Below are 57,671 nucleotides of genomic sequence, written 5' to 3'. Positions count from 1 at the left end.
TCCATGAATCAAAAATTCCACTATAGCCGAATATTTTTCCAGGGAGAAGGAAAAAATCTGACAAGGGAGAAGGGGGATTGGTTGGGCTCATGATGGGAAATTCAGGTCAGCGAGATCGATTGGTTGACTTTTTTCGCTTATCGAGTCGTCAAGTCAACCGGATGTCGTTGGGGTGACGATGGGAGGTTCTCGTGTTCCGGAGTGACCATTCAGGCCCCCTGCAACGTGTATGACGGGGGGAGAACCGTTGCACCCCGTACCATGGGATCTCCCTTCGGGCGTTCCACGGTACCTTGCATGATTGGGCCTGGATGGTTGCGTTCCGGAAGCGTTCGGATCGTCCCGCAAAAACCAAGACGCCCCCGGATCTCCGGAGGCGTCTTGGTGTGCAGTGCGCAGACTGTCGAGAACAATCAATCCATCTGCCGGCGCAGGAAGGTGGGGATGTCCAGGGCATCCTCGTTGTTGGTCTGCTCCAGGCTGTTGAAATCATCCAGGGTGCGCATCGGACGACGCAGGGCGCGGACGTTGCTCTTCTTGGGGTCCACACCCTCCAGGGCGGCGATCTCCTTGGCCGTCACCGGGGTCCGGCTGGAGGTCGCGCCACGCAGCGCGGCGGGTTGCTTGGCGGTGGGCTGGGTCTTGTTGGTGATGCTCTCCTTGCTCGGGAAGGCCACCTGCTCGGCCTCGCCGATGCCGGTCGCGACAACCGTGACGCGCACCGAATCCTCCATCGACTCGTCGAGCACCGCGCCCACCACGATGATGGCGTCGTCATGCACCATGTCCTTGACCACCGTGACCGCCTCATCCACCTCTTGCAGGGCCAGGTTGTAGCCGCCGGTGATGTTGATGAGCACGCCACGCGCGCCGTGGATGGAAATTTCGTCGAGGAGCGGGCTGGAGATGGCCTGGGTGGCCGCGTCGAGCGCGCGGGTGTCGCCGGTGGCCTCGCCCGCGCCCATCATGGCATGCCCCATTTCGTCCATCACGGTGCGCACGTCGGCGAAGTCCACGTTGACCAGACCGGTGATGGTGATCAGATCGGTGATGCCGCGCACCGCCTGCAACAGCACGTCGTCGGCCTTGCGGAACGCCTCGAGGATGGTGGTGTTCTTGCCGACGATGGAAAGCAGTTTCTGGTTGGGGATGGTGATCACCGTGTCAACGTGATCGCGCAGCTCCTTCAACCCCTCCTCGGCATATTGCAGACGCCGGCGCCCCTCGAATCCGAACGGCTTGGTGACCACGGCGACCGTCAGGATACCCAATTCCTTGGCGATCTGGGCGATCACCGGCGCGGCACCGGTTCCCGTGCCACCACCCATGCCGGCGGTGATGAACACCATGTCCGCGCCATGCATCGCCTCCTTGATGCTTTCACGGCTCTCTTCGGCGGAACGCATCCCCACCTCGGGTTTGGCCCCCGCACCCAGCCCTCGGGTGATGTTGGTGCCGATCTGGAGGCGGGTCGGGGCCAGATTGCGGGCCAGGGCCTGGGCATCGGTGTTGGCCACGATGAATTCCACCCCTTCGAGCTGGGCCTGGATCATGTTGTTGATGGCATTGCCACCACCACCGCCCACGCCGATGACCTTGATGCGCTGCAACGGCTCTGAAGACGTCTCGAATTCGATGGCCATGAATGAAGATCCTCTTTGCAAAAAAGAAACGCCCTGATAAACCCGCATGTTTCGGGGAGATCACGCTCTCCCGCCCGGGGACGCCCCGATGGGCGCTCCCCAAATTTCATGGGGGATGGGGAAGGGTCCCTCACCCCGACCATGGACCTCCCTGACGGGAGTTCCATGGGGACAACTCAAAACAGACCGCCGAACCAATCCTTCATGCGCTGGAACACGTTCTTGATGGGCAGTCCACCCGGCTCGGGTTGCATGCGCCGCCCCATCTCCCGTTCGTTGCGGCTGGCGAACTGCACCAGTCCCACCGCCGTGGCGTAGACCGGGGAGGATACCACGTCGGTCAGGCCACCCACCCCCTGCGGCATGCCGCGTCGCACCGGCTTGTTGAACACCTCCTCGGCCAGGTCCACCATGCCTTCGGTGATCGACGAGCCCCCGGTGAGCACCACGCCGGCGGCGATGTGCTCTTCGTAGCCGGAGCGGGCGATCTCGCGGTTGACCAGGGTGAACAGCTCCTCGACGCGCGGTTCGATGATCTCGGCCAGGATGTGGCGGGTGAGGGAACGGGCCTTGCGGTCGCCGATGCTCGGGACTTCGATGGTTTCGTCCGGAGAGACCAGGGAGGCCAGGGCGCAGCCGTACTTGCGCTTGAGCTGCTCGGCCTCGCGGGTCGGGGTGCGCAGTCCCACGGCGATGTCGTTGGTCAGATGGTCGCCGCCGATGGCCAGAACCGCGGTGTGCTTGATGTGTCCCTCGCAGAAGATGGCGATGTCCGTGGTGCCGCCGCCGATGTCCAGCAGACAGACCCCCAGCTCCTTTTCGTCCGCGGTGAGCACCGCTTCGGAGGAGGCGAGTTGCTCGAGGATGATGTCGCCCACGTCCAGGCCGCAGCGGTTGACGCACTTGACGATGTTTTGCGCCGAGGCCACCGCGCCGGTGACGATGTGGACCCGCGCCTCGAGGCGCACCCCGTGCATGCCGAGGGGTTCCTTGATGCCGTCCTGTCCGTCGAGAATGTACTCCTGGGGAATGACATGCAGAATCTCGCGATCCATGGGGATGCTCTGGGCGCGGGCCGCGTCGAGAACGCGCACGATGTCGCTCTGGGTGACCTCCCCCTCGCGGGTGGCTACCACCCCGTTCGAGTTGCCGCTCTTGATGTGTCCACCCGCGATGCCGGCGAAGACCATGTTGATCTCCACCCCGGCCATCATTTCCGCCTCCTCGATGGCCATGCGGATGCTTTCCACCGTGGAGTCGATGTCGATGACCACGCCCTTGCGCAGACCGCGTGACGGATGGGTGCCGATGCCGATGATATCCAGACGTCCGTCGGGTTGTACGTCGGCGACCACGCAGCAGATTTTGGTGGTCCCGATGTCCAGGCCGACGATCAGGTTTTGGTCCTGTTTGGGCATGCTCAACCCGAAATCTTGTGTTGATCCGTGCCCCGGAGGGCGCCTGACGCGCTGAGCGCAGTGTTTGTGGCCACGATACGAGCGATTACCTCGCGTCTTTTGCCGGGCGGTCGCTCGAACCGTTCGGATGATCAGGTGGTCGGAGCGCGTTTGAGATCGCTTTTATCGGGACGTGGTGGTTCCGGGACCGGTTCTGGCCGGATGGCGACCCGATTGGCGATGCGCAGCTCAACTTGGCGTATACGCAGATCCAATATCTTGTAACGTTTCTGTAACCTATGCAAGAGGCTAAGTTCCTGTTCCGCACGATTCGATAATAATAGCTTGACCCCCTTGCGCGTGTACAGGGTCCATCCGTCACCCGGAGTGCCGACCGCTTCGGAGATCTGGTCTTTGATCCATGCCTGCTTATCAAGCAGATTCAACAGTTTTACCGTTTGTTCCGCCTGGTGCGAGCCGGGCAGGGGGGTGATCACCGGCAGCAACAGGGGATCCCCTTTCTCAAACGTTTTGATCGGCATCCCGTACTCGTCGAGCACCATCAGCCGTTCCCCCTGGCGACTCAAGCCAACCGCGCTCTTTTCGGAGAGGGTGACCGTCAGGGTGGACGGAAAGATCCGTTTCACCCGCACCGAGTGGATCCATGGCAACATCTGCAAGCGGGTGCGGATCGTCTCCGGATCGATGGCGAGCAGGTTGGTGCCCTTGGGGGTTTCCATGGCCCCGATCGCCACCTGATTCGGAATGTTCACCAATCCACGGATGTGGATCGTCTCGAGCGGGAACCAGTTCGAGCGCTTGAGCAGCTCCCAACTCTGTCGTCCCGCGAAGATCACCAGGATCAGGAGCAGGAGGCTCAGGAAGAAGCGCGGCATCGTTCCAATCCGGCGCCCGCCAGAATCCGTTCCGCCAGTTCCTCGAAGGAGATGCCGATCGCCGCCGCCGCCTTGGGGGCCAGACTGGTGGCGGTCATCCCTGGCAGGGTGTTGATCTCCAGCACCCAGGGGGTGCCATCGCCATCCACCATCAGGTCCACCCGGTAGAGTCCGCGACAACCCGCCACCCGACCCGCCTCCAGACCGATGCGCGTGGCGCGCTCCAGGGTCGCCGGATCCACGCTCTCCGGTGGGATCAGATAGCGGGTCTCCCCCGAGGCGTACTTGGCGTTGTAGTCGAAGAATCCCGCCGCCGGACGGATTTCGATCAGAGGCAGGGGACGGTCGTCGAGAACCGCCAGGGTCAACTCGGGTCCGATGATCTCCTCTTCCACCAGGATGCGGGTTTTGCCGCTCCCGGAGGCCCGCACCGCGATCCGCAGCGCCTCCTTCAAACCCTCCCGATCGTCCACGCGGCTGATGCCGACGCTCGAGCCGGTGGCCATGGGTTTGACGAAGCAGGGCGGATTGAGGGCCAGATCCGGCAAGGAGGCCAGACTCTCCTCGCCATCGACCACCACCTCTTCCCAGGCCGGGGTGGGCAGACCCGCATCCCGGAACAGCCGTTTGCTGGCGATTTTGTTCATGCACAGGGCCGAGGGACCCACGAACGAGCCGGTATAGGGGATGCCGAGGGTTTCGAGCAGCCCCTGGATCGCGCCATCCTCGCCCCCTTCGCCATGCAGGGCCAGCACCGCCGCGGCGACGCGGTTCTTCAACAGCGCTTCGGGCAGTTCCCGACCGTTGGCCGGGTCGATGGAGATGGGATTCCAGCCGCGTTTCTCCAGGGCGCCCATCAGGGCCGCGCCGCTGCGCAGGCTCACCGCCCGCTCCGGGGAGGCGCCTCCCATCAACACCGCGATCCGTTGTCCCTCGGTCAGGGCGCGCTTGAGTTGCTCCAGCATGGCGTCACGCTCACTCCCATCCGACGAATTGGACTTCCGGCTCCAACAGGATGCCGGCGTGTTCGGCCACGCGCTCCCGTGCCCGATCGATCAGTTCGCGCATCTGTTTGGCTGTGGCCTGGCCCAGATTGATGAAAAAATTGCAATGCTTTTCCGACACCTGCGCATCTCCGACGCGCAGGCCGCGCAGGCCGGCCCGGTCCAGAAGTTCCCAGGCCTTGGGGCCGGCGGGCGGATTCTTGAACACGCTCCCCGCGCTTGGCCAGGCCAGAGGTTGAGATCGTCTCCGGTGCGCATTGAACGCGCGCATCCGCTCCCGCACCCGTGCCGGATCGTCGGGCCGGAAACGAAACCGGGCCCCGGTGAAGATCCACGCCGCGTCGATGCCGCAGTGCCGATATCCCATTCCCAACGCCGATTCGGGCAGAATATGGAGCCGGCCCGCGGGATCGACCAGATCGGCCTCCACGAGCAGATCCCGGATCTCCCCGCCGTGGGCCCCGGCGTTCATGCGCAACGCACCCCCCACGCTGCCCGGTATGCCGGCCAGAAACTCCGCGCCCGTCAACCCCCGTCGCCTGGCGAAGTGGGCCAACGCCTGGGTGGTGGCTCCGGCATCGGCATGCACCAGGGTTTCCGAATCGGCGTTCAAGGATTCGGTAATAGTATAAATCCGATTCATGGCCTGGGTCAAATCCATAACTGCACCTGGGACACCTTTATCGGAAATTAACAGATTGCTCCCCCCGCCCAGGATCACCCGCGGCAGATGGTCCGGCCAGTTGGCGAGCAGTCCGGCGATCTCCACGGCATCAACCGGGGTGATCAGCCAGCGGGCCGGGCCGCCGATCCGCCAGGTGGTGCGCGGCCCGAGGGGCACGTCGCGGCGCACCGGGAGGGTGAGCGCGCAGGGGGCGAACGGGTCCATGCCCATGCCGTCGGTCACGAGGCCGCGAAATCGCGTGCCCGGTGGGAGATGCTGCCCGCGCCCAGAAACAGGGTGACATCACCGGGTTTGAGCAGGGATTCGAGCGCCTCGCGCCAGTTCTCGCCGCCCGGCAGGGGTTGGGCCTCCACGCTGCACTTGTCGCGGATGCCGCGCACCAGCGGGGTCTGTCCTCCCTTGTCCAGGGGACCGGGGATCGGAGCCTCCCCCGCCGGGTAGATGCGATCCACCAGCACCAGGTCGGCATCCTCGAAACAGGTGAGGAACTCCGGGAACAGATCCTGCACCCGGCTGTAGCGGTGCGGCTGGAAGATGGCCACGATACGGCGCGTGCCGTAGGCTTCGCGGGCCGCGGCCAGGGTGGCGCGGATCTCCGAGGGGTGGTGGGCGTAGTCGTCGATGATCACCCGGTCCGGGCTCTCCTTGAGGATGTCGAAGCGGCGCCGCACCCCCTTGTAGCGATCCAGTCCGCGGACGATCGCCTCCCAGGGGATCTCCAGTTCCAGGGCCACGGCCACGGCGGCCAGGGCGTTTTGCACATTGTGATGACCCGGCACCGGCAGGGCCAGTTCGCCCAGGGAGCGGGATGCCCCCTCGCCGTCCGGATCCTTCAGCAGCACCTCGAAGCGGGTGCGTCCCCCCTCGCGACGGAGGTTGACCGCGCGCAGATCCGCGCCGTCGGTCAGGCCGTAGGTGATCAGACGCTTCTCCTCCAGCCGTCCCGCCAGCGCCGCCACCTGGGGATGGTCGAAACAGAGCACGCCAAGACCGTAAAAGGGGATTTTTTCGACAAAATTGAAATAAGCCTGCCGAACCGCGTCGAAGCTCTTGTAGAACTCCATGTGCTCCGGGTCCATGTTGGTGACCACCGCGATGGTGGGAAAGAGCTTCAGGAAGGTGCCATCGCTCTCGTCGGCCTCGGTGACCAGAAACTCGCCGGTGCCCAGACGGGCATTGCTGCCGAACGCCTTCACCACCCCGCCGTTGACCACCGTGGGATCCATCCCGGCCTCGCCGAGCAGGGTCGCGGTCATCGAGGTGGTGGTGGTTTTGCCGTGGGTGCCGGCTATGGCGATGCCGTATTTCATGCGCATCAGTTCGGCGAGGATCTCGGCGCGCCGAGCCACGGGAATGCGCAGCCGTTTGGCCTCGAGGATCTCCGGATTTTCGGTGGTGATCGCCGAGGAGCGTACCACCACGTCCGCCGAGCGGACCTGTTCGGCGGTGTGTCCCACGCGGATGTCGGCGCCCAGATTCTTCAGGCGCAGCACCGAGGCGTTTTCGGCCATGTCCGAGCCCGACACCTGATAGCCCAGATTGAGCAGCACCTCGGCGATACCGCTCATGCCGATGCCGCCGATACCCACGAAATGGAGTTTGCGGATTTTGTCGTACATCGATCAACCGTTTCCCTGGCGCGCCAGAAGTTGGAGAATTTCGTCCATCATGTCCGCTGCGGCCCGTGGACGGGCCAGCGTGCGCGCCCGTCTCCCGGCCCGTTCCAGCGCAGCCGGATCGCCCAGCTTGTCGGCCAGAAACGCGGTCAGCCAGGATACGTTAAAGTCTTTTTGGCTCTGGGTCCAGGCTCCGCCGGCATCGGTGAGCGGTTTGGCGTTGGCGGTCTGGTGGTCGTCGGCGGCAAAGGGGTAGGGGACCAGCAGCGACGGTCGTCCGGTGGCGGCCAGCTCCGCCACCGACGAGGCGCCGGCGCGGCTGATCACCAGATGGGCCTGGCGATAGGCGCTGGTCATCTCCGTGAAGAAGGGGGCGACCTCCGCTTCGATGCCGGCGGTTCGGTAGGCGGCGCGCACCTCCTCCAGATCCTCGGGTCGCGCCTGCTGGCGCACCTGAAGGGAAAATCCCTGCCGGTGGAGCCGGTTCAACGCCTCGGGCACGACTTCGGTGAAGATCCGCGCCCCCTGACTGCCGCCAAAAATCAGGATTCGCCAGGGTTCGCCCGGTGCCGGCGGGGTCAGGGGCGGCACGTCGCGAACCAGGCTTTCGCGCACCGGATTGCCGGTCTCCACCGCCTGTCCGGCGGGGAAATATCCGGTGGCCTGGGCAAAGCCGGTCAGGATCCGGTCCGCGAACCGGCCCAGACGGCGGTTGGTGAGGCCGGGGATGGCGTTCTGGTCGTGGAGCAGGGTGGGGATGCCGGCCAGTCGGGCGGCGATCACCGCCGGGGCCGAGGCGTAGCCCCCCATGCCGAGCACGGCGTGGGGCTGGAACTCCCGCAGCACCCGCCGCGCGGACAGGATCGCGCCGGGGATGCCCAGCAGGGTGCGTGCCCGAGCCAGAGGGCCGCGCCCCTTGAGTTTGCCAACCCGCAAGGTGACCAGTTTTTTGCCGTGCCGGGGAATCAGGCCGCACTCCATCCCCCCCTCGGCGCCGACGAACAGGGTCTCGCCACCGCCGGCCTCCCAGAGATCGGCGACCGCCAGGGCGGGAAAGAGGTGTCCGCCGGTGCCGCCTCCGGCCAGGAGCAGTTTTTTATCCATTGCGTTGCTCACGACGTTCGATCCTCATTCCCGGACCGGTCACCCCGAAGGTCCATCCCGGCTGGTGGCGCCACCCCGGCTCTGGGCCGGAAGCGTGCGCGAAAAGGCCAGCAACAGCCCGATGCTCGACAGGGTGATCACCATCGACGAGCCGCCGTAACTCACCAGAGGCAGGGTCAACCCCTTGGGCGGCAGCAACCCCATCACCACCGCCATGTTGGCGATCGCCTGGGAGGCGATCAGGGTGGTCAGACCCGCGCTGCTCAGACGCACGAAGAGGTCATCGCTCATCCGGGCGATCAACATGGCGCGCCACACCAGCAGGGCGAACAGCGCGATGATGGCCAGAATCCAGATCAGCCCCAGCTCCTCGCCGATCACCGCGAAGATGAAATCGGTGTGGGCCTCGGGCAGGTAGAACTGTTTCTGTTGTCCCTCGCCCAGTCCCGCGCCCATCACCCCGCCGCTCCCGAAGGAGATCAGGGATTGCGCCAGTTGGAAATCGCTGTTCAAGGGGTCGTCCCAGGGATCGAGGAACGAGGTGACGCGCCGGAACCGGTAGGGTGCCATGATCACCCCGGCGGCGGCCAGGGGAATGGCGGCTCCGGCCACGGCGGTGATCCAGGAGAGGGGCATGCCGGCGATGAAGATCACGGTCATGACCACCATGCCGCAGATCAGGGTGGCTCCGAAGTCGGGTTCGGCCATCAGCAGCACCGCGCCCAGGCCGAAGAGTCCCAGCAGAGGCAGAAGCCCCTCCTTGAAATAGCGCACCCGTTGCGGCTCCAGGGCCAGCAGGTGGGAGACGTAGAGGATCAGCGCCACCTTGAACGGTTCCGAGGGTTGCAGGGTGAAGAGGCGCAGATTGATCCAGCGTCGTGCCCCGCCCCCCTCCATGCCGATGCCGGGCACGAAGACCAGCACCAGCAGGAAGATCAGCACCCAGAAGGCGGTGCGACTCAGGGCGCGGATGGTGGCGATCGGCAGACGGCTCAACCAGGCCATGGCGGCCAGTCCGGCCAGGGCGAACACCGCGTTGCGCAGCGCGTAGTGGGTGGAGTCGTCGTATTTTTTCAGGGCGATGGGGGTCGAGGCGGAATAGACCATCACCAGACCCACCAGCAGCAGCACGAAGGCGGTTCCGGCCAGCCACAGGTCGATGTGGCCGAGTCCCTTGTTCTCTTCGGCGTATTTTTCGCGCCACGGGGTGGAGGGTTTAGACGAGCTCATGGACAGCCTCGCGGAATTGATCGCCGCGATCCTCGAAGTTCTTGAACATGTCGAAGGAGGCGCAGGCCGGGGAGAGCAGCACCGCCTGGCCGGAACGGGCCAGTTTTCTGGCAAGGCGCACCGCGTCGGTCATGCTGGCGGCGCGGTGCGGGGTGGGACCATCGGCGAGGGCGCGGGCCAGGTCGTTGGCCGCCTCGCCGATCAGGATCGCCTCCGCGACCACCCGCCGGGCCACCGGCGCCAGGGCGGCGAAGTCTCCCTTCTTGTCGCGACCGCCGGCGATCAGGACCACCCCGCCGCCCGCCGCCACGGAAGGGAACGATTGCAGGGACATCAGGGTGGCCCCGACGTTGGTCCCCTTGGAGTCGTTGTAGTAGTCCACCCCGTCGAGGGTGCGCACCAGCTCCATGCGGTGGGTGAGTCCGGGAAAGCTCTTCAAGACCGCGACGATCGCCTCGGGCGCGACTCCGAGCGCCAGGGCGGCGGCGGTGGCGGCGGCGGCATTGGCCTGGTTGTGGACCCCCCGGATGCGGATCGCCGCAAGCTCCACGAGGGGGACGGGCGCGGTCCCGCGTCCGTCGATCAGCCACCCCTCGGAGGCGCACACCCCGCCGGGAACCAGCCGCTCCACGGAAAAGGGGATGACTGCAAGCCCCATGGCGCGGGCGCGAGCCAGATCCGCGCCCAGATTCGGATCGTCGGCGTTGATCACCAGCCGGTCGCCGGGCCTGCCGTTGGCGAAGATGCGGCTTTTGGCCGCGCCGTAGGCGGCCAGATCCGGATAGCGATCCAGATGGTCCGGGGTGAGATTGAGATGGACCGCCACCTCGGCGTGGAAGGCAGCGATGCTTTCGAGCTGGAACGAGGAGAGTTCCAGCACGTAGGCATCCATGGAGTCCTCCCAGAGGGAGAGGGCCGGCATGCCGAGGTTGCCGCCCACGGCGGTGGCGATCCCCTGCTGTTGCAGCATCAGGCCGATCAGGGTGGTGACGGTGGATTTGCCGTTGGAGCCGGTGATGGCCAGGAAACGGGCCTGTGGGCGTTGGGCGCGGACGTGGGCGTGGAGCCACTCCACGTCGTTGATGACCGGGATTCCGGCGGCGATCAGGGTTTGCATCTCCGGCAGCGCGCGGGGCACGCCGGGGGAGAGGAGCAGGGTGGTGCAGGTCGAGAGGCTCTCCACCGGGGGCGTGGCCCCGCTCAGGGGGGTGACGCCGGGCAGATCGGCGAGTGGGGCGAGGGTGGCCGGATTGACATCCCAGGCGACCACCGGCGTGCCGCGGGCGGCCAGAAACCGGACCGCCGCGATTCCGGAGCGGCCCAGGCCGATGACGCCGACGGGTGGGGTGGGGTGGTTCATCAGCGGATCTTCAAGGTGGAGAGGCCGATCAGGGCCAGGATGATGGAGACGATCCAGAAACGCACGATGATCTTGGGTTCCGCCCACCCCTTGAGTTCGAAGTGGTGATGGATCGGAGCCATGCGAAACACCCGTTTGCCCACCAGCTTGAAGGAGAGGACCTGGATGATCACCGAGAAGGTTTCGAGCACGAAGATTCCGCCGATCACCGCCAGGACGATCTCGTGACGGGTGGCCATGGCGATGGTGCCCAGGGCGGCCCCCAGGGAGAGGGAGCCCACATCGCCCATGAACACCTGGGCCGGATAGGTGTTGAACCACAAGAAGCCCAGGGCCGCGCCCACCAGCGCGCCGCAGAAAATGGTCAGTTCGCCGGCTCCGGGAATGTAGGAGATGCCGAGATAATTGGCGAATTTGGCGTGTCCGGTCAGATAGGTGATGAACATGAAGCTGGCGGCGGTGAGAATGGTCGGTCCGATGGCCAGGCCGTCGAGGCCGTCGGTGAGGTTGACGGCGTTGCTCGAGCCGACGATCACCAGGATGGCGAAGGGAAGGAAGAACCAGGCCAGATCGAGGTTCAGCTCCTTGAAGAACGGAACCGACAGGGCGCCGAAGACGCCTGGCGAAGAGAGCTTGAGATAGAGCGCCACGCCGATGGCGAGCATGGATTGCAACAGAAATCGCACCGAGGCCGGTGCCCCCTTGGTGTTGCGTTTGGTCACCTTGTTGTAGTCGTCCCAGAAGCCGATGGCCCCGAAGCCGAGGGTGGTCAGCAGCACCATGTGGATGAACGGGTTGGCCAGATTGGCCCACAACAGGGTGGAGACCGTGATGGCCAACAGCATCAGCGCGCCGCCCATGGTGGGGGTGCCGCCCTTTTCCAACAGATGGCGTTGGGGACCGTCGGTGCGGATCGGTTGTCCGTTGGTTTGCAGCCGGCCCAGGGCCCGGATCATCCAGGGACCGACGATGAAGGAGAGGATCAGGGCGGTCAAGATCGCGCCGATGGTCCGGAAGGTGATGTATTTGAAGAGGTTGAGGACCGTCCAATGGCCGCTCAACGGGTAGAGCAGGTTATACAGCATGGTTCATCAGATCCTTGACAAGTCGCTCCATGCGCATCCCCCGCGATCCCTTGACCAGGATCACGTCGTCACGCCGGAGCTGTGTAGAGAGGTTTTCCAACCAGTTGGACGGATCGTCCCGGTGCCGGGCATCGATTCCCGGCAGATCGCGTTGCAGCGTTTCGTGCAGCGCACGCATCTGGGGTCCGGCGGTCAGAACCAGATCGATGCGATTTCTGGCGATGTCGCGGGCCAGGGCGGCGTGCAGCGACGGACTCTCCGCGCCCAACTCCAGCATGTCGCCGAGGATGGCCACCCGGCGCCGGGCCGGATGGCTGCCCAGGGAGGCGATGGCTGCCGCCATGGAGCCGGGATTGGCGTTGTAGGTGTCGTCGAGGATGGTCCGTCCTTCGGGTCCGGCGAGAACCGCCCCGCGTCCGGGCAGGGGTTGGAACGCCGTGAGCGCCGCGCCGATCGCCTCGGGGGAGGCGCCGGCCAGCCGGGCGACGCCGGCGGCGGCCAGGGTGTTGACCACCCGGTGCGGGGCGCACACTCCCAGATCCACCGTCGCGCGGGTTCCATCCGGCCAGAGGATCGTGCCGCGTCGCGCGTCGTCGCCCGGGGTCCGGGTCGGATCATCTTCCCAGCGGATGTCGGCGTCGGGTGTGGGTCCGAAGCTGATCCGCCGACAGCGGGTCGCGGCCTGCTCCAATACCGGGCGTCGCGGCTCCAAGGCCGGGATCAAACCCCAGCCGTCGGCGGGCAGGGCGGCCAGAAGCTCGCCCTTGGCGGCGGCCACCGCCCCCAAATCCGAGAACGACGCCAGGTGTGCGGGCTGGACATTCGTGACGACACCGATGGAGGGGCGGGCCAGACCCGCGAGAAAGGCGATTTCCCCTGCCGCGCTCATTCCCATTTCGACCACCGCCACCCGGCAGTCGGCGGGCATGGCCAGCAGGGTCAACGGCACGCCGATGTGGTTGTTGAGGTTGCCGGTCGTGGCGTGGACCGGCGCGCACCCGGCGCGCAGGCAGGCGGCGATCATCTCCTTGACCGTGGTCTTGCCCGAGGAGCCGGTGACCCCGATCACCAATGGCGCGACCTGGCGGCGCCAGGCGGTTCCGGCTTGACCCAGGGCGGTCAGGACATCGGGAACCCGCAGTACCGGGACCGAGGGGGGCGACGCCGGCAGGCGACTGACCAGCAGCGCGGCACAACCCCGGTGGATGGCCGCATCGATGAAGTCGTGGCCGTCGAAGTTCGGTCCGGCCAACGCGGCGAACAGCTCTCCCGGACCCACCTTGCGGCTGTCGGTGGTCACCCCGGTCAGTTCCGGATCCTCGGACGGCGCGCCAAAACCCCATTCGGCGGCGCAGGCGGCATGGATGAAGGAGAGTTTCATGGGTTGGAGCGTCCTTGAAAACCGATCTCCGCCAGATAGGCACGGGCCACCTGGGCATCGTCGAACGGGATCGGGCCATCGGCCAGGATCTGTTGGGTTTCGTGCCCCTTGCCGGCGATCAGCACCACATCTCCGGCGCGTGCCATTCCGATGGCCTGGCCGATCGCCTCGGTCCGTCCCGGAATCTCGAGGAGGCGCTCTTCCGCCCCGATCATGCCGGCGCGGATCGCGGCGCGGATCGCGGACGGATCCTCGGAGCGTGGATTGTCGTCGGTGAGGATCGTGAAGTTCGCCAGGCGTGCGGCGATCGCACCCATGAGCGGACGCTTGCCCGCGTCGCGCTCTCCGCCGCATCCGAAGAGCAGGATGCGCCGCGCCCGCGGAGAGATTTCGATCACCGTGGACAACAGCCGCTCCAGGGCATCGGGAGTATGGGCGAAGTCCACGAGAATGGTAAAGGGTTGACCGTGGCGGATCGTCTCCATGCGCCCCTTGACCGGCTGGAACCGGGCCAGTCCGTCGGCGATGGTGGTCATGTCGATGCCGATGCGGCGGCAGAGGGCGGCGGCGGTCAGGGCGTTGGCGACGTGGAATCTTCCGGCGGTCTTGAGGGTGATGGCGTGGCTCTGGTTCGGGGTGAACAACGCGAAGCGGGTGGTTTGCCAGTCGAGGCCGATCCCCTCGGCGCGGATTTCCGCCTCCGGGTGGCCCTCGAGGGTGAATCCGCTCACCGAAATCCCCATCGCCAGGCAGTCGGCGGCCAGTTCCGGCCCTTTCGGGTCGTCCAGGTTGACGACGGCGGCATCCGGATGCGGCTGGTCCAGGAACAGCCGGCGCTTGGCCTGCCAGTAGGTCTCCATGTCGCCGTGATAGTCCAGATGGTCGCGGCTCAGGTTGGTGAAGGCCGCGGCCTGCCAGGGGATGCCGGCGCAACGCGCCTGATCCAGGGCATGGGAGGAGACCTCGGCCACCACCGCCTGGCAGCCGGCCTGATGCATCGCGGCCAGGGTCGCCTGCAACGTGACCGGATCCGGGGTGGTCAGCGTCGGGGCCAGCGCGCCGCCCGGATGGCGGATGCCGGTGGTGCCGATCACTCCGATGGGAGTTTCGGCGGCATGCAGGATCGACTCGACCATCCCGGCCACGCTGGTTTTGCCGTTCGAGCCGGTCACGGCCAGCATGGTCAGCCGATCCGCCGGATGGTCGTGAAAGGCCGCCGCCAGATGGGCCAGGGCCACGCGGGGTTCGGGATGGATCAGGCTCGGAATCGGCAGCGCCCGGCTCCCGTCGTGCAGGATCGCCACCGCGCCGGCGGCGATGGCCGCGTCGATGAAGCGCCCTCCATCCGCCCGCGTGCCGGGCAGGGCGGCAAACAGCGCGCCAGGGGTCACCGCCCGTGAATCCGCGCACAACCCGGTGATCTCGACATCCGCGCCGGTCTGTCGCAAGCCTGGGCCACGGTTGGCACGGAGCAGTTCGGAGAGCCTCATTCGAGCACCAGGCGCAGTTCGCCCTCCTCTCCGACGATCTCCTGGACCACGCGACCCGATCCGGAGATTTTGGGCACGATCCCTTGGGCCTGGGCCTTTTCCAGGGCGTTGGCCAGGGAGAGCCCCTTGTAGCCCTTCTTCTCCGCAGTCTCCTCTTCCGTTGGCGGGGGAGGCGCCGGTCTGGCGCCGGGCGGGTCGGGCAGGGGCATGGGCTTGGCCTCGTCTCGTGGTGGCGGGAGCTTGAGATCCGCCGGTGTGGTGGGGAGCACCGCGAGCAGGGGCAGGATCTCTTCGGCGATCTCCCGGAAGACCGGCGCCGCAGCCAGACCCCCGTAATAGAGCTTGGTGTCCGGTTCGTCGATGCCGACAAAGATCACGATCCTGGGATCTTCCGCTGGAATCATGCCCACGAACGAGGCGAAATAACTCCCGCCCATGTACCCCTGGCGTCCCGAGGCCTTGCGGGCCGTGCCGGTCTTGCCGCCCACCGTGTAGCCGGCCACTTTGGCCTGGGCGGCGGTCCCTTCGGTGGTGACCACGGTGGTGAGAATGCGTCGCAGGGTGGCGGAGGTCTGCTCGGAGATCACCCGCCTGGGCTCCGGACGCTGGATCGAGGTTTGTTTGTGGTCGATGATCCGACCGGCCACCAGATGCGGGGGGCGCAACAGACCCCCGTTCACCGCCGCCGAGGCGGCACTGGTGATCTGGAGCGGGGTGGCCAGCACGCCGTAACCATAGGAGCGGTTGGCCTGTCCCACGAAACGGTAGTGGGTGATGTCGGCCATGGAGCCGGGCGCTTCGTTGGTCTGCTCGATGCCGGTGGGGCGCGAGAAGCCGAAGTTGAGGATGTATTGTTCGAGCACGTCGTGTTTCATCATCAGGCCGATCTTGGCCGCGCCGACGTTGGAGCTTTTCTGGATGATCTGACTGACGGTCAGGCTCTGGGGGCCGACGTGGAAGTCCCGAATGGTGCGATCGCCGATGGTGAAGCGGCCACCCTCGATGTTGATGACCGTGTTCTCCTTGATCAGGCCCAGATCCAGGGCCGCGCCGATGGTGAAGATCTTGAAGGTCGAGCCGGGTTCGTAGGCATCCAGGATGGCCCGGTTGCGACGGGTGTCCGAATGGCTCTCCAACAGATTGTTCGGGTTGAAGGCCGGTTGATTCACCATGGCCAGGATGTCGCCATTCTTGGGATCCAGGATCACCACCGATCCCGCCTTGGCCTTGCTGCGGGTCACCCCGCGCAGCAGGGCGCGGTAGGCGATGTACTGCACCGTGGAGTCGATGGTCAGCACGATGTCGTGACCGGGTTTGGCGTCGGTGATGTTCTTGACCGTCGGCATCACCCGACCCATGCGGTCCTGGGTGATGATGCGGGTGCCGGCCTGCCCCTCGAGATCCTTCTGGAACACCTTTTCCAGCCCTTCCGCCCCCTTGCCGTCGAAACCGACGAAGCCGAGAATGTGACCGGTGATCTCGCCCAGGGTGTAGTAGCGCTGCATGTTCGGGATGAAGAACAGCGCCGGATTGTTCAGATGCTGGATCTTCTGGATGATGGTGGGGGGCAGCTTGCGGGCGATGATCGGATAGGTGCCGACCTTGGCCCGTTTGAGCTTGGAACGCAGGTAGTAGCGTTCCACCCCGAGAATCGGCGCGAGTTGATCGGCCAGTTGCTGGCGATCGTGGACCTGATCGATGTCCACCGAGAGGGAGCGCACCGGCAGGCTGATGGCGAGCGTATGGCCGCGCCGGTCGAGAAACTGGCCGCGATGGCCCTGGGCGGTGATTTTCTTTTGGTACTGGCGCAGGGCGCGGCGATGCAGATCATCCCCCTGCACCACGGTCAGATCCACGGCGCGGGCGGCCAGGATCGTGAAGGCGAGCATGAAGAATCCGAGCAGGAACTTCAGGCGCATGCCGATGTTCACGGTTTCCGGCGGGCGGACGCCGGGACGGGGCTTCAGCCGCTCCGGGGTGAGGGCCGGGGAGGGCAGGGGCGCCGAGGCGGACGGGGATGACTGGCCGGCGCGGGAACGCCGGCGCATCCGGGGCAGGAGTCCGCTCAGAGTGCGCAAGCCGGCGAGCAGGCCCGCCAGACGATTGACCTTCCTGCCGGTGCTCACTCGGGTGCCTCGCGCCACTGATCGGGACGCATCGGGCGCATGCCCAGATCCTTTTTGGCCCGACGTTCGATGGTGTTCAGATCGGTGCGCGCCACCCATTCGACGCGCAGCGCCTGCTCTTGATCCAGCAGGTGCACCCGTTTTTTAAGATGACTCTCCAGGTCGCGATGGGCCTCCTGCATCCACATGCGCGAGGCGATGGTGATGGCGGCGGTGATCACCAGCAGAATCGCCAGCAGGGTATGCAGCATCCAGGGGGATTTCATTTGTTCCGCTCCCGGCGCCCGAGGGGCTCCCCGACACGCTCGATCACCCGCAGTCTGGCGCTGCGCGCACGGGGATTGGTGGCGATTTCCGTTTCGCTCGGGACGATGGAGCGGGTGTGGGGCAGACGGAAACCGGGTTCGAAGGGCGCCGGTCGGAGGGGCAACAGCGCCGCCGGTCCGCTCGGTGGCGGCGGGGGCAGGGTCAAGGCGCGAAAACGCTGTTTGACGATGCGATCTTCCAGGGAGTGAAAGCTGATCACCGCCACCCGACCTCCCGGAGCCACGGCCCGCAACGCGGCGTCCAGTCCGCTTTCCAGCTCTTCCAGCTCCCGATTCACCGCGATGCGCAACGCCTGGAAAATGCGCGTGGCCGGATGGATTCGTCCGGCATGGGGGAGGGTTTGTTCCAGCAGGGTGGCCAACTGCGTGGTGGTGGCGAACGGTTCGCGCTCGCGCCGCGCCACGATGGCGCGCACCGCTCGACGGGCATGCCGCTCCTCGCCGAGATCCCAGAACATCCGGGTCAGCGTTTCCGGGCTTTGCCGGTTGATGAGGTCCGCCGCCGTGGGGCCGTCGCTCGAAGGGTCCATGCGCATATCCAGAGGTCCGTCCAGTCGAAAGGAGAAGCCTCGTTGGCCGACATCCAGTTGCCGCGAGGAGACCCCGACATCAAAGAGAACACCATCGATCTTGCCCATCAATCCGCGACTGGCCAGGTGTGTTTCCAACCCGCCAAACGGCGCGTGGATCATTTCCAGCCGGCCCGCGAGGGTGGCGGCCAGGGCCAGACCCCGTTCGACGGCTTCCGGATCCCGATCCAGGGCGATCACCCGACCATCCGGCGCCGAGGCGGCGAGCAGCAGGCGGGCATGGCCACCCGAACCGAAGGTGGCATCGACCAGACAACCACCCGGTCGTGGGGCGAGCGCCGCCACGGTTTCCTCCGGCATCACGGCGCGGTGGCCCCCGGAGTCGTCCTGGGCCGCATGGTTGGTGGCCTCGAGCAAGCCGGCCCATCCTTTCCTTGGTGTGTTGCCTGGTGATGACGGCGCACGAGAGCGGCGCACGCGCCAGAGGGGCGCCCGGATCTTGGGATGCGCCTCCATGGGCCCAGGAGTGATTAACGCATCCGAGATTATAGATTCCGATCCGATAACCGGTCAAGACAGGCAATCGCCTGGATGGAAAATCGCGTCAAAAGCGTGAAAAAAAGGGGGTATCCCTGCCTGGGAACGGGATGGACACGGCGGATTCCCGATGCGCGCCGGGAGGCGGCGCATCCGACAGGATCAGACGCCCCTCGGCATCGGATTCCCGATGCGCGCCGGGAGGCGGGTGGAGAGGTCGAGAAAAAAGGACCGGAGTGGGCCTGTAAGCCGGGTTTTGTCCCCCGCCGCCTTGTCCCGTGGGGTGGCGGGGGGACGGTCATTCCTCTGCGATGGCCGTTGCCGGACATCTGTAGCGACCTACCCGGGGGCTGGACGGGCCGTCTTCAAACGCCCCCCTATGTGGTCTTGCTCCGGACGGGGCTTGCCGTGCCGCTCCCGTTACCGGGACGCGCGGTGCGCTCTTACCGCACCCTTTCACCCTTGCCCTCGGTTGTCGGCCCCGTGCGCGAGCACGAAGCGATCCGACAAGCGTGGCGGTTTGCTTTCTGTGGCGCTTTCCCTGGGGTTACCCCCGCCGGGGATTACCCGGCGTCCTGCCCTGTGGAGCCCGGACTTTCCTCCCACCGTTTTTCAACGGTCGGCGACCATCCGTCCCACTCCGATTGTGACTCGCGTCGCGCGTCACCTTGCCCGCATCGGGCCGGGAAGTCAAGGAGCCACGCCAACCAGCGTGACGAGCGTTGCCCCCGGATCCAACCCGCGCTGGCATCGTGTCGGCAAAAAAAGAGGCGCGTCCAAACGGATGCGCCTCTTTTTTCAAGGAACTCGATGGATCCCGACAGCGATCCTACGAGATCTGCACCACGATGTCGTGCAACACGTCGGCGGCCTCGGCCATGCGATCCGCGGTATTGGAAAGATGGCGATACAGCTCGCGACGCTTGAAGATCTCGATCACGTGGGTCAGGGCCGCCGAATGGGCGCGGGACTCGTTGTTGTCCAGGGCGCGCAGATGGGCATCGACCTGGAACAGATCGGCGATGGCGCGACGATAGGCCTTCTCGGTGTTGCGCTCGGCCTTGCGGACCGCTTCGGCATCCTGATCGGCCAGGGCCGGGGTGACACCCAGCTTCTGGAAGCCGCGCTTGAGGGCATCGACACCCTCACGCATCATCTGCACCATCTCGCGGGTGTGTTCGTCGGGCTTGAGGCCCAGACCTTCCATCTCGCGGATCGTGGTCTTGGCGTAGTTGATGATCATGTCGATGGAGGTGACGGCGCGGTAGATGTCCTCGCGGTCCATCGGGGTGGCGAAGGCCTGGTTGAGGACCGTCATGTTGCGCTCTTTGATCTCGTCGCCGCGCTTCTCGAGTTCGCGGACCTGCAGGGCCTTCTCCTCGGTGCCGGTTTCCATGAACTCGGCCAGGGCGTCCATGGTCTGGGCGCAGACATCGCACTGGTCGTTGATCATGCCGTAGAAGTCCGGCACGCGCGGGAAGACGTTGGCCAGGATTTTGGAAGCCAGGGAATTGGAGCTGCCACTCATGTTCGTTTCTCCTTGCTAAGCATGCGGGCCCGTTTTTAGGCCCGGGAATTGTTGTTTATCGAAAATCTTGACGGTTCTGTATCACAAACGAGCCTTAGATCGCACCGCCCGAGAAGACCTTGACGAGGTAGTAGGTGATGGCACCCACCGCGCCGGAGCAGGGGATGGTGATCACCCAGGTGCTGACGATCTCCTTGGCCTTGGCCCAGCGCACCGCCTTGGGACGCTCGGAGGCGCCGATACCCATGATGGCGGAGCTGACGACGTGGGTGGTGGAGACCGGGGCGCCCATCACCGCGGCGGAGAGGATCAGGGTGGCGGAGGTGAGCTGGGTGCTCATGGCATGCAGCGGGCGCACCTTGTAGATGCCGAAGCCCACCGTGCGCACGATACGCCATCCACCCGACAGGATGCCCAGGGTGATGACGATGGCGCAGGAGTAGATGACCCAGGTCGGCACCACGAACTTCTCGATGAAACCACCCAGCACCAGGATCATGGTGATGATGCCCATGCTCTTTTGCGCGTCGTTGGAGCCGTGGGAGAAGGCCAGACCGGCGGCGGTGAGGAACTGGGCCTGACGCAAGGGTTTGTTGACCGCGGGGGTGGCCTTGATCAGCAGACCGCGGATGAAGCGGGCGATGGCAAAGCCTACCCAGAATCCGAGGATCGGCGATAGGATCAATGAGGCCAGGATCTTCATGAAGCCGTTGAGTTTGCCGCTCATGAGATCGGCGACGCCCCAGATCACGTGATCCCCGCCGACGGCGGCGACAACGGCGCCGATCAGGCCGCCCACCAGGGCGTGGGAGGAGGAGGAGGGGAGACCGAACCACCAGGTCAGAAGGTTCCAGAAGATGGCGCCGAAGATGCCGCACAGGATGACCCCGATCGCGATGGCCTTGGGTACATCCCCGATGGTGATGAATTTGCCGAGGGTGTTGGCCACGGCGGTACCGCCCAGGACCGGCCCGAGCAGTTCGAAGGTGGCCACGATGATCACCGATTGAATCGGGGTCATGGCGCGCGAGGCGATGATGGTGCCGATGATGTTGGAGGCGTCGTGGAAGCCGTTGGTGTAGTCGAAGATCAAGACGATGACTACCGCCACCACGGTCAATGTATACAGGGTATCCATGAGTTCCTTTCCCTTGCGATGCATTCAAGAAGTGCGATAGCAGAGCAGGCCGATTTGTGAGCAGATGTTGTTGAAATGGTTTGGAAAACGGGCGTAAGAACGACCATCCGGTCCTTGTTTGGCTGTAGTCTTGGAATCTCGGATTGACGATTCAGCAAGCCTGTTGCCGGGATCGGTTTGGTCCTGCTCGTCGATGAAGAGTCGCGATGGAGGCATGGCGACCGCTTCCCCATGTTTCTTGAGCGGGAATGATCCGTCAAGACCGTGGAGTTGGTCTTCTGTCTCTTCTTGGATTCTTCACGTCGGGATTTGTTGCTCTCCGCGCCAAGTAAAGAACGACTCGATGGTTAGCGCGCGTCACGAATCGATCTTTGCATGGATCGGAAGGCGGAAGCCTAATTTCCCGTTGTGCCAAGTTTTCCGGGTCTCTCAACGTACCCAGCAACCGCATCATAGCCTGACGTGCGCGGGGGGGGGAAGGGTTTTCGTGGGGTGGTGCAAAATTTTTTTCTATGGAAATGACGTATTGGCTGCAGCTGTCTATTAAGTTGTTGTTTTTATTTTATATTCATTTTTATTTAACCAAACCTTCATGCAAAAAAATCGGCACCCAAAGCCGGTTTTGAGGGAAAAAGGGATCGGTTCGACGTAAAACGACGCCAACCCGTCGCCATGGGGACCGGTTCCCCCACGTGTCTTGATGAGGATTGGACCGCCCGGATCCGGGAAAGTTCCTGTGGATCGAGGAGCGATCAACCGCCCGCGTCGCCCTTGGCCGGGAACATCTCCTCCTTGCGGACCGCGGTGTAATCGAGCACCCGACCGCCGAATCCGGCGGTAAAGGCTTCGGCCTTGGCCTTGTCGCCGAACGGGACCACCTCGGAGCCGCCCATGCCCCCTTCCCGGCGCGAGCCAAGCACGAAATAGGCCTGGGTGGCATCGATCCAGGTGCCGGCCTGGGGGGTGTTCCAATCCGCGCGTCCCATGTCGTGGACATGGAAGGCGCGCACGCGGCGCGTGGCTCCTTCCAGTTGCAGATAGGCCAGGGCATCGCGGATCGACGAGAACCACAACGGCCCCGCTTCGCCGGCCACGTGGATCTGCCCCTTGGGGCCGGGATGTTCGGCCAGGCTCATGCCGCAGTAGAACCCCTTGGTGGAACTGGTGGGCTCGATGGGGGCTGGGGGCTTTTCTTCCGGGCCGTTGCCGCAGGCGGTCAACATCAGGGTGAGAAACAGAATCGCGATTCGGGTCACGCCGGGGTTCCTGTGCATCGTTCTGATCGCGCCTGGTTTTTGAGTGAGGGTTGGGGTTTGTGTCGGGCGTATGTGGTGATTCACGGATCAAGCGGGCCAATCCAAGGAGAACTATAATTCCCGGCGTCGGAAGATGGCGATTGCCGCCGCGAGGGGAACGATGGTCCAGGCGAGGAGTGCGCCGAGCAGCATGCCGGGGGAGAAATCCATTTGTCCAGAGAGTCCCGCCAGTCCGGAGAAGGTACGGGTGTTTTCGAAGGCGGTCAGATTGTACAGGCGAAAGATATCGGTCGGGTTTCCCATCAGCAGCCAGGGAAACACCGTTTCATGGATCTGTCCCTTGGTGGCGACCAGCACGCCGAGCAGTCCCATGTCGTAGAGCACGACGAACAGCAGCCACAGTCCGATCGCCACTCCGGCGGCCCCGCCCCGTTCGCGCGCGATGGCGCTGACCAGGTGGGCCAGGGCGATGAAGATCGCCCCGAGCAGCACCGAGCTGCCCACCAGGGCGGCGAAGGCGCGCCAGCTTTCCGGATCCGCCCCTTCGGTCTGGAGTCCCACCGCGACTCCGGCGGCGCCATATCCGACGATGGTGGCCACGGCCAGGACGCTGGTTTGGCCGAGGAACTTGCCGAGCACCACCTGGGCCCGGGTGACCGGGTGGGCGAGCAGCAGCAGCAGGGTGCCGCGTTCCATTTCGCCGACCAGGGCGTCGTGGGAGAGCATCAGGGCGATGAGCGGCACCAGGAAGATGGTGAGGCTGGAGAGGCTGACCACGGTCACCGCGAGGGGTTTGGCGCCGATTTGGCCGGTGGGTGCGCTGCCGAGAAAGGTGAGGGAGAAGGCCAGGCCGGCCATGAGGAGTGTGGCGCTGATCACCCAGCGGTTGCGCAGGGCGTCGCGGGTCTCCTTGTCGGCGATCACCAAGAGTGGGCTCATGGGGGGGCTCGTGAAAAAAGGGTTGTCGGGCCAGGCATGACTGGCGGGATCCAAGGGCCACGCCCTTTAGGTTTGTTTTTTATCGTTGTTTTTGGTTTTTCGCGTGCTTTACGCGATAAGCCTGTTTTCGGGCGCTGCCTCCGAACCTCCGTCGGGGACCTTCGGCCCCCGTCCCCCGCAACGGTTAACCGTCCATCCCTATCCCTCATCCTCGTCCTTATCTTTTTCACGCCCGAAATGGGCATACACATCATCCAACGTCGGCAACTGAATCTCCAGATCCTCGATCTCAACCCCACAGGCCATCAACCGCCGCAACACCGCCATCTTGTCCCGCACCGGCACCGAAAGCTCCAACTCGCTCTCCGACACCAACCGATGCATGACATCTCCCACCGACTCGGCCACAATACACGCGCGCGCGCACCTGATTCTGAAAAGAGCCGGCAGATCCGCCTGACTCCGCAAGGCATCCAACGTTCCGAACGCCTTGACCGATCCATGCTCCATGATCATCGCCAGATCGGTGCGTGCCTCAAGCTCCGTCAAGACATGCGAGGAGAGCATCACCGTCACACCCTCGGCACGCAACTCCTGAATCACCCGATAGAACTCCTGCCGCAACATCGGATCCAACCCCGTGGTCGGCTCGTCGAGCAACAACAACCGGGGACGCCCAAGCAACGCCTGCGCCAAACCCAATCGTTGACGCATTCCCTTGGAATACCCCTTCACACGCCGGTCCGCGGCATGGGAAAGTCCGACACGCTCCAACAACGCCACCTGACGACGCGGATCCTCCCCCTTCAATCGGGCGTAGTGACGCAAGGTCTCCACTCCGGTCAACTCGTCGTGAAAGGTGACATGCTCGGGCAAAAAACCGATCTGACGCCGGAAGGCAAGAGGCGCACGCAAGGGATCCTCACCCAACACCTCGACCCGACCCGCCGTCGGACGGGTCAAACCGAGCAGAAGCTTCATCAACGTGGTCTTGCCCGCGCCGTTGTGACCCAACAACGCCAGACAAACACCCGGCGGAATGGAAAAACTCACCCCGTTCAAGGCGCGATGACGCGGATACTCCTTCACCAACGCTTCCGCCAACAAGGCAGACCCACTCATGAGCGACTTCCGATGTAAAAGGAGGCTTCTGCGGGAACCGGCACCGGATCGCCGGGAGGGGCGATCAAAGGCCAACTGTCCACCACGCCGCCAGGAGAGAGCGAGGGAAAGCGTCCCTGGGCCACCCGCAGGGTTTCCATGATCGGGCTTGCCAGCAGCAGTTTCGCCAGGGGATAGTTCCACACCACCCGATCCATCAGGGTGTTGGGTCGATAGGCGACATCGGCGATGCCGTCCCCATCCAGATCAAAGGCCGGATTGTCGCTCCAGTAGTTGCCACGCCGCTCCTTCGACCACTCGTAATGGACCATGCCGGAGTATTTCACCTGGGTGTGGTTGTTGATGAAGGCGTTTTCGTGAATGGCATTTTTCTCCGACCCGCCGGTGAAGTGAATGCCGATCTCGCACCCCTCGAAACGGTTGTGGTGAATGATATTCTTGGATGAGGTGTAGATAAAGGTGCATTTTTCCCGCGTGCCGCGCACCAGGTTGTGGTCCAGGGTCGAGTGGTGCGACGAGTGGAACATCAGACCGTGATCGCGGTCGTTCAAGGAGATGTTGCGCTGGATTTTCAAGTGCTCGGAGTACATCAGGGCATAACCGACGGTGTTCTCCACCGAGATGTTGTCGGTCACGTCATTCTTGTTGGCATACATGTAGTGGACCGCGAAGCGCAACCGGGTGAAACGGTTGGCGTGGATCACATTGCCGTGGGCGGTGTGGATGTAAAGACCGTCACGACCGCCGTCGATGCGGTTGTGCTCGAAGCGGGAGCCGGTGGAGTTCCAGACGTTGATGCCGTTGCCGCGATCGTTTTCCCAAAGATCGTTGCGGTTGGCGATGTCGTTGTCGCGGATCAGGGCTCGTTGGGCACCCTGCACCGAAATGCCATACAGATTGCTGATCACATGGGTCTTCTCGACCCGCGCGTCGTCCCCGCCCTTCATCAACAGAATGCCGCTGTCCAGATCCGGCTCCACGATGCCCGAACCGGTCAGGGTCATGCCGCGAATCACGACATCGGGAGCCTGGATCACCAGGGCACTCCCCTTGCCAGCCGCGTCGATGATGGCATCCGCCGGACCTTCGAGGGTCAAGGGACGATCCACCACCGCCGCGCCATGCCAACCCGATTCCAGACGCAAGGTGTCCCCAGGCCGGGCAGCGGCGATCGCCTGGCGCAAGGACGCCTCACCGGGAGGGACCGAACGGGTCTCCGCGCCGAGCACGCCTGGGGAGAACGCAACAACAGCCAGGAGAGCGGCGACCACTGGATGACGAATGCCCCAAATCAGGCCAGGCATGACCTCTCCATCCCCACAAAGAAATCCGGCGGCCAGAATCAACCTGACCGCCGGAACCACCACTCCAGGTTGTGGGGGGAGCCCCCTCACACCCCCCATCCATGGAACGCCTCCATGCGCTCCACGGCGAGATGCCCGCCGTGCGGCGAGACACGCTCTGTTATTCAGGAAGCGTCACGCCTCCACGAACATGCGGCCCTGCATCTCCATGTGGAGCGCATGGCAGAACCATTGGCAATAATAATAGGAGACGCCCGGACGATCCGCGCGGAAGGTGGCCGAGGCCGAAGCCTGGGGTCCCACCTCGAAGCAGACGTTGTGATTGACCATCGTGAAGCCGTGGGTCAGATCCACCACTTCGTCCACGTTGGTGACGATCACGGTGACCTCATCGCCGAGCTTGACGGTGAAATCGGTCAGGCTGAAGGTCGGGGCATGGCTCAACATGTAGACGCGCACCTTCTTGCCGTCGCGCACCACCTTGCTGTCCTTGCCGAGCACCAGGCCATCGGCCTTGGCTTGGGCATGCAGACCGGCGAAGATCGGGTCGTTGATGTTGTAGACTTCGACCGGCTTCACCTTGGACTTGTGGACGATGATGGCATCGTGGGGTTCCGCGAAGGTCGGGCCGTCGTGGATCAGTTTCATCTCGTCGCCGGAGATGTCGATCAACTGGTCGTTTTCGGGCTTCAAGGGGCCGACATTCAGGAAACGGTCCTTGGAGAACTTGCACAGGGCCACGAGCCATTTGCCGTCGGCATCCTTGGACTCGGCATTCGAGGCGTTGGTGTGTCCGACCTGGTAGTGGACATCCAGCTTCTGGCGGATGGGATTGACCTTCTCGCCCTTGTATTGCTTGATGGCGTCTTCGATGTTCCACTTGACGATCTGGCTGTCCAGGAAGACCGAGGTGTAGCCATTGCCACGGCCATCGAAGGTGGTGTGGAGCGGACCCAGGCCGATCTCCGGATTGGCGACGACGCAATCCTTTTCGGTGATCTTGCCGGCGAACAGGTCGTCGAGCTTGGCCCATTCGATCACGGTGACGGTCGGGGAGAGCTTGCCGTTGAGCACCACATACTTGCCATCCGGGGTGGCGTTGCAGCCGTGGGGGCTGTTGGCGACCGGGATGTAGCGGGTGAACGGGGACTTGGCATCCTTGCGACCATCGACCACCGGCACGCCGTTGATCATCTTGGCCTTGCCATCCTTGACCGCGGCCTCGATGGCGGCGATGTTGAAGAAGACGGCGTGATCGGTCGGGGAGGCGGTCATCTCGGCGGTGGTGAAGCCCTCTTCCGAGTTGTAGCAGCTCGAGGCCACATATTTGCCCTGATAGTCGGCATCGTTGTTGTCCAGGTTGCCGCTCACCAGCACCTGCCAGGCCACCTTCATGGTTTCGGCATCGACCGCGGAGAAGAGTCCGGAATACTTTTTCGGATCCTTCATGGTCTCCGGGGTGTTGGGCATGGGCAGACGCATTTCGCTGTTGCAGAAGACATAGCCGGTCTTCGGATGGCGTTGCAGACGCAGACCGTGGATGGCATGGGCGTTGGGGATCTCCAGCACCTTGTCGGTCTTCATGATGTCCAGACGGATACGGGCGATACGGGTGTTGGCCTTGTCGTTGATGAACAGATAGCGTCCGTCGTAGCTGCCGGCGGTGTAGGACATGCGCGGATGGTGGGTGTCACCATGATCATAGGTGACCTTGCCCTGCTTCTTGAGATACTCCTTGGTCTCCGGGGTCAACCCCTCGGAGAGGATTTTCTGGCTTTCGTTGGTCAGCCCCCAACCCGTGGCGCTCTCGCGGTTGAAGACCGGGATGCGCATCAGTTCGCGCATCGACGGCAGACCCAGAACCCGGACCTCGCCGGAATGACCGCCGCTCCAGAAGCCGTAGTACTCATCCAGCTGACCGGGGGGAACGTCGGCCTTGCCAGCAGCCGAGGCGGTCGCGGGCAGGGTGGCCGCGGCGGCGGCCAGGGCGCCACCACCCACCACGCCGGCACGACAGGCCATGCCGGTCAGACCACCCACCGTGGCCACCTTGATGCCGGTTTCCAACAGATCACGCCGCGTTACGCCCTGCTTTTCGTTCTCCGCCATGGTTCTCTCCCCTTGGGTCTTGAAAAAGTGTGTTTCGATCGTGGATTTCGCGACCGTGATCGCCTGGTCGCCCGCTGTGTGTTTTCACACAGCGTATAACACACCCGAAAAATCGAAACAGCAAAATATCCACCTGAAATTGATGCAGATCAATTCCAGGTGGAACATTTTTCTCAAGATGCCGAATCTTCGTTCTGGCTGGCGGCGGTGCGGCGTTCCCGGCGGTTTTTGCGCATGATCAGGGTCGGGCAGACGTTCTCGTTGACGTAATTCAGTTGGCAGTGCAGGCAGTAGAAGCACTCGTTGGGATGGATTTCGCCGTTGGGCAGGATCGCCTGGACGAAGCACTCGGTTCCGCAGTTGGAGCAGAGATCGCCGCACTGACGTCGCCGTTTGAGCCAGGCGAAGATGCGCATGCGTCCCGGAATGGCGATGGCGGCTCCCAGGGGGCAGAGGTAGCGACAGAAGAACCGTTCGACGAACAGGCCGAGGCCGATCAGGATCAGGGCGTAGAGGACGAAGGGCCATTCGCGATCGAAGCGCAGCAGGACCACGGTCTTGAACGGTTCGATTTCGGCCAGTCTTTCGGCCATGGCCATGGAGGAGAGGGAGACGGCCAGAAGCCCCAGGAAAAGAACGTATTTCAGGGCCCAGAGCCGTTCATGCCAGGCGAAGGGGATGCGGAACTGGGGTACGCCGAGGGAGCGGGCCACCCAGTTGAGCAGTTCGGTGAGGGCGCCGAAGGGGCAGAGCCAGCCGCAGAAGGCGCCGCGTCCCCAGAAAAGCAGGGAGAGGGCGGTGGCGGACCAGAGGATGAAGATCAGGGGGTCGATGAGGAAGAACTCCCAGCGGAATCCGCCCATGAACGCGTGCAGGAAGGTGAAGACGTTCACCACCGAGAGTTGCGCCTGGGCGTAGCCGCCGATGAAGACCACCGAGAAGAGCAGGAATCCGCGCCGCAGCCAGGCCACCAGGCGCGGATGGGTGACGAGAAGTTCCTGGAAAAAGAAGATCATCGTCAGGAAAATGAGCGAAACGGCCAGTACGATCACGTCCGAGGTCCGATCCTTCCAGATCCGTTGCCAGAGTGGCGGGGTTCCGTCATCGGGGGTCGCCGTGGCCTGTTCGACGGCTGTCGAGGCCGGGGCGATGGCCTGACGCTGGATGAATCGCTCCGGCAGGTTGTAGGAGACGAGAAAGCTGGTGAAGATCTTTTCGATCGGCCCGGTCGGGCGTTGGGCGAGCAGTTCCAGCGCCCAGGGACGGGTGGGATCGAAGTTTTCCGGCATCTTGAACAGTCCGATCTCCTCGAAGCTCGGCATGTCGGGTCCGAGATCGCGCAGCCGGCGGTACTGGTAGTCGTGCAGGAGAATGCTGCTGCCGTCCTGGTTGATCTTGAAGCGGTCGAAGATGCCGCCACGCACGAAACCCGAGCCGCGGAACGAGTAGGAACCGTTGGCCACGATCAGCAGGGCCTGCTGTCCGGGGGCGAGCCATTCGCGCATGTTGGCGTATTCGGCCTCGCCCAGAAGGTTCCTGCCGATCGCCTCCGGGGTGACCAGGGCGATGTGCAGATCGATGAACAAGGTCTCGGGCGGCATCACCTTGACGTAGGGTTCGCCGGAGGGGGCGCCGAGTTTCGCGAAGGCCGAATCCACGTCCCCATGGTTGAGGGTCATGCGGCGCACCGAGCCGTCGCCGAGCAGGCCGTTCCAGTCCGCGGCCTTGAAGGGGGGCTCGATCAGGGTGGTTTTGACGGTCTGGGTTTCGGCCTGTCCGCCACGGGCGATCTTGCGCGCCGAGCGCAGAATGCCGTCGTTGATGACGATGGCGGTGACCGTGGCTCCGCTGATGGCATCGATGGCCTGCTTGCCGGCGGCCTCGGCCTCCTTGATCGGATCGCGTCCCACGTAGCGGGAGACGAAATCGAACAGCTTCTGCTCCGGAATCCCGATCAACAGGATCGGTTCGGCGTGTTTGACCACCTTGGCGCCGGTGATGATCCCCTCCTTGCTGACGCCGGCCAGGATTTCGATCGGTTTTCCGGAGTAGCCGATGTCGCTGGTCTGGAACACATGTCCCACCGGTTTGTCGTTCTTGTAGGCGACCGCGCTTTTCGGCGTGCCGCCCAAAGGATCGAAGCGGTCGGCGTTTGGAAAGACCTCGGCGGGTTGAACCTGAACGTCGTAGTCGCCGAACTCCCGTGCCTGGATCGCTCCAGGGGCGAGCAGCACCATCGTCCACAGCAGCGCGATCGTCCATGCGCGTCTTGCCGTGGAACGCCCATGGAGAGGTCCATGGACGGCGGGTGAGGGGAGGCGTCCCCCGTCGTGCGGGTTTTGGCGCTCCGAGACGGGGAGCCGGGTTGGAAACATCCTGGGCATGCTTGGGAAACTCCGGGTCAGAAGGTCATGATATTTACAAATATAACTTATACACCTGCAACTTCTTTGATATTCTCAAAACGATCCGAGTTCCCGCGTCAAGGGGTGTTGAATTTGAAATTTTTTTAATTTACTTGCCAAATCGGATCGGGTTAAAGTGTCCATACTGCGGGAAAGTTATGAGTCGTCATGGGGAGAGTGACCGATGCCCGCGGGTGGATTCTCGGTACGTTCTTAACGAACATCTCGGAAGTTTTAACCATGAGGAGGAATTTGCAATGAAAAAAGGTTTGCGCATGATGGCCCTGGCGACGCTGCTGGGGGGTGCGGCCATGCTGACCGCGGGCGATGCATCGGCCTGGTGGGGCGGTCCCGGTTGGGGCAATGGTCCCGGTTGGGGTAACAACTACAACAATTGGAACGACAACTGGAATAACAACTGGGGTAACAACTGGGCCAACAATGGCAGTGGTCGTGGCTCGGGCAATTTCGGTTTCAACATGGGCGGCGATGTCGCCGGTTCCGGTAACAACAACTGGAACAACGACTGGAACAACGGCTGGAACAACGGCTGGAACAACGGCTGGAACAACGGCTGGAACAACGGCTGGTATCCTGGTTACGGCTATGGTCCGGGCTGGGGTGGTCCGGGTTGGGGCTATGGTCCGGGCTGGGGCGCTCCGGCTTGGGGTGTCGCGCCTGTCGCGCCCGCCGCGCCTGCCGCCAAGGAAGAGAAGAAGTAAGTTCGCCTGGAAACCGGGGAGGGGTTCGCCCCTCCCTTGTTTTGTGACCCCCTTGCGCGCACGCTTTAGGAGTGTCGGCAGGAACGGGGGTTCGCCCCTCCCTTGTTGCGTCATCCCCGCCTTCACGCTGGACAATCAACCCCCTGTTCGTTGGTTCTGGAGCGGGTGTTTTCATGTTGGCGCTTTGCCCAGAATGGCCTGTTTGTTCTGTGTTCTCTCTGAAATCATTTGGTGTATTCCTTGCATGATCTTTCCATCGCCACATCGTGAGTGGTTCTCATTTTGACGCTCAAGTTGGCTGGCAAAGCGACCGATATAAGACGAGACGTGACGGAAAAGCCTGTCAAGAGTGCTTTTCGTTTGCTTTGCAACGGGTATTCGTGTATACTTTTTAACGGTTTTTTTGTGTTTAAACGACCGTTCATGCCGCCCTCCGTCGGTTCCGGTCACCCAAAGCCGCACCAATCCTTAAATTTAAAGCTTCGCCCATCATACAAAAAAGATCCTTCGAACCCCCCGTCAAGACGGTGCCCCGTCGCGTGGCTGGTTCGGGAAAAACATCCTGTCTGGAGGCACGAGATGCATACCGCGCAAACGAGAACCGTGAAAGTCCCATCCTCGAAGCAGTTGGTTCGCGAAAAACGGACGGGACAGCGCGTGCTCTCCCTGGCGGCGATGATGGCCGTGTATGGATCGGTCGCTCCGGGCTGGGCGGGAACGCCGGGCACGGCGGGGAGTTGGGTGAACAACGGGGTGATCGACGCCAACAACACGGGCCTGCCGAAAGCCGCGGACATCAAGAACATCCAGACCAACGACCTGTCATCCGTCACCTACCGCAATGTGGATGGCAGCACCAACTCTCTGAATCTGGGCGCCAACAGCAAGGCGATCATCAACTGGGATCACAGCGGTGCCACCACCGGGTTCAATATCGACTCCGGCAAGGTGTTGAGCATCACCGCCAACAGCCCCTCCTTCACCCTGTTGAACGTGGTCGAGGGGGGCAGCGGCACCACCATCGCCGGCACCCTCTCCTCGCCGGGTCTCTCCTCGGTGGTGATCGTCGATCCGAACGGACTGAGCATCGCCAACACGGCCACGATCGCCACCGGCAACCTGGGTCTGTACACCCAACTGCCGAACAACATCACCAACACCGGCACCACCGAATGGAACTCCTTGAGTACATCGTCGAGTGGCAACTTCGGATTGACTTTCACGGCCCTCCCGAGCAGCTCGAGTCACAATGTCACCATCAACAAGAACTTCGCCCTCTCCAACAACACCGATCTGGTGATTCGTGCCGATGGTGCGGTCACCATCAACGACACCGGCAGCTCGGGCACCACCTCGGCCCAGAACATCACCATCACCGGCAGCACCTCCTCGGGCAACGCCGTCTCCATTGGCGCCAACAGCCAGCTCTCCCTCGGTTCGGGTGGCGAGCTGACGGTCACCGCGAATGGGGGCAACATCGATCTGCGCACCACCGGTTCGGTCAAACTGGGTGACATCGACGCCGGCACCGGCACCGTGAGCATCGCCGCCGGGGGTGTGTTGACCCAGGGGGTCACCAAGAAGGTCACCGCCGCCAGCACCGCCATCCAGACCACCTCCGCCGTCGGTACCTCCGAGACCACGGGCTTGAACATCGGGGCCAAGTCCCCTTCCACCACCCCGTCGATCAAGGTGGACAGCAACGGCAGCGGTGGTTCGACCACCAAGGATGTCTACATCAACGCCGTGGACGGCATGACGGTCAAGCTCGACCAGGTGGTCGCGGATCGGGTCATCCTGGGCAATCCGAATGGCAGCACCTCCGGAACCGGCGCCTTCCAGGGGTTGCAGACCCTGGCGGCCAACATCGACATCACGGCCAACACGCTGGTGATCAGCAACAGCAACGGTACCGCCATTTCCAGCACCAAGACCAAAGTCACGAACCTGCTCCTCGAAGATGCGGGCAACACCACGATCACCAACACCGGCGCCTTGAATCTCAGCACCGGTTCCACCACCAAAACCGGTGGCGCCACCATCCAGATCACCAACGATGCGCAGATCACCGTGGATGGCACCTTTGACGGCACGGCATCCAAGGGTTCGACCCTGACCTTGTTGAACGCGGCGAATCAGGCGGTCAACTTTGCCACCAGCGCAGCCAGCAGCATCAAGTTGGCCAATCTGAACATCGTCTCCGATACGGTCACCTTCGCCAATCCGACCGCCAACCAGATCGTCATCGATGCCGGTGGCAAGGCGGCCATCAGCGCCAAGACCTCGACCCGGGCCATCAACCTCGGCACCCGGCCCGGTACCGGCCTGGATCTGACGGCGGATGACCTGCTCGCCTTTGGCGCGGGCGGGGCGGGCAGCAAACTGGAGATCGGTGGCACGGTGGGCGGCAATGCCACCACCAGCACCGGCGCCATCACCATCACCGCCAACATCGTCTCCAAGAACGACCTGACGCTGTACGGCGGTTCGCTGGCCGTCACCGGTGGTACGATCACGGTCAACGACGGTAGTGCCAATCGTGATTTCACGGCCACGGTGACCGGCGCGGTCACGGCTGCGGCGGATACGAATTTCACCTCGTCCGCCGGTGCGGGCAACACCACCGCCGACATTACCGCCAAGGCCATCACCATTGACGCCAAGGGGAGCGTCGGTGCCGCCCCGACCCTCAACGGCACGTCGGTGGGTTCGGCGGATCTCGACATCACGGCCACGGGCACCGTCAGCATCGCGGCGGGCGACAGTAACGTCGCCACCAACGACTCCATCAACATCCGCTCCATCGGCGATCTCTCTTTGGGGTCGATCCAGGTCCGCGATTCGAACGCTGCCCTGGATACGAACGACACCATCAACCTGATCGTGAGCGGCGATCTGCTGCACGCCTCGGGTTCGACCACCAACCTGACCGCCCAGAAGATCAACCTCTACGGAGAGACGAGCAACAACGGCGCAGCGAACGCGACTTCGGGCATCGGTATCTCCACCGCCGCGATTCAGATGTCCAAGGTGGCGACGACCGGTCTGGTGATGCAGCATTACAACAACACCACCGGCGCGGTCTCCAACTCTTCGGGCACCCAGACCTTCGACGGGGTGCATATCGTCGCGGATCAGAGCCTGACCCTGAGCAATCCCATCTACACCACCAGTGATGCGACCGGTGGCGGCATCAGCATCTCCCTCTCCGGGACCACGGCGACCTTCGACAACGCGGGTTTGGCGATTCAGTCCGGAAAGGGCAACCTGACCCTCTCCGCGCCCGAGGTCAATCTCTCCGGCACCAACGTGGTCACCGCCGCGGCGGCGGACACGTTGCAGATCACCGACACCAGCGGCAACCTGACCCTGGGTGGTACGGGTGGAACGGCCAATGCCCTGGAAGACTCCGAAATCACCGCCATTGCCGCGACGCCGAACGTCACCTTCACCGCCTCCAATGGCAACATCGTTCTGGGCAACGCCCTGGCGAAATGGGCGGCCAAGAACGTCACCCTTTCCGCTTCGGGCGACATCACCGGCACCGGCAATGTCGTCAGCGGCGATACCCTCACCCTGTCCGGCGTCAACATCGGTTCCAATGGCAATGCCATCGGCGTGGTCGCGACCACGGCCCTGGTGATCACCGGTCCCACCGCGAACGCGGGTTATCCGGGTAACGTGGCCGCCACCAGCGCCTATGTGACTTCGGCAAGCAACCTTCATTTGGGCAATGTGGGCGTTACGGGCGCTCTCAGCGTCACGACGACCGGCGCGGCCACCCTGGACAATATCGCCAATGCCACGATCCTGGTGGGTGGTCTGGCGACGGTCAATACCGCCGGGCAGATCTCCATCGGTTCCGCGGCGGGTGATTCGGTCAAGTTGGGCTCCGTGAATCTGACCTCCGGCGGCGGTTCCGCGATCTCCCTCACCGAAGACGATGCCATGCTGATCGCTGGTGTCAATACCACCGGCGCGGGTACCGCCACGCTAACCGCCAACGGTTCGATCACCAATGATACGGGCGTGGTGAGCATCTCCGTCGGCGGCTTGGCCACCCTCACCAGCACCAATGCGGCGATCACGCTGGGCACGAACGGTGCAAACGATACGGTCAACTTCGGTTCCGTGAGTTTGAGTTCCGGCAGTGGCGCGATCACCATCAACGAAGACAGCAACATGGTGATCGCGGGACTCTCCACCTCGACCACCGCCAGCATGACCTCGACCGGCACGATCACCAACGCGGCTGCGGCCGCGATCAGCGTGACGGATATGGCAACCTTTTCGGCCACGGATGTCACCCTGGGTGATCAGGCCGGTGACACGGTGAATTTCGGCAAGTTGAACGTAACCGCCACGACCGGCAACATCGATGTGCGCGAGGATAGCGCCACGGTTCTGAAGGGTGTGTCGGCGGCGGCGGGTACCGCCTCGATCAGTTCGACCAGCACGATCACCAACGAGGCGTCCGCGACGATCAACATCTCCGGCCTGGCAACGTTCAGTGGTACGTCGGTCACCTTGGGCGATCAGACCAGCGACGCGGTGAACTTCGGTTCCTTGAACGTGACCGCCACCACCGGCAACATCGATGTGCGCGAGGATAGCGCCATGGTTCTGGCCGGCGTGACCGCGACCACCGGGGGTGCCACGGCCAATCTGGCCTCGACCGGCTCCATCACCAACGGCAACGCCGCAGCGATCAACGTGAACGAACTGGCGACCCTCACGGGTACGTCGATCACCCTCGGCAATCAGGCGGGTGACACGGTGAATTTCGGTTCTCTCAGCGTGAGCGCCGCGGGGGGCGCGGTCGATGTGCGCGAGGACTCCTCCATGGTCATCGCCGCCTTGACGGCAGCCTCGGCCAGCTTGCAGGCGGTGGCCAATGCCGGTGACACGGTGACGAATACCACGGGTGCGATCAATGTCACCGGCAATCTCAAGGTGACCACCAACGCCGGCAACATCACCCTGGACGACACCGGCGGCGCGACGACCACTTTTGGTTCGTTGACCTTGACCTCCGGTGTCGGCAATGCCGGCAACTTCACCATCAAGCAAACTTCGGGCGACATGACCATCGCCGGAAACGGTAACACCGAGGGTATCAACACCACCGGCACGGTGAGCCTGACCACCACGGCTTCGGCGGCTGGTACTGGCGTGATCACCCAGGGCGGGACCGCCGCCGACGAGATCGTCGCCGGCGCGGTGACCATGAACACCTCCGGGGCCAATACCAAGACCGTCACGTTGACCAACGCCGACAACGCGGTGACAAGCTGGAACGTCACCACCGGTGGTGGCGCGGTCTCCCTGACCGAGGCCGGGGCCATGAACCTCGACAAGGTGAGCACCTCGGGTGGCGCGTTGACCCTGGTCGCCACGGGGGCCATCACCCAGAACGCCGGCGCGGCCAACGCGATCACGGCGGGTGCCACGCAGATCACCGCCACCGGTCAGAATGTCACCCTGACCAACACCGCCAACGACGTGTCGAGCTGGAGTGTCAATGCCGGAGCCGCCGGTGGCGCGGTGCAGTTGACCGAGATCAACGGCATGAGTATCGCCGGGTTGACCGGTGGCGCTGTCACCCTGACCGTGCGGACCGCGGGCAATCTCACGCAGACCGGCGCGATCAACGCCACCAGCGTGACCATGGATACCTCCAATCATGGCGGCAACATCGACCTGCAACAGGCGAATGTCCTGACCGGCAACTGGGTTGTCAATGGAACCGGCGCCGGCACGGTGACGATCCACGAAACCGATGCGGCAGGCATGTCCCTGGGCGCCATCACCACCACGGGTGGGACGGTGACCGTGCAGAACACCACGGGAGCCGTGACGACCACGGGGGCCATCGCCACGTCCGGCGGTTCGGTGGGTATCACGGCTACGTCGGGTGCCATCACCCAGGGCGGTACCATCAATGTTTCCGGTGGTGGCGGCACGGCTGGCGTGACCATGACCTCGACGGGCGTCGGCAATGGCATCACCTCCAACGCCACGATCACCACCGGCAGTGGTGGCGCGACCTTGACCGCGGCGGGCGCGGCGGCGACCACGGCGGCGATCACCACCGCGAATGGTGCGGTGAGCATCAGCGGAACCTCGGTGAACGATAGCGGAGGCATCACCTCGGCGGGTGGCGCCGTGACGCTGACCTCGAGTGCCGGAGCCATCACCTCGGGCGCGGCGATCAGCACGGTTGCCGCCACGACGGGGGGCAACGTAAGCATGACCGCGACCGGTGGCGCGGTGAACGCCAACGCGAACATCTCGACTGGCGCCACGACTCCGGGGACGAGTGGCACGGTGTCGCTGGTCTCCAACAGCGGGGATGTGACGCAGGCCGCCGGCGCGGCGATCACCACCAAGGGTGCCGCGGTGACCATGACGGCGGGTGGCGCGGCGGGTAATGTGGTGCTTGGTTCGATCGATACCACCGGAGGGGCCTTGAGCGCCAAGGGTGCGTTGAATGCCACGGCTGCTGGCACCGGCACCATCACCGATGCGGTGGGCGCCACCATCGCGGTGGGCGCGGCGACGCTGAACACCACCAATGCGGCCATAACCCTGGATGGCACCACCAATTTTGCATCCTTGAACCTCTCTTCGGGTTCGGGGGCCATCGCCGTGACGCAGACGACCGGCGGCATGGTGATCGCCGGGGTGAACACCACCGGCGCCCTGACTTTGGTCAACTCCGATGCCTCGGCGGCCAACTCGATTACCCAGACCGGTGCCATCGTGGCCGGCGTCACCTCCATCACCTCGACGGCGGGCAACGGCGCGATCACCTTGACCACTGCTGGCAACATGGTCAGTGACTGGACCCTGGCCTCCGGCTCCGGCATCATTCAGATCACCGAGGCGGATGCCATGGTGATCGCCGGCGTCAACTCCAACGGCACGCTGAGCCTGACGACGAGCAGCACCACGCCTGCCAACGCTTCGATCGGCCAATCCGGGGCGATCGTGGCCGGTGCCACCACCTTGAACAGCTCGGCGGGCAACGGCGCGATCACCTTGACCACGGGTGGCAACCAGGTGACGAGCTGGAATGTCTCCTCGGGCTCTGGCGTCATTCAGATCTCCGAAGCGGACGCCATGACCATCGCCGGCGTCAACACCACCGGCACCCTGACGCTTGCGACCACGAGCGGCGGCGCGGCCACCTCGGCGATCACCCAGAGTGGGTCGATCGTGGCGGGTGACACCACCGTGACCACCTCCTCGAACGGTTTGGTCAATCTCAACCACGCCAACAACGCGGTGATGAGCTGGAACGTGACCGCCGGCACCGGCGCCGTGACGATCGTCGAAACCGATGCCACCACCCTCACCGTGGTGAGCAGCGGCGGTCTGACCGCCACCTCGGGCGGGGCCATGACCCTCACGGCGGCCTCCACCGGCGCGGTGTCGGCCACTGCCGCCGGCACCCTGAGCGTGGGCACCACCTCGGGTACCACCGTGTCGTTGACCACCACCGGCGCGGGCGGCAACATCACCGATTCCGGCGTGATCACCGCCTCCACCTCGCTGGCGTTCGCCAGCAGCGGCTCCGTGACCCTGGATGCCGGCATCGTCACGCCGACGATCGCCGACTCCTATGCGACCGGCAATGTCACCCTTGTCACGTCTGGTGGTTCGGCCCTCACGGTCGGGAATATCTTTGTCGTCGATTCCACAGGCAGCCAGTATTCGGTCTCGATCTCCAATCCTACCAAGGATATCACCCTGGATGGTCTCATCGCCGCGACCAATACGAGCTCGGCCATTCTCAATGACACGGCTACCGTTGGCTCTGGACTGGCGTATAACAGCACCGCTCCAGACTTTACATCAGCCTATTTTGGTAGTGCCAATCTCAAATATCTCAAGGATATTACGCTTACCACGGGAACCACCTCGGGGCGCATTCTCTCCACCAACAGCGCGAATTCCGGTTTCCTGAAGGCGGAAGCGTTCAATCTGACCGCACAGGGTGTGGTGGGTGACGGGGCCACCACCCAGGCCATCAAGGTTGACTGGGATGCTACCCGGACCACCACCGCGGATCGTCTGAATATCAACCTGGGCGATCTCACGACCAGCGCGGCATCGGCTTCGCATGCGGCCACTCCCCTGCTTTATGTGGAACAGGCCAAAAACAGCAGTAACACCGGATTGGGTGGTGGATTGGCCTACACCGATTATACCGGCAAGTTCCTCAATGTTTCGATCACCGGCTATGACGCTCTTGCGGCCTCGGCCACGGGGGCTGGTTATGTGACGCCGGTCAATGACGGGGTGACCGGATCCTTCTCGGGTGGCAATCTGAACGCTTCGGGCGGCGATGTGGCGGACTTCTTTGTCAGCCTCTCCTCGAGGGTCACCACGCTGGAGAACCTGTTGGGCCTGGATTACTTCTCCTCGACCAACACGGTGGCCAAGTACATCTCCTTCATCATCAACGGCGCGGCGTCGGGCGTGGCCAACAACGGCGTCACCTTCGACATGGCTGGAACCATGTCGGCGAGCACCACGGTTTGGACCCCGACCGAGTTCTTCGCCGGTCAGAAGGCGGACGGCACCACGACTTTCACCGGCTCGTTGAATTCCTACAACTCTTCGCTGAGCGACGCCAGCATCATCGCCACCGAGGCGTTCAACCGCGTGAACGTGCTGGCGGAATTCGGGGTGACGGATACGGGTAGTGCGCATGTCGTGGATGGCAAGGCCGCCACGACCACCGCCGCGGTGCTCGCCAACACCATGGAGCGTGTGAATACCGCCACGGACAAGGCCAGCAAGGTGACGGTCGCGACGACCACCGCCGGCGACACCACGACCATCACCGGCGGCGCGATTGCTGGAGCGAGCCTGACGGCGACCGGTGCGGTGCAGGGCGCGACGGTGAAGGGGACGACGAGCGTGTCGGATAACGTCGCGACGCTCTCCGGCGGCAACCTGACCAACGTTGGCAGCATCACGGCGAGCGGCACGGTGGCGACGACCGGGAACATGACGGCGGCCAACATGACGGCGACCGGTGCGGTGCAGGGCGCGACGGTGAAGGGGACGACGAGCGTGTCGGATAACGTCGCGACGCTCTCCGGCGGCAACCTGACCAACGTTGGCAGCATCACGGCGAGCGGCACGGTGGCGACGACCGGGAACATGACGGCGGCCAACATGACGGCGACCAACGCGGTGCAGGGCGCGACGGTGAAGGGGACGACGAGCGTGTCGGATAACGTTGCGACGCTCTCCGGCGGCAACCTGACGGGTGCCGGCAACATCACGGCGAGCGGCACGGTGTCGGCGGCCAACGTTACGGCGTCGAACGCGGTGAATGCGGCCACGATGACGGCGACGGGCGCAGTGAACGCGGCCTCGGTGACGGCTTCTGGCGCGGTGCAGGGCGCGACGGTGAAGGGGACGACGAGCGTGTCGGATAACGTCGCGACGCTCTCCGGCGGCAACCTGACGGGTGCCGGCAACATCACGGCGAGTGGCACGGTGTCGGCGGCCAACGTCACGGCGTCGAACGCGGTGAACGCGGCCACGATGACGGCGACGGGCGCGGTGAACGCCGGTTCGGTGACCTCGACGGGTGCGGTGACGGCAGGTTCGGTTTCCACCTCCGGCAACGTGACCGCCACCGGCACGGTTCAAGGCGGCACGGTGACCGACGGCACCAACACCCTCTCCACCACCACGGATACCGCCAAGCGGGCCGAGAAGAAGGCCGACACCGTAGCCACCTACACCACTTCGGGTGGTGCGGCGGCCTCGACCACCGGCACCGGCTCGGATATCGCCAGTGCGGCCTTGAAGGCAGTGGATGCCGCCAACGCCAAGGCCACCCAGACCACCACGGTGGGTACCCTGGGCACGGAGCGCGATACCGGCAACGTCTTCCTCGACTTCTTCAAGAAGCTGTTCGGCACCCCGTAACCAAGATCGCGGGGGATGGCCTATCACCTGTCATCCGAGGACTCCCTGTCATGGGGGAGGCTCGGATGGCATGGGTGAAAACCCGACACAGGCGCGTTTGCCCATTGCGGCTGGCGCGCCTTTCTTTTATTATGGTAAATCACAATGGCTTTTTCACCCGTGCCGGGATCGGATGATTCAGATCGCAGGAATCGGCCATCCCGAACGCGCGTAATCGTGCAACGTCCGATGGAGTCACGCATGAAGAAAATCGCGAATCTCTCTGTTGCCACCCGGTCCGGATGGGGCGAGCCATTGCGGGGTATCTCGACCCTGCTGATGTTCGCGGCCATCGGGCTGACTTTTCCTGGCTGCGGTGGGGGCGGCGGCGGAGGCTCCAGTGGCCCCTCGGGCACCACCGTGGTGGTCCAGGACGGCAACATCGTCGGCCTCACCCTGACCGATTCGAAGAGCGCCGTCGCCGTGGATCAGGGCAAGGGAACCTACTACTTCGCCAACGTCGCCACCCCGCCGATCACCGCGACCAGCCGGAACGAAATCGATCCGGTCACCGGTCTGGTGAAGATTTTCGATGCACAAGGAAACTTGCTCATCAAGACCTTCCAGGATCTGGACGGTGATGGCATTTTCACCTACAACACCGATATTCCCTATGGCGCCTCCATCACCGTGGCCTACAGCCCCAATCCTTCGGTGATCCGGATGAATCCGATATCCGCGTTGATTCCGGCAAACTGGAATGGCACGACCCCGGTTGCCGGTTTGTCGGCTGACACGGTCAAGAGTGCGGCCACCACCGGCATTCCTGCCTCGACCGATACCTCGGCCACCGCCAACACGCTCCGATCGGTTGCCGCGAATCTGACCACGGTGCAGGAAAATCTGGTCCAGATGGGTGTCAGCGCCGCGAACTCCGGCGTCATTCTTCAAGGTCTGCGCGATGCGGCAGCCGCCAATGGCGCGCTCTCCGTGACCAAGCCCGAAGATATCGGCACCGCCCTGGCCTCCGTGGTCACGCCCCAGAATGTGGCCACGCTGTTCGGTGCGGGGGTCACCGAGACCGTGGCCGAAACTGCGGTCAAAACCGTCACCGACACGCTCAAGAATACCGTCGATGCGCTGGCTACCGGCCAGTATGCGATGAAGAACTCCGAATCGGTGGTCGCGGCAACGACCAACTGGGTGAAAAGCCTGGTATCCACCACGACGCCGGCGCAAGCCGTTACCCTGATCAGCACGACGGCGGCGGTCAATCTGAGTGATCCGGTCAAAACCCAGGACTCTGCCATCGAGGCCGGCAAGGTGTTGACGACATCGCCCCTGGCGAACCTGTTCGCATCGCTGTTCATCATGCCGACCTATAACCTCGCGACCACGGCCAATACCGGGGTCACGCCCCTGGATGTCACGCTGAGTGGATTGACCGGCTTTGGTTTGACCTACTCGTCCTCGGGAGTGACCGTGGCCGGTAGCGGTGGCATGGCCTTCCTGAATCAAACGTTGTCCTACGACTCGGCCAAGAGTCAGTATGGTTGGGCCGAGAGCGGAAAAGTCAATGCCGCCGCGATCAATCTCAACTACGCTGGATTCCGGCTGTTCAGCTACACCACCGACAGCGCCGCCAGCTACCACCTGTTCGCCCTGGCCACGAAAGAGCAGATTTGCACGTTTCGCTTCAACGACGGCAAGAGCCTGAGTCAGAAAACCGGTACCGGCACGAAAACGCTGTTTGAAGAGATTCAGGGCATGAACCTCAATGGTGCCACCCGATTGACCTGCCCGGCCACGTGATGGGACTTTGCGCGCCATGACCGCCCACGGACGAATTCGTTGGCTGGCCAGCCTGGCGCTGGCTGGCTTGGCAGTGTTGTTCCAGAATCACGGCTGGGCCGCCGGTCTGCCGACCGACATCGCCCCCTCGCCACAGAGTCTGCGTGAACTCGAAGAGCGCGCGGCTCCCAATCAACCGGTGACCGAGAACGAGCGCAAGGGTCAGCCCGGCGTGGTCAGGGACATCGAGGTCGATCCCGGCGCGCAGCCGAAACCGGAGAGTCAGATCGACAAGGCCGTGACCTTCTTTTTGAAGGGCGTGAAGGTGATCGGCAACCAGACGTTGCCGAACCAGGAGATCATCGATGTCGTGAAGCCGCGCCTGGAAAAGCAGGTCACCTCGGCGGAACTTCAAGACATCGCCGCGCGGATCACCACGCTTTTGACCTCCAAGGGGTATGTCACATCCCGGTGCATCATTCCGGCCCAGACCGTCTCCGACGGAACGGTGATCCTGCAGGTCGAGGAGAACAAGCTCGCCCAGATCCAGCTCACCGGTCGCAGCAGCTATCGTTACGACGCGCGGGTGTTCAGCCAGCACTTTCACGATCTGGTCGGCAAGATCATCCATCTGGAGACCCTCAACAGCCGTCTTAAACTGCTTTCCAAACTGCCGGGAACCCGCATCGAGCCGACCCTGCACAAGGCGCCGGAGGGCACCTCGAACCTCGTGTTGAAGATCACCGACTTCGAGGATACCCATGCGCTCTCCTTCAACAACCAGGCGAGCCGTTATACCGGCGAATTCAGCGGTCGCTATACCGGCGCTCTTTACAACATCACCGGAGCCGGCGACTCGATCTCCGCCATCTTCACCGCCAACCCGCTCCACCCGGAGTTTTCCAACAGTCTGGCCATGAACTACGTCCGACCGTTTGGGGATAAGGGCGGTGTGTTGCAGATGTCCTACACCACGGTGCGCTACCAGTTGGACCCGGATGAGGTGGGCAACGATGTGGTGCTCTACGAAGGGGATTCCGATACCTTTGCCGTGCGCTATGAAAAGCCCTTCCTGGTGGACGAAGGTGATTTCTGGTGGGGGATCGGTCTGGAGAAGAAGCATTCCACCGCCACGACCCGACTCAACACCGCCTTTCCGGGCTACAACGCCGGCGATACCATCGTGCATGGCGAGGACAAGCTGTTCGTGGGAGAACTCTCCCTGCGCGCCACCGTCATGGACTCCCTGCTCCCCGAGCGACCAGCGGCCAACACCGCCGCCTTGCGCGTCAAACACGCCTTTTCCGGGGTGTTCGGCTCCATGACCGACGACGACGTGCGCTGGAAGCTGGAAAACATGGCCGCCGCGGTCAACAAGCTCAACGTGAACGGTCCGATCGGCAACGTCAATGGCCTGGAGCCCGATTTCTGGAAGCTCTATCTCTCCGTGTCGCGTCTGCAAATGTTGCCGTATCGACTCTCCGCCGTGTTCCAGTTCGATGGCGAGTACACCCCGAGCGACAAGATCCCCAATGCCTACAACTTCGTGGGCGCCAACAACGGTCCCTCGGGCTACCGTTATTCGCTGGCGATCGGGCGACCGATCTACGAGGATGTGGTCAACATGATGGTCGGTTTTCGTCATGCCACCTCCTACGGCCACTATTGGGACGAGAATCCCGGCTGCGGTGAGAATGTGCTGATCCGAGGTTCCTATCAGTGCTATGCCGAGACCGGTTTCCTGAATCTCTCCTTCAAGTACAAGATGTTTTTCGGGGATCTGGAATATCAGTCGATGGTGAATGCCTTCGAGCAGAACCAGGAGCAGATCAAGCTCAACATCGGGGCGCGCTGGTAGGCGCGTCGGGGATGCATTGCAGCGGGTCATTTTTGCAAGGAACTGAACGAGAAATGGTTATGAGAATGGTTTTCCGGATGGTTGGACTGGCTGGCATGCTGGTGATGCTCTCCCTGGCGCTGCCGACGCAACTTCACGCCGCCCCTGGAGATAAGGGCGCCGAGAAAGCAGACAAGGGAGGCGACAAAAACGCTCCTCTGGCCACCATGGGCGGTGTGAACCTCACCGTGGGTGAGTTCCAGACCCTGATGAACAACAGCGACAAGGAGGTCAAGAAGCACCTTCTCGAGAATCCCGAGTTGATGAAACAGAAGATCGGCGAGGCGATGCTGCGCAGATACTTCCTGGCCAAGGCCCGCGAGCAGAAGATCGATCAGAAGGGCGACGTGGCCTTCATGATGGAGCGTGCCAGGGAGGGGGTTCTTGTCGAGAATTTTCTGAACATTTCGGCCAAGGTCCCCGCGAAATATCCGGAGGAGTCCCTGGTGCGTCAGGCCTACGACGAGAACAAATCCCGTTTCATGCTTCCCCAGACCGTGAACGTGGCCCAGATCTTCTTGAAGTACGAGCCGAACATGGACGACAAGGCCAAGCAGGATCTTTTCAAATTGGCCGAGCGCTACATGACCATGGTGCAGAAAAAGGAGTCTGAATTCGCCAGTCTGGCTCAGAAGTTCTCCCAACATCCGGCCTCGGCCTCCCAGGGCGGAGACATGGGTTGGGTGCCTCTCAATCAACTGCTTCCCGAATTCCAGAAAGCGATCTCCGGACTCAAGAACGGCGAGGTCGCCGGTCCGATCAAAACCCCCCAGGGCGTGCATGTCGTGCAGTTGCGTGGCACCAAGGAGCCCACCCCGCGTCCCTACGACGAGGTGAAGCCGGCTTTGACCAAGATGCTCAAGGACAAGAAACTCCAGGAGAACAAGGACGCCTATGTCAGCGAACTGCTCGGCAAGACCCAGATCTCCCTCAACGAGCAGAGCCGTGCCTTGTTGAAGTGACGCATGGCGGAGCTGCTTTTCTATCAGAAGCCGGTGGTGCTGGACCGACAACGCCACCGGCAGTGGCGTATCATCCGGCAGGAAAGCCCCTATGATTTCGCAGCCCGCACCAATTCGGTGCTGCTGACTGGTGCCGAGTCCATCGAGGCGGCCAGGGAGTATGCCATCTTCTTCGCACGGGTGGGGAGCAAAATCCTGCCGCTGGTCTTGCTGAGCCCGCGAGACCATGAAAATCTCTTTGTGCGACCGGATGGCGTCTGGGAGGCACGCTACATACCCGGCTTCGTGCGACGCTATCCGTTCGTTCTGGCGGGTGGGGAACACGATTCTCAGTTGACCGTGTGCATCGATGCAGCCTATTCTGGAATCTTATCCACCGGGGTGGGCGAACGTCTTTTCGATGACCAGGGCCAACAAACCCCCTGGCTGCAAAGTGCGGTCCGTTTCCTGCAACAGTTTCAGGAGTGGGTACGTCGCACGGAGGTGTTCGTCAACCGCCTGGAGGGGATGGACCTGTTCGTCAGCGTCGTGGATCGTCCCGAAATGCGCGGGTGGGGGGTGCCGGCCAGTCCGGATCTGTTGGTCGTGGACGAGAAAAAATTATTGGAGCTGAGCAAGCCACAAGCGTTGGAACTGTTCCGTTGCGGTGAGTTGGCGTGGGTCCATGCCCATCTGGCCTCGCTCGGCAACCTGGGACGTTTGATGGAACTTATGGCGCGTCGCACGGGAGGAGAATAAGCCATGTTTGATGTGCAATTACTTGAAAAGATCAAATTCTTTTCCGACTTCACCCCGCAGGCCAAGGCCGAGATCGCCAGTCTCGACACCCTCTTCAAGAAGTATCCGGCCAATGCGCCGATCATCAACGAAGGGGATGAGTCCGGTTCGTTCTTCGTGCTGCTCCAGGGCAAGGTGAACGTTTACAAAAAGCCGAACGTCAATCCGATCAACGAACTCAAGCCCGGCGCCATCTTCGGAGAAATCGCCTTTCTAAGCTCCAAGCCCCGTGGCGCGAGCATCGTGGCCATCGAACCGTGTATCCTGCTGGAGTTCGATCGCAAGATCATGCACGATCTCTCCCCGGATGTGCGAGACTTTCTCAAGGACAAATTGATCACCATCCTGGTGACCCATCTGAACGACATCATCGATCTGCGTACCAAGGAGACCTTCGGCCTCGACACGAGCAACCCGCACGCCGCCGAGATGATCGGCGTCAAGGTGGAGGTCAACAAACAGATCTTTGCTCAGGAGGGGTATTTCATCTATTACGTCGGCAACGGCGAGGCGGTCATCGAGAACAAGAGCGAGGGCACCCGCAACAAGGTGCGCATGAGCGAACTGACCGAACAGATCCCCGGCAAGTTCGTCAATGCCATCAAGTCCGCCAACCGCGATCCGGACGACTACCTCTATGGCCAATTCGGCGATTTCGGTGGGTACCTGGTGTTGAAGGCCGCGCGTCATGCCTGGAAGAGCACCCTTATGGCCATCCAGGCCGAAAAATTCGATCTGGGCCGCAAGTCGGATGCCTTCCGCAGTCGTAATCTCGAGATTCCGCAATAGAATTCATCATTTCCAAACGGGGGCCGCTAGGCTGGGCCCCCGCTCCATCGACCTGCCCACTGCGTGTCCCGGCGGGGAATCGTTGCATGAACCCACATCGTTCTGGTTGGCGCTTCACATGGAAGCGGCTGTTGGCCTTCTGGCTCGTGCTGGGATGGTCCGTGACGCTTTGCGCGGCGGACTCCCCCCAGTTGACCGCGTTGAGTCCGGTCTGGAAGCAGACCGGATTGACCGCGGAGACCGTTGAGTCGGTCATCGGCCTGTTGAATCAGGAGTTGGCCGCCATTGCCGGAGATGTGACGGACGAGAGCCAGGAAGGCCGGCGCCGTGCTGCCCTGAAGGATCGGGTGGTGCTGCTGCGCCAGTTGGAGGAGACCCTGGTCCGGCGGCGCGAGATGGCGCAATCCAAACCGGAAAAAGGGCGTGGAGAGGCCGATCTGGATGCCAGGATCCGGGAGTGGGAGAAGAGAGCGCCCCCTCCGCCACCCGCCAATCCGACCCAGGATGCCTTCAAGCAGCTCGAGGAGAAACGTGCCGAGCGGTTGAAGACGGTCAAGGGGTTGCAGGATGCCCGCGATGCGCGGCGTCAATTGTTGCAACGGATTCCAGAGCTGATCCTTCAGGCCAAGCAGACCCAGAAGGCCGCCGAGGAGGAGCGGCGCAAACTGCCCACCCTCTCCGGCAAGGCCGACGCGGCCAAGAAGGGGTTGGTGGCGTTGAAGCTCGACAACGCGGAGTTGAGCCAGGCGGTCAGTCAGGCGCAGGTGGCGCTCTGGAACGCCGAGTTGGCCTTCGAAAAGGAGAACGGCGTTCGTCTGGACAAGGAGTTGGAGCTGGCGCAGCGGATTTTCGAGTGGGAAGAGCAGCAGATCAAGCTCTATCAGGAGGCGTTGAGCCACCTTCAGGCCCAGGCTCTCGAAGCCAAGAGCGGCGCGCTGGAACAGAAGGAGAAGCTGGCCGAGAAGGCCCATACCCCTCTGGAGAAGTTTTTGGCGCAACGGGAGATCCTGGTCGCGCAGAGTCAGAAGAACACCGCGGAATGGCATCAGTTGCGCACCGAGCTGGCGAGCGTGATCACCGGACAGGAGACGCGCATCAAGGAGGAGGAGGCGGAACTGGGCAACCTCGGCGCCCTGGTGAAACGACTCGGCTCCCAGGGGATGGCCGCGGAGCTGCTCAAATCCACCTTCCGGCTGATGGGCGAGCGGCGCCTGGAACTGGAACATCTGCTCTCCGCGTCGCTGCGTGAACGATTGACCACCGCGCAGGCACGGCGCGTCGAGATCGAGGCCCGACTGGTCAACCTCCGCGAGCAGTGGCGTGGCGAGTGGCAGGTGCTCTCGTCGGCCAGCGGCGAGAACATCGCGTTGGATGTCAAACAGGAGGCACTGTTCCGGGAGAAGAGCGCCAAGGCCCTCGATGCCTATCGTCAGGGATTGCTGGACGAGAAGAAGGTGCTCTTCGAGATCAACGTCGATGAGCGCCGCCTGGAGCTTCTGACCTCGGAACGGGCCAACGTGCTCGACTCCCTGGAGCGGTTCGTGTTGTCGAAGGTTTTCTGGATCCAGGATGCGGATCCGCTCGGTTGGTCGCTGATCACCGGCATGCTGGATGAGCTGTTCGGCACGGAGCGCGACACCAGCTTCATCAAATGGCTCGAGCGGGTCTTCACCACCGGGAATGGTCAGCATCTGCTGGAGGCGCTCTCCCATCCGCTTGAGCTGTTCTATGGGGCGATGTTGCTCATGGCGCTCTTTGTCGGCATCCCCTTGTCGCGACGCTGGGTGCGGGCCATGGAAGTCTGGAAACAGCGCCCGGAGAGCGAACGGGAAGGGCGGGCGTGGTTTCTGCCCGTGTTGGCGGCTCTGGCCGAGGCGGGCTTGTGGTCGGTCTATTTTCTGATCGCGGCCATGGCCATCGAGGCCGCCGGCTTGCCCCAGGGGGTGGGCAAGGTGGTGGCGCGGGTGCTGATGCATGTGGCGTTGTTCGTCTTTCTGTGGCGTTTGAACCGCGCGCTGTTCGGCTCCGGAGCGGTGGCGCGCAGTCAGTTCGACATGCCGCGCGATCTTTCCAAAACGCTGCACCGGGCGGTCCGGGTGCTGCTGATCGCCTATCCCAGCCTGCTGATGCCGTGGATCATCTTTCGGGGAGCGCCGTTCGATTTCCAGGCCCTGCCGCGTCTCGGCTACACCGCCTATGAACTGACCGTGGCCGCGGTGCTCTATTATCTCATTCGCGACTCCTCCCCTCTGGTGCGTCATGCCTTCCTGGAGACCAGCGAAACCCCGAACGGTGGACACCAGCCGCGCGGCGGGTTGCTGGCCGATAACTGGCGTCTGATCAGCCGTCTGCTGCTGCTTGGCATCCTCACCGTGGTTGGCATCGATGCCTTTGGCTACCGCTTCGGCGCGGCCACCATCACCCGCAATGGTCTGTTGACCCTGGTGACGATCTTTCTGCTGATTGGTCTGTATCGACTCTCCATCTCGGTCGCCATGAGCCTGGGTCGGGATCGCCACTGGGTTATGGCCGTGGCGCCGGGCGAGGATGCCCAAGACGATCTGCATCAGTCCGCGTTGAGCATCCGGCGCTTCCTGAGGCTGCTTTTCATCATCGGCGGGGGATGGATGCTGGCCTCGTATTGGGGGGTCAACCGCCAGACCTTGGACGCTCTCCACGAATACACCCTTTTCACCGCCACCCTGGCCGATGGCGGCGTGGATGTGATCAGCGTTGCCGACATGATCCGGTTCGTGATCATCCTGGTGGCGTCGGTGTGGCTGGTGCATCACCTGCCGGGGATACTCGAGCTGTTCATCTTTTCACGGGTTCGGGTGGATCAGGGGGTACGCTACGCCATTCTCACCATGAGCCGCTACACCGTGGTGCTGATCGGTCTGCCGGCCTCGCTCTCCGCGCTGCATGTGGACGTGGGCAAGATCGCCTGGCTGGCGGCGGCCATCAGCGTGGGCATCGGCTTCGGCTTGCAGGAGATCGTCGCCAATTTCATCAGCGGCATCATCCTGCTCCTGGAACGTCCGGTACGGGTCGGCGATCGCATCTCGGTGGGGGCGGTGATGGGCGAGGTGCGCCGCATCAACATCCGCGCCACGCGGGTGATCAGTCAGGATCTTCAGGAGATCCTCATCCCCAACCGGGATCTGATCACCAAGGAGGTGATCAACTGGACCTTGAGTTCCCGCGAGGTGCGGCTGGTGATTCATGTGGGGGTGGCCTACGGCTCCGACATCGAACGGGTGCGCAAGCTTCTCATGGAGGTGGCGGAACGGGATCCCCTGGTGCTGCGCGATCCGCCGCCGCGCGTGCTTTTCATGAATCACGGCGCCAGCGCCCTGGAGTTTCAGTTGCGCGTCTACCACATCGATCCGGATATCCGCGCCAACATGACCGACCGGCTCAACACCGCGATCAACCACACCTTCCGCGCCAACGACATCGAGATTCCCCTGCCGCAACAGGAGGTGCGCATTCGCGGAGGCGGGTTGATCGCCGCGCCCGAGATGGCTGCCGAGGGACATGCAACGGAGACGCCGGTTTCGGGTCGTTGAGAGGCTAAACCGCACCCATCACGGGATGCGTAGTTTTCATTGGTGAAAAAAAAGAGAGGATCTGGGAGAGTCCTCTCCCAGGGTTTTGATTTTGCCTTTGATTTTAGAGCACTCTTCAAAAGAAGCATTTTTCGCCTCTTTTGCGAAAAATGCGCCGCGCGCAGCCTTGCGAGAAACGACGCATCCCAAAGTGGGTGCGGTTTAATGTGCGTTCGGAATCGGTCCGCCCAGGGCCTTGAAGAGTCCGATGGCGGCATTCAGGCGGGCCTGACGGGTCTGCGGCAGCTCATCTTGAATCTGCAACAGCGATCGCTGGGCATCGAGCACGTTCATGAAATCCACCGCGCCGGCGCGATGGCGCACCTCGGCCAGCCGCAGCGCCTCGCGGGCGGCCTCCTCGGCCAGTTGTTGGGCCTTTTCCTGTTCAGCCAGCCAGTGGATGGCGGCCAGATTGTCCTCCACATCCTTGAGTGCGGCGAGGATCGCCTTCTGATAGGCGGCCACGGCGGCCTTCCGGGACTCCTCGGCGACCGCGATGGCATCGCGTTGCTTGCCGCGATCAAACAGAGTGACCGTGAGGCTGGCGCCCAGTTTCCAGAGCAGATTGCCGGGTGAGATCAGCTCCTTGAGCCCCTTGCTGGCATAGCCGCGTTCGCCGGTCAATTCCAGTGCGGGAAAGAGCGCGGCGCGGGTGGCGGCCAGATCGGCCTGGGAGGCGATCAGATCCGCCTCGGCGCGGCGGATGTCCGGGCGACGGCGCAGCAGATCCGAGGGGACTCCGGCGGGCACCTCGGGGATGCGCCAGTCGGCGAGTTTGCCTCCGATTTCGCGGATGGCGGACAACGGCTGGTTGGCGAGCATGGCCAGGGCATCGCGGGCCTGGGCCCGTTGCAGATCCAGGGCGGCGTTCTGGGCCTCGATGGAGGCGACGGTCTGTTTTTGGCGGGTTTCGTCCAATGGCGCGGTTTGGCCGAAGGCCACCTGTTTGGCGGTGAACTCCAGGATCCGTTGGGCCGCCTCCAGGGATTGCCGGGCCAGTTCACGGCGGTGATCCAGGGTCAGCAGGCGCAGGTAGGCGCTGGCCAGATCCGCGGTCAGCGTCCAGTGGACCGCTTCGCGATCCATGCGGCTCGCCGTGGATTCGGCCTGGGCCTTGTCGATCAGGGCCAGGTTGCGACCTCGGTAGTCGAGTTCGTAGCTGGCGTCGAGCGAAGTCTGGGAGGCGCGCACGCTCTTGCCGCTTCGGCCCTGCCCGGAGACCTGATCGCTTCCCGACAGTGCGAGGGTGGGGAAGAGCGGACTTTCAGCCATGCGGGCGCGGATTTCCGCCTGGTTCAGGCGTGCCTTGGCGGCCTGGATGTCCGGATGGCTGGTGAGTGCCCGCTCTTCCAGGGTGTCGAGGCGCGGATTGCCGAACGTTTGCCACCAGGGAGCGGCGGGGAGGGCGGCGCCGGGCGTGGTGCTGGGGTTGCTCCAGGCGGCGGGGAGATCGGGCAGGGGCGGTGGGGTGGCGTCGCGGTTGGCGCAGCCGGTGAGCGACACATTGATCGCGAGCAGCCCGAGTGCCATCAGGACTCCAGCCCGCGCACCGGGGGGGGCGAAGCGGTGCCGGGGGTGGAGCGACGCCAGGCAGGAGAGCGATCCCTGGATTGGTTTCATCGTTTGTACCTCACTTGTCGGCCAGAGCCACGACCGGATCCAGATGCGACGCCTTGCGCGCCGGCATGAAGCCGAAGATCAATCCCGTGGCCACGGCGAACCCGAAGGCCATGGCCACCGGCGTGGCCGTGAAACGGGCCGGTACGTTGAAGCGGGTGGCGATCCAGGCGGAAAGCACGCCTCCGGCCACCCCCAGAATGCCTCCCAACAGACAGACCACCAGCGCCTCGACCAGAAATTGGGTCATGATGTCGCCGCGTCGCGCGCCGACGGCCATGCGGATGCCGATTTCGCGGGTGCGTTCCGTGACGCTGACCAGCATGATGTTCATCACGCCGATGCCCCCCACCAGGAGCGAAATGGCGGCGATGGAGCCGAGCAGGATGGTCATGGTGTTCTGCGTTTCGGTCACGGTATCGAGGATCGAGGCCATGTTGCGCACCTGGAAATCCACCGTCTTGTGACGCGCGGTCAACAGTTGGGTGATCGCCTCCTGGGTGGCGTCGATCTGGGAGATATCCTCGACTTCGACGTTGATGCTGCGCAGGAACCGTTGTCCGAAGAGTCGCAGGCCGCCGGTGGTCAAAGGGACGAACACGGCGTCGTCCATGTCGTTGCCGAAGGGGGTGGCCCCCTTGCTGGACAGAACGCCGATCACCAGAAACGGGATGTTGTTGACCACCAGGTAGCGTCCCACCGGATCGGAATCGGCGCCGAAAAGATTTTCACGCACGGTCTTGCCGAGCACGATCACCGGTGCGTAGCTTTTGACATCCTCGGCGGAGAAGAAGATCCCCTTGTCGGTGGTCCAGTCGCGGGCCATGGGGAAATCGGCGGTGGTGGCGGTGGCCGGGGATTGGGAGTCGTTGCCACCGATGCGCAGGGTGACCGCGCCGTTCATCTCCGGCACGGCATGGCGCACGTTGGGGAGTTTGGCGATCTCCACGGCGTCATCCGGGATGAGGGTGGCCACCTGTCCGCCGCTGCCACGCATGTTGGGTGCGCCGGAACGGACCAGCAGGAGGTTGCTTCCCATGGCCTGGATGCGTCCCAGCACCTCTTCCTTGGCGCCGTCGCCGAGGGCCAGCATGGCCACCACCGATCCCACGCCGATGATGATGCCCAGCAGGGTGAGCACGGTGCGGAACAGGTTGGCCTTGAGGGCGTGCAGGGCGATCTTGATCGTCTCGTGGATGTCGATGACATGGCCCCCGCGTTTCTGGGACGGGTTCGTTTGGGGTGTGGGATCTTCCTGGGTGGATTCCGCGCGGTTGGCGTCGGAGACGATGCGACCATCGGCGATGGTGATGACGCGGCGGGCCTCGGCGGCGACGTTGGCGTCGTGGGTGATCAGGATGATCGTGTGTCCCTCGGCGTTGAGGCGATGCAGGAGGGCGAGGATATCCCGTCCGCCGCGACTGTCCAGGGCGCCGGTGGGTTCGTCGGCGAGGATCACCTGACCGCCGTTGATCAGGGCGCGGGCGATGGCGACCCGTTGTTGTTGACCGCCGGAGAGCTGACTGGGACGGTGGTGCAGCCGGTCGCCCAGCCCGAGGGTGGCGAGAAGGTCGCGGGCGCGGGTCAGGCGGACGTTTTTGGCGTGGCCGGCGTACATGGCCGGCATTTCGACGTTCTCTTCCGCCGAGGCGGTGGGCAGCAGATTGTATTGTTGAAAAATGAAGCCGAAGACCAGTCGCCGCAGAGCGGCCAGGCCGTCGTGGTCGAGTTCGGAAATATCCTGGCCGTTGAGAAGCAGTCGTCCGTTGGTGGGGCGGTCCAGGCAGCCGATCAGGTTCATCAGGGTCGATTTTCCCGAGCCGGATTGTCCCATGATGGCCACGAACTCGCCGGGCCAGATCGCCAGGCTGACCTCGTGCAACACCTCCACCGTCAGGTCGTCGGAGATGTAGCTTTTGTCAACCCGTTCCAGGCGAATGATCGGTTGCGACGCGGCCATGCTGGCGTTCATCGCGGTTTTCCTCCACCGGGATGGCTCATGCCGAAGATCGAGCCGCCGGAGGTGGGTTTTTTCTCCGCGCCCCCGATCAGAACCTCGTTGCCCTCCTCCAGACCGGAGAGGATCTGGGCCTGGAGGCGATTCTTGACGCCGAGGGTCACCTTGCGGGTGGCGGGCGTGCCATCCTGGAGCAGGCGCACCGTGGCTTCGCCGGGTTTGCCCTTGATGGCCAGGGCGGTGATCGGCAACAGCAGGGCCTCCTTGGCCACCGCATGCACGAAGGAGACCTGGGCGGACATCTGGATGCCCAGTTCCAGATTGGGATTTTCCACGTCGAACAGGGCGTTGTAGAGCACCACGCTGTTCACCACGTCCGGGGAGGGGAGAATCTGGCGCAGTTTGCCGTAGTGCCGTTTGTCCGGTTGACCGAGGGTGGTGAACCAGGCTTCCATGCCGAGTTTCAGGCGGGTGATGTCGGCCTCGGAGACCTGTGTCCAGACGGTCATGGTGGAGAGGTCGGCGATGCGCAGCAGGATGGGGGCCTGTTGGGCGGCGATGAGGGTCTGGCCCTGACGGGCGGGCAGGGTGACCACGGTGCCGGTCATGGGGGCCAGGATCCGGGTGAAGGCCAGATTGGTTTCGTTGGCCTTGAGGCTGAATTCGGTTTGACGGATCTGGGCCGTGATCTGGGCGATCTGGGCGGTGGAGCTTTTCAGCGTGGCCTCGGCGGACTGGTGGGCGTCCTGACTGGTGGCGTTGGCGGCCAGCATCCCCTTTTGACGGTCGTACTGGGCCTTGGCCAGGGCGTGGTGGGCCTTGCGTTCCGCCAGTTGCGCCTCGAACACCTGCAACTGGGCGCGATCCGATTCGACCTTGGTGATGAAGAGGGTCGGATCGATTTCGGCCAACAGATCGCCCGACTTGACCGTATCGCCGAGGGCGACGTGGATTTTCATCAACTGACCCGAGACCTGGGTGCCGACATCGACGTAGTTGAGCGGTTGCAGGGTGCCGAGAGCGGTGGTGGTCTCTTCGATGTCGCCTCGGGTCACCTTGGCGGTGGTCTGGAGACTCTTGTCCGAGCCCTCGCGCTTGGACCAGGTGTACCATCCACCCGCGCCAAGCGCGACAAGCAGGGCAAAGATCACCAGTTTTTTGATTCCAGACATGGCGTGATTCCTGTTTTTCTGATCTGGCAGCCGGGGAGAGGCGCAAGAGTGTTACCGTGGGACTCCCGTCGGGGAGGTCCACGGTCGGGGGGTGAGGGGTTCCCCCCATCATGCCAGTTACATTAATTGCTAAATTGGCGGAATTTGTCAATTGCCAATATTGCAAAGATTTGTCGGTTCGCTTTCGATGGTTGGCCTTTTTCTTGACCGCGCGTTGCCGCGACTGTTAGACTTTTGATGCGGGGGAGGCTGCGGAGCCGTAATGGATGATCGTTGAAATGGCAGGCTTTATCATCTTCCACCCACCAGTAGGTATCCAGGTGAAAAGGAGAACCCGGATGAAACGTTGGCTGATCGTGCCCCTGACCGTGACGGGGTTGCTGGTGGCGCCCGCGCAGGCGCGTTCGGATGCCGGAAGCGGGGCGGCGGTGGGTGCCTTGACCGGTGCCATGGTGGGCAGTCTGGCCGGGCCGATGAAAAACCGGGTGGAGAACTCCCTGATCGGCGCGGTGGCGGGTGGGTTGTTGGGGTATGCCGCCGGCAACGAACGGGAGCGGCAGGGGGGGGCGGTGGTCTACCGCTCCCTGGAGTATGCACCCTCTTATCAGACCACCACCTGGGTGAATCCGGAGAGCCGCGTCTCCTACATCGTCACCCCGCGTCCGGCGGCGCACATGGGGGGACAGGTGTGTCGCGAGGTGGAGATCCAGGCCACCATCGACGCGCGGCGCGAGTCCTTGACCGGGCTTTCCTGTCGGGATGGGGCCGGGCAGTGGCGTTTGATGGATCGCGTCACCCTGGACGCGCCGACCGTGGTGACGCGCACCGTGGTGGCGTCCCCGCCGCCGAGTTATGTGGTGGTGGAGTCGGCGCCCACGGTGGTGGTTCCGCGACGGGTCTACTACCCGGACTATTACCATGCCCCCTACCACGTGCGCCCCCATTATTACGATCGGGCTTGGCGCGACCGCCACTGGCGGCGGTATTGAGCCGGGAAGGGCGGTGTTTTTCGAAGGTTTGCGCCCTCATGGACCACGGGTTTCCGTGACCTCCTGAAACCACGACCTGCCATCCCAAGAAACAGGCCGGAGGGAGAGCCCCCCGACCGTGGATCTCGCAAAGTGGGGGATCGCCCCCCAACCCTTGCGTGTTGAACCTCCCCCATCACGGGATGCGTCGTTCCATGATCAAGGGTCCAGGAGGATTATCCCTCTGGTGGGATCCAAGGGCAAAGCCATTATGATTTTAGTTTTTGATTTTAGCGCGTTCTTCGAAAGAAGCATTCTTCGCGGCCTTTTGCGAAAAATGCGCCACGCGCAGCCTTTGCGGGAGTCGTTTCCGTTTTTTGGAAACGACTCCCGTATGTTGCACGCAGCCTTGCGAGAAACGACGCATCCCAAAATGGGTGCGGTTTATTCCACCTCCGGACGGAAACGGATCTCCAGCTCCCGACACTCGTGACACCCCTGCGGCGGTGGATCCACCGACACCGTGCGGCTGATGGCACGCATCACCGACTCGTCGTAGATCGCATTCCCCGAGGGGTGGGTGACGCGCGGATTGACCAGCGAGCCATCCGGTCCCACCTGCACCACCACGATCACCTCCAGAGCCGCTTCGCCACGCAACCCACCCGGCTTGCGCCAGTTGTCGCGCACCTTGTTGGTCACTCCGTGCTGCCACCGTGAGATGGCGAACGCGGAGACCGGTGGATCGTTGCTCGAGGCAGGGGCATGGTCGGTGCCCACGGCCTTGGCCTCGGTGGTCGCCTTTTGATGCTTGTTGATCGCCTTGGAAAAATCCAAGGGGGTCTCCTCGCTCTTGGTGGCCGGCGTGCTCTTCTGGAGCTTGTTGATCGCCTTGGAGAAGTCCAGGGGCTCCTCCTTCTTCTCCAGGGGTTTCTCCGGTTTCTCCGGTTTCTCCGGTTTCTTCTCCGTCGGCTTCTCCGGCTTCTCCGGCTTTTTCTCAGCCGGTTTCTCCGGTTTTTCCGGCGGTTTTTCCGGTTTTTTCTCAGCCGGCTTCTCCGGTTTTTCCGGCGGTTTTTCCGGCGGTTTTTTCTCCGGCGGCTTTTCGACCGGCTTCTCCGGTTTTTCCGGCGGTTTCTTCTCCGGTTCCGGCGGTTTGATCCCCTCTTTTTTCACCTCCGGCTTGGGCGGCGTCTCCTTGGGCGGCGGCGGTGGGGGCGGCGTCTCCTTGGGCGGCGGCGGTGGGGGCGGCGTCTCCTTGGGCGGCGGC

At 63.4% G+C, this 57,671-nt stretch carries 36 protein-coding genes and 1 other RNA gene; 9 read left to right on the top strand and 28 right to left on the bottom strand.

The window, feature by feature from the left end; translation table 11 throughout:
• Positions 1 to 413: 413 nt before the first annotated feature.
• The 24 genes from ftsZ to ACV4UY_RS00545 form a co-directional block, all read right to left on the bottom strand.
• The gene (gene ftsZ, locus ACV4UY_RS00660; protein ID WP_491605742.1) at positions 414 to 1,643 is read right to left on the bottom strand and encodes a cell division protein FtsZ; all 1,230 of its coding nucleotides are present in this window, start codon (positions 1,641 to 1,643) and stop codon (positions 414 to 416) included.
• Between the two features lie 176 nt (positions 1,644 to 1,819).
• The gene (ftsA, locus tag ACV4UY_RS00655) at positions 1,820 to 3,061 is read right to left on the bottom strand and encodes a cell division protein FtsA (protein ID WP_420905971.1); all 1,242 of its coding nucleotides are present in this window, start codon (positions 3,059 to 3,061) and stop codon (positions 1,820 to 1,822) included.
• A 131-nt stretch (positions 3,062 to 3,192) separates the two neighbouring features.
• Positions 3,193 to 3,936, bottom strand: a complete 744-nt coding sequence (locus ACV4UY_RS00650; RefSeq protein ID WP_491605741.1) for a cell division protein FtsQ/DivIB — start codon at positions 3,934 to 3,936, stop codon at positions 3,193 to 3,195.
• Positions 3,918 to 4,901, bottom strand: a complete 984-nt coding sequence (locus tag ACV4UY_RS00645) for a D-alanine--D-alanine ligase (protein ID WP_491605740.1) — start codon at positions 4,899 to 4,901, stop codon at positions 3,918 to 3,920. The genes ACV4UY_RS00650 and ACV4UY_RS00645 overlap by 19 nt, the downstream gene beginning before the upstream one ends.
• Before the next feature lie 10 nt (positions 4,902 to 4,911).
• Positions 4,912 to 5,847: a UDP-N-acetylmuramate dehydrogenase gene (murB, locus tag ACV4UY_RS00640; protein ID WP_491605739.1), complete on the bottom strand. Its 936-nt coding sequence runs from the start codon at positions 5,845 to 5,847 to the stop codon at positions 4,912 to 4,914.
• The gene (gene murC / locus ACV4UY_RS00635; RefSeq protein ID WP_491605738.1) at positions 5,844 to 7,244 is read right to left on the bottom strand and encodes a UDP-N-acetylmuramate--L-alanine ligase; all 1,401 of its coding nucleotides are present in this window, start codon (positions 7,242 to 7,244) and stop codon (positions 5,844 to 5,846) included. The genes murB and murC overlap by 4 nt, the downstream gene beginning before the upstream one ends.
• A gap of 3 nt (positions 7,245 to 7,247) precedes the next feature.
• Entirely contained in the window at positions 7,248 to 8,357 is a 1,110-nt protein-coding gene (murG, locus tag ACV4UY_RS00630; protein ID WP_491605737.1) for an undecaprenyldiphospho-muramoylpentapeptide beta-N-acetylglucosaminyltransferase, read from the bottom strand.
• A 27-nt stretch (positions 8,358 to 8,384) separates the two neighbouring features.
• Positions 8,385 to 9,575, bottom strand: a complete 1,191-nt coding sequence (gene ftsW, locus ACV4UY_RS00625; RefSeq protein ID WP_491605736.1) for a putative lipid II flippase FtsW — start codon at positions 9,573 to 9,575, stop codon at positions 8,385 to 8,387.
• Positions 9,562 to 10,935: a UDP-N-acetylmuramoyl-L-alanine--D-glutamate ligase gene (murD, locus tag ACV4UY_RS00620; RefSeq protein WP_491605735.1), complete on the bottom strand. Its 1,374-nt coding sequence runs from the start codon at positions 10,933 to 10,935 to the stop codon at positions 9,562 to 9,564. Before murD ends, ftsW begins: the two co-directional genes overlap by 14 nt.
• Positions 10,935 to 12,020 carry a phospho-N-acetylmuramoyl-pentapeptide-transferase gene (gene mraY / locus ACV4UY_RS00615; protein WP_491605734.1) on the bottom strand — a complete coding sequence of 362 codons (1,086 nt, stop codon included), beginning with the start codon at positions 12,018 to 12,020 and terminating at the stop codon, positions 10,935 to 10,937. Before mraY ends, murD begins: the two co-directional genes overlap by 1 nt.
• Positions 12,010 to 13,401, bottom strand: a complete 1,392-nt coding sequence (locus tag ACV4UY_RS00610) for a UDP-N-acetylmuramoyl-tripeptide--D-alanyl-D-alanine ligase (RefSeq protein WP_491605733.1) — start codon at positions 13,399 to 13,401, stop codon at positions 12,010 to 12,012. The genes mraY and ACV4UY_RS00610 overlap by 11 nt, the downstream gene beginning before the upstream one ends.
• Entirely contained in the window at positions 13,398 to 14,891 is a 1,494-nt protein-coding gene (locus ACV4UY_RS00605; RefSeq protein WP_491605732.1) for a UDP-N-acetylmuramoyl-L-alanyl-D-glutamate--2,6-diaminopimelate ligase, read from the bottom strand. The genes ACV4UY_RS00610 and ACV4UY_RS00605 overlap by 4 nt, the downstream gene beginning before the upstream one ends.
• On the bottom strand, positions 14,888 to 17,017 hold the full coding sequence (locus tag ACV4UY_RS00600; RefSeq protein ID WP_491605731.1) for a peptidoglycan D,D-transpeptidase FtsI family protein: 2,130 nt from the start codon (positions 17,015 to 17,017) through the stop codon (positions 14,888 to 14,890). The genes ACV4UY_RS00605 and ACV4UY_RS00600 overlap by 4 nt, the downstream gene beginning before the upstream one ends.
• Positions 17,014 to 17,283 (bottom strand): cell division protein FtsL, encoded by a 270-nt coding sequence (locus tag ACV4UY_RS00595; protein WP_491605730.1) that lies wholly within the window; start codon positions 17,281 to 17,283, stop codon positions 17,014 to 17,016. Before ACV4UY_RS00595 ends, ACV4UY_RS00600 begins: the two co-directional genes overlap by 4 nt.
• Positions 17,280 to 18,290 carry a 16S rRNA (cytosine(1402)-N(4))-methyltransferase RsmH gene (rsmH, locus tag ACV4UY_RS00590; RefSeq protein WP_491605729.1) on the bottom strand — a complete coding sequence of 337 codons (1,011 nt, stop codon included), beginning with the start codon at positions 18,288 to 18,290 and terminating at the stop codon, positions 17,280 to 17,282. The genes ACV4UY_RS00595 and rsmH overlap by 4 nt, the downstream gene beginning before the upstream one ends.
• A 349-nt stretch (positions 18,291 to 18,639) precedes the next feature.
• Positions 18,640 to 19,052: RNase P RNA component class A (gene rnpB / locus ACV4UY_RS00585), an RNA gene on the bottom strand.
• Positions 19,053 to 19,239: 187 nt separating this feature from the next.
• Positions 19,240 to 19,938, bottom strand: coding sequence for a DUF47 domain-containing protein (locus ACV4UY_RS00580; RefSeq protein ID WP_491605728.1), 699 nt, complete (start codon positions 19,936 to 19,938; stop codon positions 19,240 to 19,242).
• 94 nt (positions 19,939 to 20,032) lie between these two features.
• Positions 20,033 to 21,076 carry an inorganic phosphate transporter gene (locus tag ACV4UY_RS00575; protein ID WP_491605727.1) on the bottom strand — a complete coding sequence of 348 codons (1,044 nt, stop codon included), beginning with the start codon at positions 21,074 to 21,076 and terminating at the stop codon, positions 20,033 to 20,035.
• Between the two features lie 752 nt (positions 21,077 to 21,828).
• The gene (locus tag ACV4UY_RS00570) at positions 21,829 to 22,332 is read right to left on the bottom strand and encodes a nitrous oxide reductase accessory protein NosL (protein ID WP_491605726.1); all 504 of its coding nucleotides are present in this window, start codon (positions 22,330 to 22,332) and stop codon (positions 21,829 to 21,831) included.
• Between the two features lie 111 nt (positions 22,333 to 22,443).
• Positions 22,444 to 23,271 carry an ABC transporter permease gene (locus ACV4UY_RS00565; protein ID WP_491605725.1) on the bottom strand — a complete coding sequence of 276 codons (828 nt, stop codon included), beginning with the start codon at positions 23,269 to 23,271 and terminating at the stop codon, positions 22,444 to 22,446.
• 198 nt (positions 23,272 to 23,469) lie between these two features.
• Positions 23,470 to 24,393: an ABC transporter ATP-binding protein gene (locus tag ACV4UY_RS00560; RefSeq protein WP_491605724.1), complete on the bottom strand. Its 924-nt coding sequence runs from the start codon at positions 24,391 to 24,393 to the stop codon at positions 23,470 to 23,472.
• The gene (locus ACV4UY_RS00555) at positions 24,390 to 25,697 is read right to left on the bottom strand and encodes a nitrous oxide reductase family maturation protein NosD (protein WP_491605723.1); all 1,308 of its coding nucleotides are present in this window, start codon (positions 25,695 to 25,697) and stop codon (positions 24,390 to 24,392) included. Before ACV4UY_RS00555 ends, ACV4UY_RS00560 begins: the two co-directional genes overlap by 4 nt.
• A gap of 174 nt (positions 25,698 to 25,871) precedes the next feature.
• Positions 25,872 to 27,806: a TAT-dependent nitrous-oxide reductase gene (nosZ, locus tag ACV4UY_RS00550; protein WP_491605722.1), complete on the bottom strand. Its 1,935-nt coding sequence runs from the start codon at positions 27,804 to 27,806 to the stop codon at positions 25,872 to 25,874.
• A 173-nt stretch (positions 27,807 to 27,979) separates the two neighbouring features.
• On the bottom strand, positions 27,980 to 30,043 hold the full coding sequence (locus tag ACV4UY_RS00545) for a 4Fe-4S binding protein (RefSeq protein WP_491605721.1): 2,064 nt from the start codon (positions 30,041 to 30,043) through the stop codon (positions 27,980 to 27,982).
• A gap of 425 nt (positions 30,044 to 30,468) precedes the next feature.
• Between ACV4UY_RS00545 and ACV4UY_RS00540 the strand changes: the two genes are divergently transcribed.
• The 8 genes from ACV4UY_RS00540 to ACV4UY_RS00505 all read left to right on the top strand — a co-directional run bounded on the left by ACV4UY_RS00540 (position 30,469) and on the right by ACV4UY_RS00505 (position 50,651).
• On the top strand, positions 30,469 to 30,933 hold the full coding sequence (locus tag ACV4UY_RS00540) for a hypothetical protein (protein ID WP_491605720.1): 465 nt from the start codon (positions 30,469 to 30,471) through the stop codon (positions 30,931 to 30,933).
• A 603-nt stretch (positions 30,934 to 31,536) separates the two neighbouring features.
• The gene (locus ACV4UY_RS00535) at positions 31,537 to 40,887 is read left to right on the top strand and encodes a hypothetical protein (protein ID WP_491605719.1); all 9,351 of its coding nucleotides are present in this window, start codon (positions 31,537 to 31,539) and stop codon (positions 40,885 to 40,887) included.
• 240 nt (positions 40,888 to 41,127) lie between these two features.
• Entirely contained in the window at positions 41,128 to 42,678 is a 1,551-nt protein-coding gene (locus tag ACV4UY_RS00530; protein ID WP_491605718.1) for a hypothetical protein, read from the top strand.
• A 16-nt stretch (positions 42,679 to 42,694) separates the two neighbouring features.
• Complete coding sequence (locus ACV4UY_RS00525; RefSeq protein WP_491605717.1) at positions 42,695 to 44,515, top strand: POTRA domain-containing protein; 1,821 nt, start codon at positions 42,695 to 42,697, stop codon at positions 44,513 to 44,515.
• A gap of 77 nt (positions 44,516 to 44,592) precedes the next feature.
• Positions 44,593 to 45,516 (top strand): peptidylprolyl isomerase, encoded by a 924-nt coding sequence (locus ACV4UY_RS00520; protein ID WP_491605716.1) that lies wholly within the window; start codon positions 44,593 to 44,595, stop codon positions 45,514 to 45,516.
• A gap of 3 nt (positions 45,517 to 45,519) precedes the next feature.
• Positions 45,520 to 46,254: a SapC family protein gene (locus tag ACV4UY_RS00515; RefSeq protein ID WP_491605715.1), complete on the top strand. Its 735-nt coding sequence runs from the start codon at positions 45,520 to 45,522 to the stop codon at positions 46,252 to 46,254.
• A gap of 3 nt (positions 46,255 to 46,257) precedes the next feature.
• Positions 46,258 to 47,082, top strand: a complete 825-nt coding sequence (locus ACV4UY_RS00510; RefSeq protein WP_420905943.1) for a Crp/Fnr family transcriptional regulator — start codon at positions 46,258 to 46,260, stop codon at positions 47,080 to 47,082.
• 86 nt (positions 47,083 to 47,168) lie between these two features.
• Positions 47,169 to 50,651 (top strand): mechanosensitive ion channel domain-containing protein, encoded by a 3,483-nt coding sequence (locus tag ACV4UY_RS00505; protein WP_491605714.1) that lies wholly within the window; start codon positions 47,169 to 47,171, stop codon positions 50,649 to 50,651.
• 201 nt (positions 50,652 to 50,852) lie between these two features.
• On the opposite strand, the gene ACV4UY_RS00500 is transcribed toward ACV4UY_RS00505, so the two are convergent.
• Genes ACV4UY_RS00500 through ACV4UY_RS00490 form a run of 3 tightly spaced genes read right to left on the bottom strand, consistent with a single transcriptional unit; the run spans position 50,853 to position 55,436 of the window.
• The gene (locus tag ACV4UY_RS00500; RefSeq protein WP_491605713.1) at positions 50,853 to 52,310 is read right to left on the bottom strand and encodes an efflux transporter outer membrane subunit; all 1,458 of its coding nucleotides are present in this window, start codon (positions 52,308 to 52,310) and stop codon (positions 50,853 to 50,855) included.
• A 10-nt stretch (positions 52,311 to 52,320) separates the two neighbouring features.
• Positions 52,321 to 54,279: a MacB family efflux pump subunit gene (locus ACV4UY_RS00495; protein WP_491605712.1), complete on the bottom strand. Its 1,959-nt coding sequence runs from the start codon at positions 54,277 to 54,279 to the stop codon at positions 52,321 to 52,323.
• Positions 54,276 to 55,436 carry an efflux RND transporter periplasmic adaptor subunit gene (locus ACV4UY_RS00490; RefSeq protein WP_491605711.1) on the bottom strand — a complete coding sequence of 387 codons (1,161 nt, stop codon included), beginning with the start codon at positions 55,434 to 55,436 and terminating at the stop codon, positions 54,276 to 54,278. Before ACV4UY_RS00490 ends, ACV4UY_RS00495 begins: the two co-directional genes overlap by 4 nt.
• Positions 55,437 to 55,774: 338 nt before the next feature.
• Here ACV4UY_RS00490 and ACV4UY_RS00485 point away from each other — a divergent pair, with 338 nt between their 5' ends.
• Positions 55,775 to 56,425 carry an RT0821/Lpp0805 family surface protein gene (locus tag ACV4UY_RS00485; RefSeq protein ID WP_491605710.1) on the top strand — a complete coding sequence of 217 codons (651 nt, stop codon included), beginning with the start codon at positions 55,775 to 55,777 and terminating at the stop codon, positions 56,423 to 56,425.
• A gap of 423 nt (positions 56,426 to 56,848) precedes the next feature.
• Here the strand turns inward: ACV4UY_RS00485 and ACV4UY_RS00480 are convergent.
• A partial coding sequence (locus ACV4UY_RS00480; RefSeq protein ID WP_491605709.1) for an energy transducer TonB occupies positions 56,849 to 57,671 on the bottom strand: 823 nt, incomplete at its 5' end.

The organism is Candidatus Magnetaquiglobus sp., from assembly GCF_058402785.1.
The sequence above is the reverse complement of the archived record's forward strand: the minus strand, read 5'-3'. Positions and strand labels throughout refer to the sequence as shown.

Coding starts and splice junctions, on each gene's coding strand:
- ftsZ (WP_491605742.1), bottom strand. CDS start 1,643: ATGGCCATCGAATTCGAGACGTCTTCAGAGCCGTTGCAGCGCATCAAG.
- ftsA (WP_420905971.1), bottom strand. CDS start 3,061: ATGCCCAAACAGGACCAAAACCTGATCGTCGGCCTGGACATCGGGACC.
- ACV4UY_RS00650 (WP_491605741.1), bottom strand. CDS start 3,936: ATGCCGCGCTTCTTCCTGAGCCTCCTGCTCCTGATCCTGGTGATCTTC.
- ACV4UY_RS00645 (WP_491605740.1), bottom strand. CDS start 4,901: ATGCTGGAGCAACTCAAGCGCGCCCTGACCGAGGGACAACGGATCGCG.
- murC (WP_491605738.1), bottom strand. CDS start 7,244: ATGTACGACAAAATCCGCAAACTCCATTTCGTGGGTATCGGCGGCATC.
- ftsW (WP_491605736.1), bottom strand. CDS start 9,575: ATGAGCTCGTCTAAACCCTCCACCCCGTGGCGCGAAAAATACGCCGAA.
- murD (WP_491605735.1), bottom strand. CDS start 10,935: ATGAACCACCCCACCCCACCCGTCGGCGTCATCGGCCTGGGCCGCTCC.
- mraY (WP_491605734.1), bottom strand. CDS start 12,020: ATGCTGTATAACCTGCTCTACCCGTTGAGCGGCCATTGGACGGTCCTC.
- ACV4UY_RS00610 (WP_491605733.1), bottom strand. CDS start 13,401: ATGAAACTCTCCTTCATCCATGCCGCCTGCGCCGCCGAATGGGGTTTT.
- ACV4UY_RS00605 (WP_491605732.1), bottom strand. CDS start 14,891: ATGAGGCTCTCCGAACTGCTCCGTGCCAACCGTGGCCCAGGCTTGCGA.
- ACV4UY_RS00595 (WP_491605730.1), bottom strand. CDS start 17,283: ATGAAATCCCCCTGGATGCTGCATACCCTGCTGGCGATTCTGCTGGTG.
- ACV4UY_RS00580 (WP_491605728.1), bottom strand. CDS start 19,938: ATGAGTGGCAGCTCCAATTCCCTGGCTTCCAAAATCCTGGCCAACGTC.
- ACV4UY_RS00575 (WP_491605727.1), bottom strand. CDS start 21,076: ATGGATACCCTGTATACATTGACCGTGGTGGCGGTAGTCATCGTCTTG.
- ACV4UY_RS00565 (WP_491605725.1), bottom strand. CDS start 23,271: ATGAGCCCACTCTTGGTGATCGCCGACAAGGAGACCCGCGACGCCCTG.
- ACV4UY_RS00560 (WP_491605724.1), bottom strand. CDS start 24,393: ATGAGTGGGTCTGCCTTGTTGGCGGAAGCGTTGGTGAAGGAGTATCCG.
- ACV4UY_RS00555 (WP_491605723.1), bottom strand. CDS start 25,697: ATGCCTGGCCTGATTTGGGGCATTCGTCATCCAGTGGTCGCCGCTCTC.
- nosZ (WP_491605722.1), bottom strand. CDS start 27,806: ATGGCGGAGAACGAAAAGCAGGGCGTAACGCGGCGTGATCTGTTGGAA.
- ACV4UY_RS00545 (WP_491605721.1), bottom strand. CDS start 30,043: ATGGTGCTGCTCGCCCCTGGAGCGATCCAGGCACGGGAGTTCGGCGAC.
- ACV4UY_RS00540 (WP_491605720.1), top strand. CDS start 30,469: ATGAAAAAAGGTTTGCGCATGATGGCCCTGGCGACGCTGCTGGGGGGT.
- ACV4UY_RS00530 (WP_491605718.1), top strand. CDS start 41,128: ATGAAGAAAATCGCGAATCTCTCTGTTGCCACCCGGTCCGGATGGGGC.
- ACV4UY_RS00525 (WP_491605717.1), top strand. CDS start 42,695: ATGACCGCCCACGGACGAATTCGTTGGCTGGCCAGCCTGGCGCTGGCT.
- ACV4UY_RS00520 (WP_491605716.1), top strand. CDS start 44,593: ATGGTTGGACTGGCTGGCATGCTGGTGATGCTCTCCCTGGCGCTGCCG.
- ACV4UY_RS00515 (WP_491605715.1), top strand. CDS start 45,520: ATGGCGGAGCTGCTTTTCTATCAGAAGCCGGTGGTGCTGGACCGACAA.
- ACV4UY_RS00510 (WP_420905943.1), top strand. CDS start 46,258: ATGTTTGATGTGCAATTACTTGAAAAGATCAAATTCTTTTCCGACTTC.
- ACV4UY_RS00505 (WP_491605714.1), top strand. CDS start 47,169: ATGAACCCACATCGTTCTGGTTGGCGCTTCACATGGAAGCGGCTGTTG.
- ACV4UY_RS00500 (WP_491605713.1), bottom strand. CDS start 52,310: ATGAAACCAATCCAGGGATCGCTCTCCTGCCTGGCGTCGCTCCACCCC.
- ACV4UY_RS00495 (WP_491605712.1), bottom strand. CDS start 54,279: ATGAACGCCAGCATGGCCGCGTCGCAACCGATCATTCGCCTGGAACGG.
- ACV4UY_RS00490 (WP_491605711.1), bottom strand. CDS start 55,436: ATGTCTGGAATCAAAAAACTGGTGATCTTTGCCCTGCTTGTCGCGCTT.
- ACV4UY_RS00485 (WP_491605710.1), top strand. CDS start 55,775: ATGAAACGTTGGCTGATCGTGCCCCTGACCGTGACGGGGTTGCTGGTG.